The sequence below is a fragment of the Syntrophomonas wolfei subsp. methylbutyratica genome (assembly GCF_001570625.1).
GTDB classification, from domain to species: domain Bacteria; phylum Bacillota; class Syntrophomonadia; order Syntrophomonadales; family Syntrophomonadaceae; genus Syntrophomonas; species Syntrophomonas methylbutyratica.
In genome coordinates, this window is the sequence record NZ_BBQT01000024.1 from 1 (window position 1) to 47,777 (window position 47,777).

47 protein-coding genes and 1 pseudogene are annotated in these 47,777 nt (G+C 46.9%); 36 read left to right on the plus strand and 12 right to left on the minus strand.

The annotated features are described in order from the left end of the window. Positions 1-326 precede the first annotated feature (326 nt). The 5 genes from AWB54_RS15775 (at position 327) to AWB54_RS13520 (ending at position 5,938) form a co-directional block, all read left to right on the plus strand. On the plus strand, positions 327-533 hold the full coding sequence (locus tag AWB54_RS15775) for a hypothetical protein (protein ID WP_153014743.1): 207 nt from the start codon (positions 327-329) through the stop codon (positions 531-533). A gap of 356 nt (positions 534-889) precedes the next feature. Next, positions 890-1,567: a response regulator transcription factor gene (locus AWB54_RS13505; protein WP_061215129.1), complete on the plus strand. Its 678-nt coding sequence runs from the start codon at positions 890-892 to the stop codon at positions 1,565-1,567. After that, a complete protein-coding gene (locus tag AWB54_RS13510) occupies positions 1,560-2,477 on the plus strand; it encodes a sensor histidine kinase (RefSeq protein ID WP_061215130.1) in 918 nt (305 codons plus the stop codon). Before AWB54_RS13505 ends, AWB54_RS13510 begins: the two co-directional genes overlap by 8 nt. Before the next feature lie 121 nt (positions 2,478-2,598). Next, the gene (locus AWB54_RS13515) at positions 2,599-3,267 is read left to right on the plus strand and encodes an ABC transporter ATP-binding protein (protein ID WP_061215131.1); all 669 of its coding nucleotides are present in this window, start codon (positions 2,599-2,601) and stop codon (positions 3,265-3,267) included. Positions 3,268-3,280: 13 nt separating this feature from the next. Next, positions 3,281-5,938, plus strand: coding sequence for an ABC transporter permease (locus AWB54_RS13520; protein WP_061215132.1), 2,658 nt, complete (start codon positions 3,281-3,283; stop codon positions 5,936-5,938). A gap of 140 nt (positions 5,939-6,078) precedes the next feature. Here AWB54_RS13520 and AWB54_RS16745 read toward each other — a convergent pair whose 3' ends face one another. From AWB54_RS16745 to AWB54_RS13535, 3 genes are all read right to left on the minus strand, one after another. After that, entirely contained in the window at positions 6,079-6,300 is a 222-nt protein-coding gene (locus AWB54_RS16745; RefSeq protein WP_061215133.1) for a YvrJ family protein, read from the minus strand. 117 nt (positions 6,301-6,417) lie between these two features. Then, positions 6,418-6,642, minus strand: coding sequence for a DUF2922 domain-containing protein (locus AWB54_RS13530; RefSeq protein WP_061215134.1), 225 nt, complete (start codon positions 6,640-6,642; stop codon positions 6,418-6,420). A 96-nt stretch (positions 6,643-6,738) separates the two neighbouring features. Further along, the gene (locus tag AWB54_RS13535) at positions 6,739-6,963 is read right to left on the minus strand and encodes a DUF1659 domain-containing protein (RefSeq protein WP_061215135.1); all 225 of its coding nucleotides are present in this window, start codon (positions 6,961-6,963) and stop codon (positions 6,739-6,741) included. 317 nt (positions 6,964-7,280) lie between these two features. Here AWB54_RS13535 and AWB54_RS13540 point away from each other — a divergent pair, with 317 nt between their 5' ends. Beyond that, positions 7,281-10,808: an Ig-like domain-containing protein gene (locus AWB54_RS13540; RefSeq protein WP_061215136.1), complete on the plus strand. Its 3,528-nt coding sequence runs from the start codon at positions 7,281-7,283 to the stop codon at positions 10,806-10,808. Between the two features lie 166 nt (positions 10,809-10,974). Here the strand turns inward: AWB54_RS13540 and AWB54_RS16605 are convergent, their stop codons facing one another. Both AWB54_RS16605 and rpmB read right to left on the minus strand, forming a co-directional pair. Next, positions 10,975-11,589 carry a 3D domain-containing protein gene (locus tag AWB54_RS16605; protein WP_061215137.1) on the minus strand — a complete coding sequence of 205 codons (615 nt, stop codon included), beginning with the start codon at positions 11,587-11,589 and terminating at the stop codon, positions 10,975-10,977. A 525-nt stretch (positions 11,590-12,114) separates the two neighbouring features. After that, a complete protein-coding gene (gene rpmB / locus AWB54_RS13550; protein ID WP_011640184.1) occupies positions 12,115-12,303 on the minus strand; it encodes a 50S ribosomal protein L28 in 189 nt (62 codons plus the stop codon). Between the two features lie 145 nt (positions 12,304-12,448). On the opposite strand from rpmB, the gene AWB54_RS13555 reads away from it, so the two are divergent. The 4 genes from AWB54_RS13555 to AWB54_RS13565 all read left to right on the plus strand — a co-directional run bounded on the left by AWB54_RS13555 (position 12,449) and on the right by AWB54_RS13565 (position 15,028). Beyond that, positions 12,449-12,811, plus strand: coding sequence for an Asp23/Gls24 family envelope stress response protein (locus AWB54_RS13555; protein WP_061215138.1), 363 nt, complete (start codon positions 12,449-12,451; stop codon positions 12,809-12,811). A 15-nt stretch (positions 12,812-12,826) separates the two neighbouring features. Then, positions 12,827-14,467, plus strand: a complete 1,641-nt coding sequence (locus AWB54_RS13560) for a DAK2 domain-containing protein (protein ID WP_061215139.1) — start codon at positions 12,827-12,829, stop codon at positions 14,465-14,467. A 169-nt stretch (positions 14,468-14,636) separates the two neighbouring features. Next, positions 14,637-14,750, plus strand: a complete 114-nt coding sequence (locus AWB54_RS15780) for a small, acid-soluble spore protein, alpha/beta type (protein WP_153014744.1) — start codon at positions 14,637-14,639, stop codon at positions 14,748-14,750. 74 nt (positions 14,751-14,824) lie between these two features. Further along, entirely contained in the window at positions 14,825-15,028 is a 204-nt protein-coding gene (locus AWB54_RS13565) for an alpha/beta-type small acid-soluble spore protein (RefSeq protein ID WP_061215140.1), read from the plus strand. Positions 15,029-15,165: 137 nt separating this feature from the next. On the opposite strand, the gene gpr is transcribed toward AWB54_RS13565, so the two are convergent. After that, a complete protein-coding gene (gpr, locus tag AWB54_RS13570) occupies positions 15,166-16,119 on the minus strand; it encodes a GPR endopeptidase (protein ID WP_061215141.1) in 954 nt (317 codons plus the stop codon). A 373-nt stretch (positions 16,120-16,492) separates the two neighbouring features. Here gpr and rsmD point away from each other — a divergent pair, with 373 nt between their 5' ends. Next, positions 16,493-17,116, plus strand: coding sequence for a 16S rRNA (guanine(966)-N(2))-methyltransferase RsmD (gene rsmD / locus AWB54_RS13575; RefSeq protein ID WP_061215142.1), 624 nt, complete (start codon positions 16,493-16,495; stop codon positions 17,114-17,116). Continuing rightward, complete coding sequence (locus AWB54_RS13580; RefSeq protein WP_061215143.1) at positions 17,061-17,510, plus strand: hypothetical protein; 450 nt, start codon at positions 17,061-17,063, stop codon at positions 17,508-17,510. Before rsmD ends, AWB54_RS13580 begins: the two co-directional genes overlap by 56 nt. 35 nt (positions 17,511-17,545) lie before the next feature. Here the strand turns inward: AWB54_RS13580 and AWB54_RS13585 are convergent, their stop codons facing one another. Further along, positions 17,546-18,721, minus strand: a complete 1,176-nt coding sequence (locus AWB54_RS13585) for a nucleoside recognition domain-containing protein (RefSeq protein WP_061215144.1) — start codon at positions 18,719-18,721, stop codon at positions 17,546-17,548. A gap of 467 nt (positions 18,722-19,188) precedes the next feature. Between AWB54_RS13585 and AWB54_RS13590 the strand changes: the two genes are divergently transcribed. From AWB54_RS13590 to AWB54_RS13595, 3 genes are all read left to right on the plus strand, one after another. Then, on the plus strand, positions 19,189-20,001 hold the full coding sequence (locus AWB54_RS13590) for a patatin-like phospholipase family protein (RefSeq protein WP_061215145.1): 813 nt from the start codon (positions 19,189-19,191) through the stop codon (positions 19,999-20,001). A 283-nt stretch (positions 20,002-20,284) separates the two neighbouring features. After that, positions 20,285-20,530: a hypothetical protein gene (locus AWB54_RS15785; RefSeq protein ID WP_153014745.1), complete on the plus strand. Its 246-nt coding sequence runs from the start codon at positions 20,285-20,287 to the stop codon at positions 20,528-20,530. Between the two features lie 235 nt (positions 20,531-20,765). Continuing rightward, positions 20,766-21,020 carry a hypothetical protein gene (locus tag AWB54_RS13595; RefSeq protein ID WP_061215146.1) on the plus strand — a complete coding sequence of 85 codons (255 nt, stop codon included), beginning with the start codon at positions 20,766-20,768 and terminating at the stop codon, positions 21,018-21,020. A 181-nt stretch (positions 21,021-21,201) separates the two neighbouring features. On the opposite strand, the pseudogene AWB54_RS16830 reads toward AWB54_RS13595, so the two are convergent. From AWB54_RS16830 to AWB54_RS13605, 3 genes and pseudogenes are all read right to left on the minus strand, one after another. Next, a pseudogene (locus AWB54_RS16830) lies at positions 21,202-21,430 on the minus strand (transposase); the annotation flags it as partial. A 166-nt stretch (positions 21,431-21,596) separates the two neighbouring features. Continuing rightward, positions 21,597-21,803 (minus strand): type II toxin-antitoxin system HicB family antitoxin, encoded by a 207-nt coding sequence (locus AWB54_RS13600; RefSeq protein WP_061215147.1) that lies wholly within the window; start codon positions 21,801-21,803, stop codon positions 21,597-21,599. Between the two features lie 96 nt (positions 21,804-21,899). After that, a complete protein-coding gene (locus tag AWB54_RS13605) occupies positions 21,900-23,150 on the minus strand; it encodes a nucleotidyltransferase (protein ID WP_061215148.1) in 1,251 nt (416 codons plus the stop codon). A gap of 121 nt (positions 23,151-23,271) precedes the next feature. Between AWB54_RS13605 and pta the strand changes: the two genes are divergently transcribed. The 21 genes from pta (at position 23,272) to AWB54_RS13710 (ending at position 46,728) form a co-directional block, all read left to right on the plus strand. Further along, the gene (pta, locus tag AWB54_RS13610; protein WP_061215149.1) at positions 23,272-24,264 is read left to right on the plus strand and encodes a phosphate acetyltransferase; all 993 of its coding nucleotides are present in this window, start codon (positions 23,272-23,274) and stop codon (positions 24,262-24,264) included. 209 nt (positions 24,265-24,473) lie between these two features. Then, complete coding sequence (locus AWB54_RS13615; protein WP_061215150.1) at positions 24,474-25,667, plus strand: acetate/propionate family kinase; 1,194 nt, start codon at positions 24,474-24,476, stop codon at positions 25,665-25,667. A gap of 272 nt (positions 25,668-25,939) precedes the next feature. Then, positions 25,940-26,446, plus strand: a complete 507-nt coding sequence (locus AWB54_RS13620) for a YceD family protein (protein ID WP_061215151.1) — start codon at positions 25,940-25,942, stop codon at positions 26,444-26,446. Positions 26,447-26,465: 19 nt separating this feature from the next. Continuing rightward, positions 26,466-26,636, plus strand: a complete 171-nt coding sequence (rpmF, locus tag AWB54_RS13625; protein ID WP_011640196.1) for a 50S ribosomal protein L32 — start codon at positions 26,466-26,468, stop codon at positions 26,634-26,636. A gap of 180 nt (positions 26,637-26,816) precedes the next feature. Beyond that, positions 26,817-27,788 (plus strand): phosphate acyltransferase PlsX, encoded by a 972-nt coding sequence (plsX, locus tag AWB54_RS13630; protein WP_061215152.1) that lies wholly within the window; start codon positions 26,817-26,819, stop codon positions 27,786-27,788. 13 nt (positions 27,789-27,801) lie between these two features. Then, entirely contained in the window at positions 27,802-28,053 is a 252-nt protein-coding gene (locus AWB54_RS13635; RefSeq protein ID WP_061215153.1) for an acyl carrier protein, read from the plus strand. Then, positions 28,043-28,744 carry a ribonuclease III gene (rnc, locus tag AWB54_RS13640; RefSeq protein WP_061215154.1) on the plus strand — a complete coding sequence of 234 codons (702 nt, stop codon included), beginning with the start codon at positions 28,043-28,045 and terminating at the stop codon, positions 28,742-28,744. Before AWB54_RS13635 ends, rnc begins: the two co-directional genes overlap by 11 nt. 308 nt (positions 28,745-29,052) lie before the next feature. After that, a complete protein-coding gene (locus AWB54_RS13645) occupies positions 29,053-30,186 on the plus strand; it encodes an elongator complex protein 3 (protein ID WP_061215155.1) in 1,134 nt (377 codons plus the stop codon). Positions 30,187-30,460: 274 nt separating this feature from the next. Further along, positions 30,461-31,435: a biotin--[acetyl-CoA-carboxylase] ligase gene (locus AWB54_RS13650; RefSeq protein ID WP_061215156.1), complete on the plus strand. Its 975-nt coding sequence runs from the start codon at positions 30,461-30,463 to the stop codon at positions 31,433-31,435. 12 nt (positions 31,436-31,447) lie between these two features. Further along, a complete protein-coding gene (gene smc, locus AWB54_RS13655; protein WP_061215157.1) occupies positions 31,448-35,023 on the plus strand; it encodes a chromosome segregation protein SMC in 3,576 nt (1,191 codons plus the stop codon). A gap of 26 nt (positions 35,024-35,049) precedes the next feature. Next, positions 35,050-36,303, plus strand: coding sequence for a signal recognition particle-docking protein FtsY (ftsY, locus tag AWB54_RS13660; RefSeq protein ID WP_082736230.1), 1,254 nt, complete (start codon positions 35,050-35,052; stop codon positions 36,301-36,303). Positions 36,304-36,453: 150 nt separating this feature from the next. After that, positions 36,454-37,245, plus strand: coding sequence for an S-methyl-5'-thioadenosine phosphorylase (mtnP, locus tag AWB54_RS13665; RefSeq protein ID WP_061215158.1), 792 nt, complete (start codon positions 36,454-36,456; stop codon positions 37,243-37,245). After that, positions 37,242-38,282, plus strand: a complete 1,041-nt coding sequence (mtnA, locus tag AWB54_RS13670; protein ID WP_061215159.1) for an S-methyl-5-thioribose-1-phosphate isomerase — start codon at positions 37,242-37,244, stop codon at positions 38,280-38,282. The genes mtnP and mtnA overlap by 4 nt, the downstream gene beginning before the upstream one ends. Beyond that, positions 38,275-38,937 carry a class II aldolase/adducin family protein gene (locus tag AWB54_RS13675; RefSeq protein WP_061215160.1) on the plus strand — a complete coding sequence of 221 codons (663 nt, stop codon included), beginning with the start codon at positions 38,275-38,277 and terminating at the stop codon, positions 38,935-38,937. The genes mtnA and AWB54_RS13675 overlap by 8 nt, the downstream gene beginning before the upstream one ends. Before the next feature lie 240 nt (positions 38,938-39,177). Further along, on the plus strand, positions 39,178-40,473 hold the full coding sequence (locus AWB54_RS13680; protein ID WP_082736231.1) for an amidohydrolase: 1,296 nt from the start codon (positions 39,178-39,180) through the stop codon (positions 40,471-40,473). 56 nt (positions 40,474-40,529) lie between these two features. Further along, entirely contained in the window at positions 40,530-41,000 is a 471-nt protein-coding gene (gene mobB, locus AWB54_RS13685) for a molybdopterin-guanine dinucleotide biosynthesis protein B (RefSeq protein ID WP_160328964.1), read from the plus strand. Positions 41,001-41,414: 414 nt separating this feature from the next. After that, positions 41,415-41,591 (plus strand): hypothetical protein, encoded by a 177-nt coding sequence (locus tag AWB54_RS16000; RefSeq protein ID WP_160328965.1) that lies wholly within the window; start codon positions 41,415-41,417, stop codon positions 41,589-41,591. Between the two features lie 152 nt (positions 41,592-41,743). After that, entirely contained in the window at positions 41,744-42,193 is a 450-nt protein-coding gene (locus tag AWB54_RS13690) for an NADH-quinone oxidoreductase subunit NuoE family protein (protein ID WP_235811195.1), read from the plus strand. 129 nt (positions 42,194-42,322) lie between these two features. Then, on the plus strand, positions 42,323-43,549 hold the full coding sequence (gene nuoF, locus AWB54_RS13695; protein ID WP_061215163.1) for an NADH-quinone oxidoreductase subunit NuoF: 1,227 nt from the start codon (positions 42,323-42,325) through the stop codon (positions 43,547-43,549). 12 nt (positions 43,550-43,561) lie between these two features. Next, positions 43,562-46,261 carry a formate dehydrogenase subunit alpha gene (fdhF, locus tag AWB54_RS15475; protein ID WP_082736232.1) on the plus strand — a complete coding sequence of 900 codons (2,700 nt, stop codon included), beginning with the start codon at positions 43,562-43,564 and terminating at the stop codon, positions 46,259-46,261. A gap of 224 nt (positions 46,262-46,485) precedes the next feature. After that, positions 46,486-46,728: a hypothetical protein gene (locus tag AWB54_RS13710; protein ID WP_061215166.1), complete on the plus strand. Its 243-nt coding sequence runs from the start codon at positions 46,486-46,488 to the stop codon at positions 46,726-46,728. A 344-nt stretch (positions 46,729-47,072) separates the two neighbouring features. Here the strand turns inward: AWB54_RS13710 and AWB54_RS16575 are convergent, their stop codons facing one another. Together AWB54_RS16575 and AWB54_RS13715 are read right to left on the minus strand one after the other, a co-directional pair. Next, complete coding sequence (locus AWB54_RS16575) at positions 47,073-47,207, minus strand: hypothetical protein (RefSeq protein ID WP_268873655.1); 135 nt, start codon at positions 47,205-47,207, stop codon at positions 47,073-47,075. After that, the gene (locus AWB54_RS13715) at positions 47,207-47,470 is read right to left on the minus strand and encodes an AbrB/MazE/SpoVT family DNA-binding domain-containing protein (protein ID WP_061215167.1); all 264 of its coding nucleotides are present in this window, start codon (positions 47,468-47,470) and stop codon (positions 47,207-47,209) included. Before AWB54_RS13715 ends, AWB54_RS16575 begins: the two co-directional genes overlap by 1 nt. Positions 47,471-47,777: the final 307 nt, after the last annotated feature.

Below are 47,777 nucleotides of genomic sequence, written 5' to 3' on the forward strand. Positions count from 1 at the left end.
TTCAACTAACATGAAAAGCATTCCCCCTCTGGTGTTGTTTGGTTGTGCTAACTTAATTATACTATAGGCGGGTATGCTTTTTATGTTTTTATCGGACTTTTCCCGGACTTTTTCAGTGGTTTCGGACAGGTCCACTGTCCCCTTGTCCCTCAGATAAAGGGGGGAGAAGGAATTGATATCAGTTGTTTTGGCGGGTGGTCAGGGTTTGCGTCTATGGTAAAGATACACCCTATTATTACCAAGGGAAGGCTTATAAAAGATCTGATACTTCTATTGTAGAGGTAGATAGATCTGAACTGCGAAGGTTAGCTATAGAAGGAATAAATATGGATTACGAGGAGAGAAAAGCATCTTCTCAAGATTTAAGCTTTACCATATTAGAATCTGGGTTAAAAGAAAAGGCTGGTATAGAAAAAATAAACTTGGATATTTTAAAGACTTTAAATTTATTTAACAAAGATGGATATTACAACATCACGGGGAATTATTGGCGGATAGGAATGATATCGCTTTTTCAGGAATTGATGTGTTAAGAAACCCTATAATAGCCGGGGTCTTTTATAGATTAGATATTATAGAAAAGTTTGGAAGGGATAGCGAGAATAATTGAGCAATATATCCACAGCATATCAAAACCGGATTTTGATGTAAGTGAAAATAATATAAGGATAGTATTGCCGGTTACCGAAATCGGCAAATTCGTGTGAACCTATTGAAAGGTTCAATTTTTTTATGGCAATCAAAGTAAAATGCATATCATATTTGCTAAAATATGATATGCATTTGGGATTTATTTGGGATTTAATGTAGATGGGGGCTGTGATGGGCAATACTTCCGATGGCGAATGTGAGGAACTGGAACAGCAGAGAATGAAATAGGAGGGAACATATGAGACAAGTATTAATTGTCGAAGATGACCGCAATCTTAGCCGGGGCTTATGCCTTGCTTTAAGAAATCAGGAACTTCAAATTGTTCCATGTTTTGATTTAAAATCTGCCCGTGAACAACTGGCCTGCGGTATGACGGAGTTGGTCTTGCTTGACATCAATCTTCCCGACGGTAGCGGGCTGGAGCTGCTTGGTGAAATAAAAGGCGGGAGCAAATCTATTCCGGTGATTCTGTTAACTGCCAACGATACCGAGATGGATGTGGTTATGGGCTTGGAGCATGGTGCAGACGATTATATCACAAAGCCCTTTAGTTTGGAGATTCTTCGTGCCAGAGTAAAGACCCAACTGCGACGCCTCGCCGTGAATGAACAAAAGTCCGTAGTCATTGACAGCTATCGGTTTGATTTTGCGCATATGGAATTCTTTAAGGCGGATACTGCGGTGGAGTTAAGTAAAACAGAACAAAAACTTCTTCGTTTGCTGGTGGAAAACCGAGGTGTAACCATAAGTCGGGCGGTCTTAATGGACCGCATTTGGACAGATGGCGCTGATTTTGTGGACGAAAACGCGCTTTCAGTCACTGTTAAGCGTCTGCGGGACAAACTGGATGCGGCACAGTATATAAAAACAATTTACGGTTTGGGCTATATATGGGTGGTGAAACAGGATGAATGAATGTAATCTTGGCCTATTTGTCATTGCCTTGGCAGCTATTCTGCTGTGCTTGGCAGCTGTACTGCTTCAACAGCATAAAACCAGGAATATTTTAAAAACCCTTAACCGAATGTTGGATAGTGCACTGGACGGAAGCTTTACGGAACATAGTTTTAATGAAAGCCTACTATCTGCGGTGGAGAGCAGATTGAACCGATATCTGACCGCCTCCGCGGTATCGGCACGCAATTTAACAGCAGAGAAAGAAAAGATTAAGGAACTGTTAGCAGATATCTCTCATCAGACAAAAACACCGATTGCCAACATTCTGCTCTATGCACAACTCTTGGAGGAACAGGAACCACCGAAAGAAAGTATAGAATGTGTTACTGCCTTACGGGGACAAGCCGAAAAGCTAAGCTTTTTGATTGCTTCATTGGTAAAATTATCAAGACTGGAAACAGGGGTTTTTACACTTCATCCGATTTCAAACGCCATTGCCCCTATGCTGAGGGAAATGGCGGAACAGTTCGCGGCAAAAACAGCGCAAAAGGAGATTCAGTTGACCATAAATACTACTGATGCTTATGCGGTATTTGATTATAAATGGACGGTAGAAGCGCTGGGCAATCTGGTGGATAATTCCATAAAATACACGCCAGCAGACGGCAGGATACAGATTTCAGCCAAGGAATACGATCTATTTTGCCGTATTGATGTAGCCGATACCGGCATCGGGATTTCGGAACAAGAGCAGGCAAAAGTATTTTCACGCTTTTATCGCTCCCCGTCTGTCAGCGAACAGGACGGCGTAGGAATCGGTTTGTACCTGACCCGCCAAATTTTAGCGGAGCAGGGTGGATACATAAAAGTTGCGTCATCTTTGGGTGGCGGTTCTGTATTTTCGATGTTTCTGCCTCGAAAGGCTTAATTCTTACAAAACTGTTAGAATTGCTTGTCCGCCGGAAAGATTCTGGAAAGAAACGTATGATAAAGTCTGTATTGTAGCGATACATGCAAACTTTATCTGGGGAGGTATCTAATCTCTAATCATGACCATTTTACAGACCCGTAATTTAAAAAAGATATACGGTGCCGGGGAAAACGCTGTTCATGCTCTCGCTGGTGTTAACCTGCAGGTGGAAAAAGGAGAATTTGTGGCTGTCGTTGGCACATCAGGCAGCGGCAAAAGCACGCTTCTGCATATGCTGGGCGGGCTGGACCGCCCCACAAACGGTACGGTTACGGTTGACGGCAAGGACATCTTTTCGCTGAAGGATGAAGAGCTGACCATCTTTCGCCGCCGCAAGATCGGATTTGTGTTCCAGAATTATAATTTGGTTCCTGTGCTTAACGTTTATGAAAACATCGTATTGCCTATTCAGTTAGATGGTAACTCGCCGGATGCTGCTTATGTGGAAAGCATCATCGAAACGCTGGGGCTTAAGTCCAAACTGCAAAACCTGCCCAATAACCTCTCGGGCGGGCAGCAGCAGCGGGTCGCTATTGCACGTGCTTTGGCTGCAAAACCCGCGATTATTTTAGCGGATGAACCCACTGGCAATCTGGATTCCAAGACCAGCCAGGATGTGCTTGGTCTGCTTAAGATCACAAGTCAGAAATTTGTTCAAACCATTGTAATGATTACGCACAACGAAGAAATTGCCCAGCTGGCCGACCGCATTGTCCGCATCGAGGACGGTTTGATCGTTGCCCGATAAGGAGGTGTGGAGCATGAATGTAGCCAACAAAAAATATATTCGCCAACTGAGTATGAAAAGCATGAAAGCGGCGAGAACTAGAAACCTCATTGCTATTCTTGCCATTGCGTTAACTGCCCTACTGTTTACTTCCCTGTTTACGGTGCTGCTATCCATCAACCATTCCGTCCAGCAGGCCAACTTCCGACAGACAGGAGGCTGGGCGCATGGGACCTTTAAGTATTTGACTCACGAACAGTTTGATGAGATAAAAACCGATCCTCTCATCAATCAATATGGGCTGCGTCGCTTTGTGGGTACGCCGGACGGTGTGCCGTTCAACAAATCCCATGTGGAGATCGGCTACAGTGATGCAATGCAGGCGCACTGGATGTACTGCAATCCTGGGGAAGGTCGTTTGCCTGCCGAGGGCACCAATGAAGCCGCTACCGATACGCGGGTGTTGGAACTGCTGGGCATTGAACCGGTTTTGGGAAACAAGTTTACCATGACCTTTGATGTGGATGGCATAGAGATAACGGAAACCTTTGTCTTGAGCGGCTGGTGGAAATATGACGAGGCAATTGTCGCCAACCATGTTCTCATTCCCCACAGCCGTGCGCAGGCCATCTTTGATCAAGTTGGCATTGGCAGTGGCATCGGCAAGGACGGCATGACCGGTTCATGGAATATGGATGTCATGCTGGGCAGCTCACTGCACATCGAACAGGATCTCAATGAAATTCTGACAAATTACGGTTATCAAAATGAAAGCCGTTCTTTGGGAGACAACTACATTCAAATTGGCGTCAATTGGGGTTACACCGGCTCACAGCTTGCTGACAACATAGACCCCATAACCGTTATCGCAATCATAGGTCTTCTGCTGATCATTGTCTTTACAGGCTATCTGATTATCTATAATGTATTTCAGATCTCCGTTTCAAACGATATTCGCTTCTACGGCCTGCTTAAAACCATCGGCACTACGGGGCGGCAGCTGCGGCGCATCATCCGCCAGCAGGCGCTGGTGTTGTCCATAATAGGCATTCCTCTGGGACTCTTGACTGGCTATTGGATTGGCATCAAGCTGACCCCTGTGATCTTGTCTCGGCTCAACGGGGTGGTGGAGGATGCGGTGTCGGCAAGCCCGCTGATTTTTATCGGCTCGGCGCTCTTCGCTCTGTTTACAGTGATGATCTCTTGCCGGAGACCCGGCCGTATGGCGGCAAGGGTATCCCCTATAGAGGCTGTGCGTTACAGCGAGGGGACGGCGTATAACAAGACGATACGCAAAGCACAGTCAGGCGCGTCACTGCCTGGGATGGCATGGGCGAACCTGGGGCGTAACCGCAGCAAGACAGCAATAACAGTGGCTTCACTCTCGCTGGCGGTGCTGCTGCTCAATATGACAGTAACCTTTACAAACGGCTTTGATATGGATAAATATCTGGCTAATGTGGTTTCGGATTTTATTGTGGCGGATTCAAGCTACTTTCAGACAGGGAATTTCTGGGGTGGTGACCGCGCTTTGTCGGAAGAGGTTCTCTCCAGTCTGGAATCCCAATCCGGTGTTGAAGCCGGAGGTCGTGTATACGGCAAAAGCAGCCCGGTGGAGGAATTTGTCACCGAAGACTATTATCGGGCGTTATACGGTAAATGGAACGATAAAGAAGCACTGGATCGTGCGGTTACCTTTACGGAGAAAAATGAGGAAGGATTGCTGGCCGAGCGGGTACAGCTTTACGGGATGGAGCGCTATGTCCTTGACAAACTCCGGGTGCTGCAAGGCGATTTGTCCAAGCTCCACGAACCGGGAGGACGCTATGTTGCGGCTGTTTACTCCGACGACGACTACGGCAATGCCAAGATGGATTCCCACTGGGCAAAGCTTGGCGATACCGTTACCTTGCGTTATGTGGAAAAGTACGAATATTATGATCCCAAATCAGGCAAGATTCTTGACCCCGATAATATTCCCGATGACCAACCTTACCGGCACCGCGCAAAAAATTATCAGGACATTGATTATCAAGTGGCGGCACTGATCATTATACCGCATTCCCTAAGTTATCGCTATTATGGCACCGATGAGTTCATTATGAATGACCAGAGATTTATTCAAGACAGCGGTACCAGCAATATCATGTATTACGCTTGCGATGTCAGCGATGAGCGTACTGGCGACATGGAGGCTTTTCTATATGATTTGACGAATAAGCAGATGCCGCAACTGGACTATGAGAGCAAATCAACTTATGCGGCGGAATTTGACTCTTTCCGGAATATGTTCCTGATGTTGGGCGGCGTGCTGAGCTTTATCATCGGACTTGTAGGTGTGCTCAATTTTCTCAACGCGATTCTGACAGGCATTATAACCCGTCGCCGTGAGCTTGCCATGCTCCAGTCCATCGGCATGACCGGTAAGCAACTCAAAGCCATGTTGACGTGGGAGGGACTGTATTATGCGCTGGGCGCTGTGGCAGTGTCTCTTTTGCTCAGCATTGCTGCCGGTCCGTTACTATCCAATGTACTGGCCAGTATGTTTTGGTTCTTTACCTATCGCTTTACGGTTTTACCCATCCTATCCGTCGCGCCGATTTTTACAGTGCTCGGCATTGTCGTGCCGCTGACGGTGTACCGCGTTGTTTCCAAACGCTCCGTTGTTGAGCGTCTGAGGGAAACGGAATAGCCGGCTGGAGTGATATCGGCAGTTGGGATGCTCTGGCGGCGGTACTGGAATAGGATGATGATGGCAATGCTATGAACCAGAGGAGGGGGGTCTTCTGTGCTCCGAAGCACAAAAGACCCCCCTCCTCTGGTTCTGCGTTCTTACAGGTATTCCTGCTTGGCCGGCTGCCCGCTGCTCGGGAAGGAAGGCATGGTGGGAGTCGCTGGCCAGTATTTTTCATGAGGTAGAAGGATAATGGCCTCTCGCAGTTCACCAATGGCAGCGGTAAGTTCGCCCAGTTTGTTTTCCACGCGGATCAGCAGGTAGACGGATACGGCTATAGGGAAACCGACGTTACCGACAACTTCCAAAAACTCACTCATGGTGATTCCTCCTTTCATAGGGTTTGTTTGGGGAGAGGCTTCCTCCCCCTGCTTAGCTTGCTTGGGATAAATGAGGCGGGTGGGACTGGCCCACCCGCCCGGGAGAATCATTTTTATCTAGGCCAGGCTCAGGTCTGAGCTATCGGTAGTAAGCAGCCGGGCATCTATCTTGCCGGTCAGGTTGCCGCTGGTACTGGTAAAGATGTTCTTGGCGATGATATCCTCCATCGCTGCGGCGACTTCAGCTCCGGTTATGGGGTCTTTCGCATCATAGACTCTGATGCGCTGGGTTTTTCCCAGTTGGGTGTTGAAGGCCATTTCCAGGATTCTCTGCGCTGCCATCCTCATCTCCTCCTTTCCTTTTTACTTTTGCTTCACTGGATAAGCTGCTTCACTATCCAGTTTTAATCGGCTTGTTCACTTGAAGAATGGTCAGGCTTAAACCTCTTCCAGCTCTACAATGTCCCTGCGCTGAATAGCGTTGTTGGTCTTGCTCTGCAGTCCAACCAGGGTCTGGGCTACTGCGTAAACATCTTCATTAGTGGCGCTGGTTTTTACATTCTTGAATATCCGGTTCTTGCTGAGGGGTTGTCCGGAGGCACCGGTGCCGGCATCCATCACCAGCACCAGGTCACTGGATAATGAAGTAGTCGTTACTGCCATTTTTCTTCACCTCCTTCTTCTTGGGATTGAAAGCTGCTTTCAATAGCAGTTTAAGTGAAGGTGAGGTGTAAATAGAAAATAGCTAAAATCAAAAAGCGGCTTCTATTTACATCGAAAAATCTACTTCTAACCCGGTAAAGATAACGAATATAATTTTTCAGGCAGAAAAGTGGCTGAATTTGCAAAAATCCTTAGAAAAGAATTAGGGTTTGCGTTTATTTCCTTAATTGTGTTTATTCCTTGTTATTGCAATTTTTTTATGCTATAAAGTAAAATAAGGATTTTATTAATGTAGTTTCCAGTCAGGAGGAATAAGGATGAATGTAAGAAAAGTCTCTCTAATACCAGAATTGATGGTTTTTATGGTAATCAGCTTTTTTTCTGTTTTCCTGCTTACTGCTCCAGTATCTGCAGCCGATATTATGGGAAACGGCAGTGAAGATAAGGTTTACAGCGATCTGAGCAACAGCAATCCTAACTTCAATTACATAAAATACCTCAGCCAACGGGGGATAATCGCTGGTTTTCCCGATGGCAGTTTTCAGCCGGAAGAAAGCTTGAACCGGGCTCAGGCTGCTGTAATACTGGTAAAGGCTATGGGGCTTGAGATCAGTCCCGCCAGCGAAATGAGCTTCAAGGATGTGGGAAAGGATCACTGGGCGGCTACCTATATCGACAGTTGTGTTAAGGCTGGTTATATAAAGGGCTACCCCGATGGCAGTTTTCAGCCGGAAGAAAAGCTCAGCCGCGCTCAGGGTATAAGCCTGGTATTAAGGCTGAGCAAGCAGGATATGAACCGGGCTTCCTTGCCGCAAATTGAAGATGTCAACCATGAGCATTGGGCTGCACGGCATATAGCCACCGGACTGGCGGCTGAGATGGTGGGATTGGATAGCAGTGGCAAAAAGTTTCTGCCGGATAGTCCTTTCAGCCGGCAGGAAATGTGTCGTGCTTTGGGAATGCTCTTGACTCAGGACCCCGACCACTATGCTTGCGAGTTAAAGGGAAAGCTCGTAGTGGAAAGCGGAGAGATTATTCTGAAAAGAGCCGGGCAGAGCCGTAAAATAGAGAAGAACGAGATAATTGTAAAGGGAGATATTATTGAAAGTGGATCCGGCGGCAGTGCTGTTATTAATTATCCTGATGGCAGCAGTATATTAATGAAAGAGAATAGTGTTATCAGCATAATTGACAGCCGGGGGCGAAGCTACATTATGAAAGATGGCAGCCCCAGTGTGGCGGTGGATTGGCTTAATTATAAGATAGATAAAGGTTTAGTATTTACTGCTCTGGCCACAATAGCTGCCGAGCCCGGTCAGGAAAAGGCAGAGGAAAATAAAACTACCGGTTTAACTACCCTTTTGGCAGCTGGCGATAGCAGCCGCTATATAGCTGCAGCAGAGCAAAGTATTCCTCCGTGGTATAAAACGGCCCAACAGAAAAAAGTAAAGGTCAAAGTAGATATGCCCTATGGTGTAGCGGCAGTAAGAGGAACTATTATAATGATAAGCATTGGCAGTGATGGCCGGTGCAATGTGAGTTGCCTAAGCGGAAATGCCGAACTTAGCGGCGGAGGCGGTACCGTAAACCTTACTGGAGGGCAGAGCAGCGGATTTAATCAGTCGGGAGCTCCTCCTCAACCTCCGGGACCTATGACACTGCAGCAACAACAACTATTCCAGAATGTACAACAGTGGATACAGCAAAGCAATTCCGGCGGTAGTGGAAGTAGTGGCGGCGTTCCCGGCCCTGGTCCGAACGTTCCCGGCCCTGGTCCGGGCGGCTCCGGCGGTGGAGGTGGCGGCGGCGGCTCCGGCGGCGGTTCGGGGGGAAATCCACCCTCGATCCAGAGCATAGCCAATATTAGTGCTAATGTAATAAAAGGACAGAGCTATCAGCCACCGGCCACTGTGACCGCTGTCATGACTAACGGCACTAGCCAACAGGTGGCGATTAGCTGGGACAACAATAGCCCTGATACCAGCAATACTGGAGTGATAATCCTAAATGGAACTGTAGCCGGTTATGCTGCTACGGTAACATTGACTCTAACCGTAGAGTCTTCTTCTCCTATAGCCAGGATAGATAATCTGAATGCTACTGTGGAAGAAGAACAGCCCTTTGAACTGCCGGCAAGTGTTACGGCTATATTAGAAGATGGTAATAGCCGGCAGGTGGAGATAAACTGGGATATCGATAATATTGACACCGGCCAACCGGGAATAGTAATAATAAATGGTACAGTAGCAGGCTATAGCGGAACAGTAAAACTGACAATTAACGTAAAGCCGCGTGTAAGCATAAAGAAGATAGATGATATAAAAGTTGAGATAAAAGTTGGTGACAGCTTCACCCTGCCCGCGCAGGTTGAGGCTTTGATGAGTGACGACAGCACGCAGGAAGTGGCAATAAGTTGGACCCCATCCAGCGTAGACAGCAGCAAAGCGGGGAATTACGAATTCGAAGGTACGGTAGAAGGCTACAGCAAAACCGTAAAACTGAAGCTAAAGATAGAACCGGGTGTAAGCATAAAGAAAATAGATGATATAAAAGTTGATATAAAAGTTGGTGACAGCTTCACCCTGCCCACGCAGGTAGAGGCTTTGATGAGTGACGACAGCACGCAGGAAGTGGATATAAGTTGGACCCCATCCGGCGTAGACAGCAGCAAAGCGGGGAATTACGAATTCGAAGGCACGGTAGAAGGCTACAGCAAAACAGTAAAACTGAAGCTAAAGATAGAGCCGCGTGTAAGCATAAAGAAAATAGATGATATAAAAGTTCAAATAAAAGTTGGTGACAGCTTCACCCTGCCCGCGCAGGTAGAGGCTTTGATGAGTGACGACAGCACGAAGGAAGTGGATATAAGTTGGACTCCGTCCACAGTTAATACTGATGTGGCAGGGATCTTTAGCTTTAGCGGCCAGGTAGAGGGATATACTTCCGAAGTAAGCCTGCTTCTTATAGTAAAAGCAATACCTCCGCCGCCACCACCACCGCTAAGCATAAAGAAGATAAATAATATAGAAGTCGAAATAAATGTTGGTGAAAGCTTCACCCTGCCCACGCAGGTAGCGGCTTTGATGAGTGATGATAGCACGAAGCAAGTGGCAATAAGTTGGACCCCATCCACAGTCAATACTGATGTGGCAGGGAACTTTAGCTTTAGCGGCCAGGTACAGGGATATGCTTCTGCGGTATGCTTGCTTCTTACAGTAAAAGCTATATCGCTGCCCCAACTTGATCCACCAATTGCAAATCCGCCTGCTGGCACCTATTCCACAGCCCAGAGCGTTAGCCTGTCTAGTGAGACCAGCGGTGCCATCATCTTCTGTACCATTGATGGTAGTGATCCGAGAACCAGTGGGACCCGGATGATATTTAACGGAGCAATTACGATTTCTACTAACACTACAATAATGGCTTATGCGGAGAAAGAGGGTATGGCAGATAGTGATGTTGTAAGCTTTAGCTATACGATAGAAGCTCCATCGGTCGGTGCTTATGTGTATAGTGTAAGCCCCACTATTTTGTATGAAGGCCCGAATAGCCCGGGTATTCTTGACCCTGATACTGCATTTATTAATATAGAAATAGCCAACGGCACTTTTATAGATGACATAAGCGTAAGTGATATTGTATACGAAAACATGCCGTTTGGTCTTTTTGTTTCCGGTATAGAGCATAGTGATAATTGCTTGTATATCTATATTGACGGCCAGGCCACCAACCATGGCGCCAATGACAGCATTGACAATCTATACTTCACCATAGGCAAGGATGCGGTGACCGGTGCAACTGCAGATTTAACAACCGGGCCTATCAGCATTACTTTTTACGATTAACCAGCAACGCCATGATGAGACAGGGGGAACTTTTCGTTTATCTTGTGCATCAGCCACTAGCAACTGTACCTTGTGGCTGCGGTTCCTGAGCTTGGGATGGGGTAAATTAAATCGTGGAAAAATTAACATGACAGGGGATGCTCTCCCCTGTCATGTCTTTATAGGGTTAGAGGATGGTGACTTTGACGGTTCTTATTCCCCATTTCAGGGCTTCCTGGTGGGTATCGAAGAAGAGATCGAGCCGGTTGCCTTTGATGGCGTTGCCCTGGTCAGCCGCAATACCGCTGCCATAGCCTTCGACATAGAGCCGGGTGCCCATGGGTATGACATGGGGGTCCACTGCTATGATGCCGCGGGCCAGCGGGTAGCCTAAGTAAGAGGGTTGTCCGCCATATGGATAATTGCATTTGGCGCAGGGACAATAGCCGGTTGTTACCATGCTAAGGGTTCTTTCTCCTCCTCGGGAGACCTGGGTATAGCTCGGGGTTGCTGTGGATAGTCCCAGGGCTTGTCTGGATTGAGGACCTACGATTCCATCAACCTGGAGCTTTTTGCTTTTTTGAAAGTTAATAACTGCATTATAGGTTTTAGCACCGAAGATTCCGTCTGCTGCTCCACACCAGAAGCCCTGATTATTCAGAGTTTTCTGTAATTCAACTACTGCATTTCCTCTGGAACCCCACTGCAGATTGGGTTCAGCCGCCATTGCATCATTGCTGTACAATAGCAAGACTCCCGACAAAATGACTGACATAATCAATACTCGCTTTACTAAGTGCATAATTCCTCCTTTCACTATTGGCGGCCTTTCTTAACTATTTAAGAAAAAATCTCCCCGCCGTATAAGCAGATTTTAGTTTATAGCGTTAGAACACTTCAAACGGCAGGAGAAAGCTGTGATTAGGACATGACAGAATCTTTGGAAAGTGGGACAAGGTATTGTAAATTATCCGGCAGAATAGTGAGATAAACAGGGTGATGGTATATTGCGGCAAAGAATGCCGTCTATTAGCAGTGATGTAAAAACTCATCTTTATTGGGGAAAGGTCGCCGGAAAAGAGGAATTTGGCGAGACTGCGCCCGCTGGCAGCGAGCCTGGAGAAAATTATGGAAGGGCGGCTAAATGGTTATAATTAGTCTATAAATGGGTTCAGGTATTTTCTGGGCAGGCAAGGGGACGGTTCTCTTGCCTGTTTGTCTCAGCTGTCACAAGGAATAAACAAAGGGACGATTCTTCTGGCTGCTTGTCTCGCCAGCCACAAGAACCGTCCCCTTGGTTATAAAAGTGAAATTCTCTCAGGTAAACTTAGATGGCGCGTTCGACTTTGCCGGAACGCAGGCAACGGGTGCAGACATATATTTTTTTGGGTGTTCCGTCAACTATTGCTTTGACTGGCTGAATATTGGGTTTCCATTGACGGTTGGTTCTTATATGGGAGTGGCTGTACTTTTTTCCAAAGCCCACGCCTTTCCCGCAAATATCACATTTGGCCATTATTTTGCCCCCTCTCTTAAACCGTGCACCTAAACATTGTACCAAAAGAGCTAGTAAAGGGCAAGAAGAAGGAATAATAATTGGCTTGTAGAATTAAGATTATACTGGTAACTTGGCAAAAGAATCCGTGTTAGGAGGGACATAAATGATTAAAATCAAGACTAGTGAATTAGGTGATATTGATATGGAAAAGGAAGTTATTGAAACTATTGCCGGCCTGGCAACGGTGGATTGTTATGGATTGGTGGGCATGGTTCCCATTGACTGGCAGAGTGGAATTACCAGTATTCTAGGGCTGGAATCGATCCGCAAAGGGGTGCTGGTTCGCTCCAGTGAAGACGGTTTGATTATCGATGTTTATGTTATTGTGGGCTATGGTATCAAGATCAGTGAAGTAGCCAGTAATGTTATTCAGAAAGTAGCCTATGTTGTCCAGAATAATACTGGTTTGAAAGTAGCAGCGGTCAATGTTAATGTAAAAGGGATAAAAGTCGTGACGGGGAAATAGGGGAGGATATTAGATTTGAGTTTGCTAAAGATTGATGGCAACGACCTGATAAGGGCGGTTAAATCAGGTTGTATAAAGCTGGAGCATGAGCGAGACCGGGTAGATGCTTTGAATGTGTTTCCGGTACCGGATGGAGATACGGGTACCAATATGTATTTAACCCTTTTGTCAGCGGTAAAAGAAGGCGAAAAGGCCAGGGGGCAGTCTTTGGCCACCGTGGCCAAAGCTATTTCCACCGGTTCCTTGATGGGCGCACGGGGCAATTCCGGGGTAATTTTGTCCCAGGTTTTTCGTGGATTTGCCAGGTTGATGGAGGGCAAAGAACAAGCTGCGGCAACGGATCTGGCTCAGGCCTTAAAAGCGGGTGCCAATACGGCTTATGAGGCGGTAATGAAACCGGTGGAAGGAACTATTCTGACCGTAATCCGGGAGCTGGCCCGGGCTGCTGAAGCCGAAGCGAAAAAGGATTCAGATATAGTAAGGACTCTGCTGCTAGCTATCAAGGCAGGTCACCAGACCTTGCAGAAAACACCGATGATGCTGCCTATCCTGAAGGAAGCCGGGGTGGTAGATGCAGGCGGGCAGGGGTTGATGATTTTCTTCGAAGGGGTTCTGGAGGGATTGGTTCAGAACCAGGATATCATTCTGGAAAGTTACGACAAACAGGTGGAGTTGGGATGGCAGGATAAACGGGTTGAAGAAGTTTTAAGCCTGGATTTTCAATACTGTACCGAAACCCTGATAAAGGGAAAGGAGCTCGAACCCGCGGAGATAAAAGAGCATTTGGCTCCCCTGGGTGATTCTATGCTGGTGGTGGGCGGTGATGAGCTGGTTAAAGTTCACATTCATTCCAATCATCCCGGGAAAGTGCTGGAGTCCTGCTTGCAATGGGGAAGCTTGTCCGATATAAAGATTAACAATATGTTGGAAGAAGTACATGAGCATCGGGATAACTGGACCCGGTTCAATGAGGAACTGGCGGCAGCCAGCAAGAACTTGAAGAATATAGGCCTGGTAGCTGTGGGAGCGGGATCAGGGGTAGTGCAAATACTGCAGAACCTGGGCGTAGATGTGGTGGTCGAAGGTGGGCAAACCATGAATCCGAGTATTGAGGATCTATTAAATGCTTGTAAAGAGGTACCGGCACCCAATGTGATTGTTTTACCTAATAACAGCAACATTATAATGGCCGCAGAACAAGCCAAACAGCTCAGCGATAAGCCGGTGGCAGTGGTTCCCAGCAGATCGGTAATGCAGGCTATTACAGCTCTGATTGCTTTTAATCCTGAATTGGCTCTGGAGGATGTGGCCCAGGCTATGATAGAAGAGATGAAACAGGTTAAATATGGCGAGGTTACCTATGCGGTTAGGGATTCCCAACTGAATGGCCTGGAAATAAAAAGCGGGGATACTATTGGCCTCATAGAAGATGAAATAAGCGTTACGGCTGATAATGCCGGCGAGGCGGTATTGAAGCTCTTGGAGAGAATGGTTGATGAGGATAGTGAGTTGATTACCTTCTTCTATGGGGAAGATGTTAGCGAAGAAGAGGCTAATGGTTTAAAAGAGCAAATAATCAAGAATTATCCGGATTGTGAAGTGGATCTTCATTATGGCGGGCAGCCTCACTACCGCTACTTGTTGTCGGTGGAATAAAGTTTAAATGCTTGCTAGGCTATATAATGCATAAGTAAAAATATGGTAAAATATTATTATCTTTTTTTAAGCATCATAATACTACTAACTTTGCGGTTAGTAGTTTTTTTATCGCCAATTTTTGTTATAAAAACTGATTCTTTTCTTATTAATCAAGGAGGCAAAAAGAGTGGAGAGCAAAAAGGATACTAAAGAGGCTATGGAACGAATCAAATTTGAAGTTAGCCAGGAAATGGGCTTGTCCAAACCTGTAGAAAAAAAGCAGAAAAATATTAAGAAGTAAAGAAAATACTTCTAGCATATTAGTTTCGTCCGGGGAAAAAATAAAACTACACCAGGCAAAGGAGGTGAAACGAAATGGCTAGAAACAACCAGCTTTTAGTTCCCCAGGCCAGAGCCGCTATGGATACTTTCAAAATGGAAGCTGCTGGAGAAGTTGGTGTTAGCTTGAAGCAGGGTTACAATGGAGACCTGACATCCAAGCAGGCAGGAAGCATCGGCGGACAGATGGTTAAGAAAATGATTTATGATTATCAGCAGAGGGCATCTGGCAAGGTTTAAGGCCGAAATAACCCTAAACCTGCCAAATACCAATAGTAACGAACTAAGGTAAACTAAATAATTATACTATTGTTAACAAGCGGATTAATATATATCCGCTTGTTTTCATGGAATAAGCGTGAGGGACTTATTCCATTTTAAGTAGCATAGAGCAGCAGTTGTTCTTCCGATATACCCGGAAAGAGGGAGCGGGCTACCCCCATGGAAATAATGCGGGTGGTGTTTTCGATAATCTCATCTATTTCTTTTGGGGTTACTCCCAGGCTTCCTCCAAAGGGGCTGAGTATTTCTTTAATCGCATCGAGTGAGGTAGTTTCATTAAACGGGGCACCGATATTGTAACAGAAATTCTTTACCGCTTCATTGGCGATTATGGCGGCATTAACTATAGTGGGACAACCGATGGCTATAACCGGTACCCCCAGCTCTTGCTCGGTAATGGCATGACGCGCATTGCCCACCCCGGAACCAGGTTGAATACCGGTATTGCACATTTGAATACTGGTGCCGATACGTTTGACATCCTGCGCTGCCAGGGCATCGACCGCTACCAGCAGGGCCGGTTGAACTTTTTCCACTATCCCTTTTATAACATCGAAAGTTTCCAGGCCGGTAATGCCCAGGACTCCCGGGGATATGCCGCAAGTAGGCCGCATTCCTTCGACCAGAGCGTCCGGGGCATAATTATGATAATGGCGGGTAATGGGGCTGTATTCGATAAATCTTGGACCGAGGGCATCGGCGGTGGCTCTCCAATTGCCCAATCCCACCAGCAGGACCGTGTCCTGGGGTTTTAACTTTTCTCCTATTAGAGTGTGCATGCTTTCTTCCATGGCTTCTACTATCTCATCGCGAACATAAGGGTCATTTATCTTTAAAGGAGGAGATTCTATAGTTACATAACTGCCGATAGGCCGTCCCAATTTTTCGGCTCCATTTTGATCGAGAACAGTTATAGTGGTTATTTTGATGTTTTTTAATTGTTTAATATCTTCCTTTACCCCAGGTATTTCTTGATCGCCGGCACCTCTTACCAGATCACGGGCTTCTATTGCCATGTCTATATAGATATTAAATTCCCGGTTTATCATATTGGCTACCTCCTATGGGTTTATTATCCGTTTTTTAAGGAATAAATATTCATAAAAATTCCTGGTTTTCAAGTAAAAATGGCGACTGTTCAGTCGCCATTTTTGGGGAGAGGAGAATTTTGTAAAGTTGTTGGGGAGGGTTTGTTACCAGACTTTTATCTGGTAATTATATAATTACCCGTTATTTGATTATATATACAAAATTACAAAAAAAATTTCAACTAAAGAGTAGATTAGGAGCGGTTCTTTCAGGCTCCCCAAAATAGCACAGAGATGAATCGTCTCCTTATGCTTCTATTTTATGATAAAATAAACTGTGGTAAAAAAGGGCAAACAAGGTTTAAGAGCGAATAATAAAACAGAGGGAGTAACAATGAGGGTAATTGGAGGAATGGCCCGGGGAAGGCCTTTAAAGGCTCCTCCCGGAATGAATACCAGACCGGTTACAGACAGGATAAAGGAAAGCCTTTTTAACATAATTGCTTTGGGTATAGAAGGTGCTACGCTGCTGGACCTGTTTGCCGGAAGTGGCAGTGTGGGTATTGAAGCCTTGAGCCGGAAGGCGAAGTGGGTTTGTTTTGTCGATAATAACCGGGAGGCAGTCAAGACCATAAAGGCTAATCTGGACCGTTGTGGTTTTTCCGGAGATTACCAAGTATTGCGCAACGATGTCTTCAAGGCTGTGGAGGCGCTGCGCAGGAGGGGTTTGCGTTTTGATTATATTTATGTAGATCCTCCCTTTACCCAGGAGAAGATTTTTGATCTGATAATGGATGCCTTGGATAAGGCAGAGCTTTTGAATGAAAAAGGTATAGTGATAATTCGGGCACCGCGGAAAAAAAGCCTGCCCGAAAGCTTGGACGGATTGGAGCGATACCGCTTAAATCATTACGGAGAGTCGAGTTTACACTACTATCGCCTGGATAAGGAGGAACAGGGGCATGATGGAGATATTCAGGATACTGGACGAAATGGAACAAATGGTAAAGAACAGTAAAAAGGTTCCCTTAATGAACGATAAGGTCTTAATAGAAAGCCCTCGCTTTCTGGATCGGCTGGACAGAATACGGGCTATTTTGCCGGAGGATCTGGAGACAGCCAGGCTCCTATTGTCAGAAAAGGAGCGGATAGTTAAGGATGCCTGTGCCGAGGCGGAAACCGTTATGGAACAATCCCGGGATCGGGTGGCTCGTATGGTTGATGATAACGAGATTACCCGCAATGCCATGAAAGTGGCGGAAGATATAATAGCCAAAGCTGAGCAGGTAGCCCAGGATATTCGCCGGGATGCGGATGACTATGCAGACGGTCTGCTCTCTCATATGGAAATAGTTTTGCAAAAGGGTCTGGATGCTGTGCAGCAGGGTAAGGAAGCTCTGAGACAGGAATAAGGCCAAGGGGACATATAAGAGTATATATTCCTTTTTCAAGGTCTTCTGAGATAAAGGCTGCTTGCAAGCATAAATGCCAGTAGCAGAAAACATACCCAAAGACAGGCAATGGAGATGCCCCAGGCATCAAAGGAGTATAAGGCTTTGTTGTAGGGAAGGGAAAAGGATAGGACACTCTGCTGCCCGGTTGCCAGGAGCTTGTAGGCGATAGCTGTTATAAGAATTGATAAAGACATTTGCAGAAGGCGGGAGTATAGATAAAACGAGAGTTTTACCGGGGTGCCCACCACAATGCTCATCACCTGGGCGATAATGGAGAGGCCGCTCCAAGCCAGTGTGCTGCTGACCGCCAGCAGTTGGGGCAGGATATTGGCAGGGGAGGTGGCAGTTATGGCCCTGGCACCGATGGTAATTTCAAATAAGCCCATTAACCAGCCATAGATAAGCTCATAAGAAAGATTAAAAATAGATAATATCTTTAATAGAAAAAGGGCCAGGAGATCAATTATACCCCAGAAGGAGAACATCTGCGTTATTACGGAAAACAGAATAATAAAGCCAGCAATAGCCAGAATGTTGTTCAGGCTATTTTTTATGGCATCACTCAGGAGTTTTCCCGGGCCGCAGTAATTTTCTCTCGCTTCCGCCAGGGCCTGGGATAACTCCTGGCTAAGGGGGAGGCGAGATATATTCCGTAAGGGTTTCTTCGTTCTTTGCCCCCAGAACATACCGACTATGAGGTTGGATAAGTAATGAGACAGGGCCAGGATATATCCCAGGAAGGGAGAACCAAACATTCCTACTCCCACCGCTCCAATGATAAAAAGGGGACTGCAGTTGTTGGTGAAAGAAACCAGACGCGACATTTCTTCACCGCTAATCATCTTTTCATCATAGAGTTTTTTGCTTAGTATTGCACCTACCGGAAAACCGGAGGTAAATCCCATGACCACTACCAATGAACTGCAACCGGGCAGATTGAAAAGCGGGCGCATAACCGGTTCCAACAATATCCCCAAAATCCTTGGAACGCCCAGGTTAACCAGTAGTTCAGCCAAAATAAAGAAGGGGAGAAGGGCGGGTACAATTATGGAAAACCACAATTTGAACCCTGAGGAAGCAGCATTTACTGTTTCCTGAGGGTTGAGCAGCATGAAAACTGCCAGAAATAGTATTATAATAAGAAAAAAAAGCCGGGAATAACTGCCCATGCCATACCTCCAAGTATAAGATAGTGAGGGGTTAGGAGTTAGGAGTTATGTTATAGCAGGTAGATAATGCAAATGTAAAAACCCCTTTTGTTGCATAAGGGTTGCATAAATATACAAAGCGAGCGTTGGCGAAGCATGAATGCAGCACCCTCCGGGTACGCCTGGTGTTCCACCCTGCGGGTGTCACTATTAAGGTTGCCTCCATGGACGGGAGATTAGCGCGGTACCCCTTGAGCCGCGAGACAAGCCGCAGGTGTTACCCATGCGAAGCGCCCTGTCGGGCACAACTGATGCTCCCTTCGGTCGCTATTAAGGACGCTGGAGCGGTATATTTATACAAACCAATGAATATCAATAACTTTTCAGTAGAATCGTAAATAGATAATATATATAGATAATGTATTAGAGATCTGCTTTGCATATAACCTGACAAGGGGAAAGCTGCTTAAGGGTAAAGGAGGGACGAAATGCTGGATGATAAGTTCAGGCCCAGGATAGCCTTGGTGCTGGGTGCGGGGAGTGCCCGCGGGCTGGCACATATTGGGGTTATACAGGTACTAAGAGAACATCATATTCCTTTTGACTTTATCGTTGGAAGCAGCATGGGCGCTATGGTTGGCGGCATATATGCGGCCGGGGCTGATATTAAGATGCTGGATCGTATGCTGGAAAATATGGACACCAGTGTTTTCTATGATGTGCATGTTCCCCGCCTGGGTTTCATGTCCGGCAAAAAAATCAAGATTTTTCTTGAACTGATGACCAAGAAAAAAAGCTTTGCCGAGCTCGATCTGCCTCTCCTCACCGTGGCTACCGACCTCCTGTCCGGGGGAAGGGTGGTTCTGGAAGAGGGGCCGGTGGCTGAGGCAATTAGAGCCAGCATTTCTATTCCGGGTATTTTTACCCCGGTACAGCAGGAGGGAATGATATTGGTGGATGGGGCGGTGGTTGATCGCCTCCCTATTGAAGTAGCACGGAGCCGGGGTGCTGATCTTATAATCGCTGTTGATGTAACTTTCGGTCCGGGGAAAAATGTCAGCATTGCTAACACCATGGATGTGATTATGGCATCGCTGGATATAATGGGCAAACAGCATTTTGATCTGGTTCATCCCGGTGCGGATATTCTCATACAGCCGGCGGTGGGTTCTTTCCAACCGGGAGATTTTGGCAAATCGCGTCAAATCGTAGACCAGGGGAGAATCGCAACCGAGGAGAAAATCGATGAGATTCTGGAAAAGATTATGACAGAAGCGGCAAAGAAAATAGAAGGAATTTAATTCATGAACTCAAGTTTCGCACCCAGAAAAACCTAAGCAAAAGCAAAAAAGGATTACCATACTAATCCTGGGCTGGTCTGATGGATACAGCTTTGACCCGGTGGATTTTGCCATGTTAAGTTCAGCAAATGAAGAGAACCGATATAACGAAGCCAGTGATCAACATTGACAAAAGAACCCATGGAGCTAAGCATCGGGCTGAAGCAATCATTTCAAAAACCGAGAATGTCTTACACCTAATACAAAATGCACTTGATACTGGTCTTACTGCTGTTATGTCCTTATGGACAGCTGGTTTACAACCGAGCCAATGAACAAGGCAATCCTGGATAAACATATTCATACCATTGGCATGGTCAAGCAACTCAAGCAAAGATACAGCTATAACGGTCAAGTTATGACACTTTCAGAATTAAGAGCAACCTTGCCGACAACCAGTCGCAGTGAAATCATTGGATCGCGTTATGTTCAAACGAAACGAACTGATTGGAAACTATCCAATGATTTATCTGCAGCTATTTTGTGTTAAGTTCGGTACTGGATTGCTGGCCAGCCAGCATATATAGGGCTTTGATGCCTGTTTTAAAATGGGAGATTTGAGTTAATAATATGTTAATAATCATATAACGGTTTAGAGAATAAAAGTATATGCTAATTGAAATATGATTCCTCATAAAGTCAGGAATCATACTTCAGACTTTATGGTATTTAATTTCCATTAGGTATATAATAATTATAAAATTAAATAAAGGAGGTTGAAATATTTGCCTGTTGAATATGTATTAGGTTTGTTATTAATATTTTATATTGGAGTTCTTATAAAAGGAGATGACAGCACAAAAAAGAGAATGGGCGGTGTTTTGGGAGTAATTGGTTTTGCAGGAATAGTATATTCATCAACTCAATTTGGGAATTATACATTAGACGAAAGTAAGTTGTGGTTTTTGTTGTTGGTAAGTATAGCTTTAGCCATATTAGGAGTTGTAGCATTTTTCCCCAAAAATAAAGATAAATCATAATTGAGACTTTTGCATAACTCAAAAAAATCCGTATAGCAAAAGCAAATATTTGAGTAACACAGCGCGCTGCTTTACAGTAAATTACAGTTAGTCAATCTAGTTACATTCGTTAATAAATAATTTCAGTAATTGGGCATACTCCTCCCTTTAAAGGGATAGTTCTTAAAAAACTGATAAAATATTATGCTGCTGATGATCTAGTACTGCTGTCTTGGTTTATTGCTATTACAGCTGAAACATAGTTATAGCACAGAGATAAGCGTGGGTTTCAACCTTAGTTATTTTTCTAACGTTTAGCCCGTCTTTTAAACCCAGGTTTTCCTTAAAACGGCTGAAACAGCGTTCTGAGTAGGTTCTCAAATTATATTGCTTCTGCAGTTAGCAGAGCCCCGGTGGAGGGTTGATATCAGTTCTTTTAAGCATTGGAAGAAACTGCGGAGTAGTTTTTAACACACCGCTGCAACGAGGCGGGGGATTAGAACCCGCTACCTGTTTTGTTAATAGAAACCCGACCGCTTAAAGAAGCGGAGGACATATTTTACCTTGTTATAACTCAACTGAGGAAGATTGGCTATTTTAGACCACCTCCACCAGAACCCGCTTCTTGTTTGGAGCAAAGATTTGTGGTTCTTGATATTTTATCAACTCTTTTATAGCAGCTTTTAGATTAACTATCGCTTCTTCTTCTGTATCACCACTTGCTGTAGCTCGTAATTCGTCACAGTAAGCAAGGTACTCATCGTCAGCTTTTTCAATCACGCAAAATACCTCTACCTTTTTCACATTATCACCTCTCTGATATTATTATACGAGCATTGCTGCTTTTCTAGCAAAACAAGCTCGGATTATTCCCCCCTATAACATCAATAACTTAACAACTTAAGTGCCTGGCACCGGCGAGGTAGTGAAGTCGCGACCGGCTCGGCGGGTTGCGGGGTCAGGGAAGAGTAAACTATAAATATCGGTGGCCCGGCAGTCCAGCTTAATCATTTCTGCCAGTGCTGTTCCCTGGTTTTCGTCCCGGGCCTTTTTCATCTCACTGCCCCGGCTAAATATTTTTAATTCAGATTTAATTTTTATTTTTTGCAGGATTTCCTGACCTTTTGCAGAAAAACCTAAGATATGCAGGTACTGAGGACCATGCTGGTCGTACAGTTCAACCTGGTTCTTTGAAAGAGCAAAGAGTGTGTACAATAGAGTCCGGTTGATTCGAGTCAGGCTGTAACGTTTGGATTTGATGAACTGTCGTAGTTCCTCCAGGGTGCCGCAAGAATTCGCCGCTTCTTTAATCCGGAATTCCAGGCCTTCAGAAACTTCGTAAATCTCCTTGAGATAATCCGTTGAGACCAGGCGCAGGTTTACCATGATGGCTTGTTCCAGGTTATCGGGTCCAATAGGTGCCCGGCCCAGAGCTATTTCGCGTTGCAATATTTTTTTGGTAGCCGGAGGTATGCTGCTGGTGATTTTTTCCCAGTTCGAGTTCTGGTACAGGGCCTGGCGAATAGCCCTGGCACTGGAGTATGGGGATAAATCACTACTATGGAAGGAAGAGCCCTGGCGCGGAATGGTCAAGGGAAGCAGGGGAATTTCCTCTTCTTCAATAACTCGGAGATATTCCAGGGCCAGTATGTTATTGGGGCCGGGAAGGATTTCCTGGAGCTGTTTCTTCTCTCCTCCCATATATTCCTGCAAGGCTGAGGAGCGGGCCAGGGGAAAACTCAACCCCTGGGAAAGTCCTTTCTTGAGGGCAGTTTTGTAGCTTTCTGGTTCATGGGCCAGTATGCCCGCTATTTCTTGTAGCCGAGAAAGCTGACCGCTCTCACTGCCAAAAGCCAGGTGAGTGACCACTCCGCTGCGTTGTAGAAGCTGCACTGCTCCTTTAGCAAAATAATAAGCACTGCGGGTAGCGAAGCAAAAAGGAAGTTCGATAAGCAAATCCACGCCAGCGTTCAAAGCCATCTCCGCCCGGGCCCATTTGTCACAGAAGGCAGGTTCACCCCTTTGTAAAAAATTACCGCTCATTACGGCGACGGTGGCGGAGAAGTCGCCCTGTTGCCGGGATTTTTCCAGCAGGTAAAGGTGGCCGTTATGGAAGGGATTGTATTCTGCTATTATGCCTAAAATTGCCATAGCCCAATTCTCCTGTTCATTTCTAGTATCATAAATTTTACCACCGGCTATTCATTTATGCTAGAATGTATGAGGAGAGTCTGAGCGTACATAATGTAATCAAAAACAAGGAGGTAAAAGGATGGATCTCATAGCACAAATTAAAGAAAAAGCAGCAAAAAATGTCAAGACCATTGTTCTTCCTGAGGGAACTGAGGAAAGAACAATTCAAGCTATCAAGGGAATTGTTGATAGCAAGGTGGCTCGTCCCATTCTCCTGGGCGATGAGGGAGCCATCAAGGGCCTAGCCAGTAAACTTGGAGCAGATATCTCCGGTGCCGAAATCATCAACCCGGAAAAGGCTCCATTTTTTGATGATTTTGTACAGGCTTTTTATGAAATGCGCAAGTCAAAAGGTGTTGACCTGGACAAAGCCAAAGCCACCATGCTCGATCCCCTCTTTTTTGCATCGATGATGGTTAAAATGGATAAGGCTGATGGTGAAGTTGCCGGGGCTGAGAATACTACCGGTAATGTTTTACGGCCTGCTCTCCAGATCATTAAAACATCTCCCGGCATCTCCGCCGTATCAGGTGCTTTTATTATGATCGTTCCCAACTGCCCCTATGGTGACAACGGAGTATTTGTATTTGCTGACTGTGCGGTTACCATTGACCCGACCGCAGCACAGCTGGCCGAATTTGCCAAAGCTTCAGTTGGAACGGCGGTTGACCTTTGCGGGATGAAAGATCCGAAAATCGGCATGCTTTCCTTCTCCACCAAAGGCAGTGCCAGCCATGAAATGGTAGATAAAGTGGTTCAGGCAACGGCTATTGCCAAAGAAAAATTCCCTGAACTGAAGGTTGATGGAGAATTCCAATTGGATGCGGCTATAGTCCCCAGTGTAGGGTCTTCCAAAGCTCCGGGCAGCCCGGTAGCAGGAGACTGCAATGTGCTTATCTTCCCGGACATCCAGGCAGGGAATATTGGCTACAAACTGGTGCAGAGGACAGCCAAAGCAGAGGCCATTGGCCCGATTCTGCAGGGAATCGCCAAGCCGGTTAACGACCTTTCCCGCGGCTGCAGTGTTGAGGATATCGTCAATGTGGTAGCGATGACGGCAGTAAGATCATAAGAACACAGTAATTACACTAAAAGGCCGGTGATTAACCTTCTTCTTAGGAAGGGGCAAGTCCAGCGAAATCCCAGCAATTAATCAAAGCAGCCCGTAGTTCCCTTTTTTCTTCAGTTTACGAAGGATTATGCAGGACTCTGAAGAATATATCTAAAGAATATAGTGAAAAAGAAAACAAAAACAAACAAATTAAGGAGGTATGTTTAATAATGAAGGTTCTGGTAGTAAACGCAGGCAGTTCATCCATCAAATACCAGGTTGTAGACATGACGGATGAATCCGTTCTGGCTGTAGGTCTGGTTGACCGTGTAGGTATTCCTGGCACCACCCTGGATCACAGCCCCCTGGGCAAAGACAAAGTAACGATTAAAAAAGACCTGCCTGATCATACTGCAGGTATGGAGCTGGTTCTCCAGGTTCTGGTCAACGAAGAGTATGGCTGTATAAAGAGCATGGATGAGATCGGTGCAGTTGGCCATCGCGTGGTTCATGGCGGTGAGGCTTTTGCTGCTTCCGTGGTTATTGATGATGAGGTTAAGAGAGTTATTAAGGAATGCTTCGAAATCGCTCCTCTGCACAATCCTCCCAATATGATGGGAATTGAAGCCTGCCAGAGACTGATGCCCAATGTAAAACATGTGGCTGTTTTTGATACTGCATTCCATCAGACCATGGGACCGGCAAACTTCATGTATGCTCTGCCCTATGACGTCTATGAGAAATTCCGGGTAAGAAGATATGGTTTCCATGGAACTTCCCATTTCTATGTAGCTCACCGGGCGGCTGAAATGCTGGGCAAGCCTTATGAAGAATGCAAGATAATTACCCTGCACCTGGGCAATGGTGCCAGTATGGCGGCCATTAAGGGTGGCAAAGTAATAGACACTTCCATGGGCTTCACTCCGTTGGAGGGTTTGGTAATGGGCACCCGCTCGGGTGACATTGACCCGGCTATTGTTTTCTTCCTGATGGACAAACTGGGCATGAATTCTTCCGAAGCCAACAACTATTTCAATAAGAAATCCGGTATGCTGGGACTATCTGGTGTTTCCAACGACCTCAGAGACATTCTGGAAGCGGCTGGTTCCGGTAATGAAAGAGCCAAGATTGCCCTTGATGTTTACTACAACAAGGTCAAAGGCTATATCGGCAACTACATTGCTAAATTGAATGGGGTTGACTGCCTGGTATTTACTGCTGGTGTAGGTGAAAACGCCATCGACATTCGCGAAAATGTCTGCTCCAATTTGGATTATCTGGGAATCAAGATGGATGTTGAGAAGAATAAGGTCAGAGGAAAAGAAGTGGATGTGGCTACTGCCGATTCCAAAGTCAGAATTTTCCTCATCCCCACCAACGAAGAACTGGTTATTGCCAGAGATACTTTCAACCTGGCGAAATAATAGAATTTCAGCTAAAGAGGCGGGCTTATCCCCGCCTCTTGGTTTTTCTGCGGGATTTACCGGGTGTTGCAGGGTGTGCAGGGTGCGAAAATATTGACAAGGCCAATTGGGGCAGACTATAATTAATCTGGTGTTTTTTATGAGGTGTATGATAAGAAAAGTGAGGAGTGAGGGGTAAGGTGTGAGGAGTTATACTAAATGCATCTTACCGTTCAAGTACAATGGGATTTACTTTTTGCTGTTAGTTGTGCCCTCCGGGCATGGGGGATAGAATGAAGATTGACCTTAGGAGACTAAAACTTCGCCCGCAACAAAGCGAAGAGTTTTACCTGGAAGCAGTTGGGAGAAACGATTTCCTTAAGGAAGTTGGCGGGAAATTTGCAGCACCGCTGCAGGTAAAGTTGCTGGTTGATAATACGGGAAAGATTTTTGTAGCCCGGGGCCATGTCAGAACTGCTTTGCAACTTCCTTGTTCCCGCTGTCTGGGGGAAGCGATAGTTCCGGTAGACACGGAACTGGCTTGTAATCTCCTGGAAGCCAGGTATTCGGAACATGCGGATTGGGAAGAGGATATAATTATTCAAGATCCGGAGCAGGTGGATATAAGTCCCTGTGTAGAGGAAGCCCTCTTTATGAGTATTCCCATTAACCCCTTATGCAAGTTGGAATGCCGGGGGATCTGTCCCCAGTGCGGAGTAAACCGGAATCTCGAAGAATGCCAGTGTGAAAGCGAAGAAATTGACCCCCGCTGGGAAAAGCTAAAGAACATAATAAAATAATGAAGGAGGATTATAAACCATGGGAGTTCCCCAGAGAAGACAGTCGCACGCGCGCAAGAACAAGCGCCGGTCCGAGTGGAGGAAAATCGATAAACCCGGACTGGTGGAGTGTCCCCAGTGTCATGAACTGAAAATGCCACACCGGGCCTGTTTGAATTGCGGATACTACAAAAGCAATAAGGTGATGTAGTAATAAGGTGAGGAGTGAGGGGTAAGGGGTAAGGGGTAAGGGGTTATATACCAGTAAATCTCAAGAACTTACCAATTTACTTTTCAGTTGGAGTTAATGCTAGAAGGAGTTTTTCAAAAAGTAAGGTATTAGTCTTTTTACAGACCGGTAGCTTGCTTTTTGTTTATTAAGGAGGTTTTTATGCGGATAGCGGTTGATGCCATGGGGGGAGACCATGCCCCGGTAGAAATAGTTGCGGGAGCGGTAAAATGGGTGGCGGAGGAAGAAGGACGGCAGGCCTTTCTGGTAGGTCAGGAAGAACTGCTCAAGCAGGAATTAAAACCATACAGCTATGATCCTTCCCGGCTTAGCGTGATTAATGCCAGTGAAATAATAGCTATGGAAGAATCGCCGGCTACAGCGATTCGCAGGAAAAAAGATGCTTCTATTGTGGTAGCCAACCGGATGCTTAAAGAGAAAAAGGCTGATGCCATTCTTTCCTGTGGCAGCACCGGAGCCCAAATGGCCGCGGCCATCTTTATATTGGGGAGGATGGAAGGAATTGAGCGCCCCCCTATCGTAGCATCTATACCTAATATGGCCGGAGCTTATACCCTGCTGATCGATGTAGGGGCCAATGTTGACTGCAAACCCAGACAGCTTTTGCAGTTTGCCCTCCTGGGGAAAACCTATGCTTCCATCATTTATGGGGTGGAACAGCCGCGGGTGGCCTTGTTAAATAACGGGGAAGAAGAAAGCAAGGGTAATAGCGCTATTGTGGAAACCTATGCTCTGCTGCGCCAGCAGCCCGGGATAAACTTTACGGGAAATATTGAAGGAAGGGATATATTTACCGGTAAAAGTGACGTTATCGTTTGCGATGGTTTTACGGGGAATGTCCTTTTGAAAACCATGGAAGGTATGGCTCTCTTCATAGCCAAAGGTATCCTTGATGCGGGCGGGCCGTTGCCGGCTTTTTTCCAGCGCTTGGATTATACTCAGACTGGCGGTGCTCCGCTTTTAGGGGTAAATGGGCTGAGCATTGTATGTCACGGTAGTTCTAAAAGAGAAGCGGTATACAATGGTTTGAAGATAGCCGAAGACTGTTATAATAAGAATATAATAGAAATGCAGCAGCTGGAACTGAGCAAAGCCGTTGAAACTGAAGCCTGAAGGAGGTATTATTGTGCAGGAGTTTTTTGAAAGAGCCAGGAAAATACTGGCGGAACAACTGGATATCGAGGTGGAAAAGATCCGGATGGAAACCACCTTTGACGAAATCGAAGCTGATTCTATCGACATTGTGGAAATGATAATGGCCCTGGAAGATATCTATGATGTCGAATTCCCGGAAGAAGAACAAAAGGATTATCAAACCATAGGCAGCCTTATCAATGACCTGTACGAATTCCTGAAACAGAGTAAAAATGCAGAATGAGAGAAGAATCGCCCGGCGTTTTCTGGAAGACAAACAACTGCCTTATTCCAGTAATGAACTCATCACTATGGCTCTAACCCACCCATCCTATGCCCAGGAAAAGAACACGGCGGCCAATAATCAGAGGCTGGAATTTCTGGGGGATGCGGTATTAAACCTGGTAGTGGCGGAGTATCTATATAATCATTACGGCAGGAAAGCGGAAGGGGAATTAACCAAGATTAGGGCCAAGGTTGTTTGTGAAGACGCACTGGCTATTTTCGCCCGTAATATCAACCTGGGGCAATATCTGCTATTGGGTAGAGGGGAGGAAATGTCCGGGGGCAGGAAAAGGAAGTCCATTCTGGCTGATGCGGTGGAGGCGGTTATCGGGGCCATTTACCTGGATCAGGGTCTGGAAACCGTCCAGCTTTTCATTATAACGCAACTGGAGGAACTTATCAGCGAAACAGCCAGTGGGGACTATTATGATTACAAATCAAAACTGCAGGAACTGGTACAGGCCAGGGATAAGGAAAATGTAAGCTATGCCATTATTGAAGAAAGCGGTCCGGCTCATGCCAAGGTTTTTATGGCCGGGGTTTATTATCGTGAGCGGCTTTTGGCTACAGGGGAAGGTAAGAGTAAAAAAGAGGCGGAGCAAAAAGCGGCCCAAAAGGTTCTGCAAAACAATCTGGTGCCAGGCACTTAAGTTGTTAACTTATTGGGAGTATCCATTGACAAGGGGCCGGGCTTGTTGACAAACTCGATCCCTTTGGTTGGGGCCCTTACCCCTCACTTTTCGTCCTAAGTCCTTATTTAAGTATTGGAAAAAACCGCGGAGCAGTTTCAACACATCGCTGCAACGAGGCGGGGGATTGGAACCTGCCGCCTCGTTTTGTTAATAGGAACCCGACCGCTTAACGAGGTGGGGGATATATTTTACCTCTTTATATATATCAGAAGGATCGTCCCTGTCATATACCTGTGATATATTTATCAGGATAGGAAAATAAACTTATGAAACACATAAATATCCCCATTTTTATTCCTCACCTGGGATGCCCGTTTACCTGTGTTTTTTGCGACCAAAACCGGATTAGCGCTACCCGGGATATACCTGGGGAAATGGAAGTAATAAACATCGTGGAAAATCATTTAGCCACCATTCCTGCCGGCAGTGAAGTGGAGATTGCCTTTTTTGGCGGGAATTTTACGATGGTGGAAAAGACGAGACAAGAGATGTACCTGGCAACAGTTAAGCGCTATCTGCAGGATGGCCGGGTACGGGGCATTCGGATTTCCACCCGCCCGGATGGCATAGATGCGCAGATTCTGGACTTTCTCCAGCGGTGGGGAGTCAGAACTATCGAACTGGGGGTGCAATCCCTGTCAGATGAGGTTTTAAAAGCATCGTGGCGGGGTTACCAGGCGGCGGATGTTTTTAAAGCTTGCCAGCTAATCAAGGAATACGGTTTTCGCCTGGGAATACAGCTTATGATTGGCCTGCCGGGTGACAAGCTGGATTTGGATATGAAGACGGCTGCGAAGGTTATCGAACTGCGGCCGGATATGGTCAGGATTTACCCTACCCTGGTAATTGCCGGTACCCACCTGGAAAAGCTTTATCTTAAGGGGAAGTATATCCCCCTCACCCTGGCTGAAGCCCTACAAAACAGCCTGGCTGTCTATCTCCAATTTCAAAAAGAGAATATTCCGGTGATTCGCATGGGACTGCAGCCGGGAGAAGAACTGCGGCGGGAAGGCTGCGTGGCAGCAGGGCCTTTCCATCCTTCTTTTGGGGAACTGGTTGAACAGGAGGCTTTTAAAGCGCAGGCCGGCAAGGCTATAGAGCAGTTCTTTACGGCTCATGGTCGTCACCCGCAGCTGCTACTCTTTGTCCACCCGCGTGACATATCCAAAGTCACCGGACAGCGGCGCTCTAACCTGAATTACCTAAAAGAGCAGTTTGGACTTGAGCTAATCAAGGTCCGGGGGATTGAGAATCTCGCGCGTGACAGCGTGGGGGCAGGAACTATTGATGCCTCCGCCCCGGCTTTGCTATTATCCCGCCTTGAATTTATCGAGCAGGTAACTTGGGACACGGGGACAGGGTCACTGTCCCATGTTAATGTTAAAAAATACCAAAGATAAAGAGGATTTGCCCTTTGGATGTCTAAATAGCTTGTTAGGGCAGCGGAAGACGGAAGACGGAGGACGGAAGATGGAATGGTCGCCAGACAGCGATGATTAGAAGGGGTATTCGGAAACTACATTTTATTATACAAGCGCATACTAACCCACTTTTCCTCGGTGGTTGCGACCCCTGGGCCATGGGTGGTTAGTAAGAAAAGTAACGAGTAGGGGGTAAGGGGTTACGGTGTCAAAAGGACCGCCCCCTTGACACCAGTAAAGTGAGGCCATTATTGTGCGGCAAAGAATATTGGGTGAACTATGTCAAAATCCGGGAGAATATGTTTCGGGAAAGGAACTGGCCGAAAAGCTGGGCATCAGCCGGGTGGCGGTGTGGAAGCATATTGAAAACCTTAAAGGTGAGGGCTATGCTATACTCGGGGTTAGCGGAAAAGGCTACTGTATAGAAGAAAGCTACAATGTCTTGTTGCTGGACAGTATAAAGGCTGCGTTATCTACTGCGCGATTGGACTGGAAGCTGCATCTCTTTCCGGAACTTGATTCTACTAATGAGATGGCCAAGAAGCTGATTAGAGAGGGACAGGCGGCAGAAGGAACCGTAATTATCAGCCGGCAGCAGAGCCGGGGAAAAGGACGCCGGGGAAGAAGCTGGCAGGCCCCCCTGGGAGGTTTGTGGTTTTCTATAATTCTCCGGCCCGAACTGGCCCTGTCGGAAGTGGTGGTTTTATCCCTGGTTTTTGCGCTGGCCATCAGTCGGGCCCTGGAGAGTTTCCGGCTTTTTGACCCTCAGATCAAATGGCCCAATGATGTCTACATAAATGGGAAAAAAGTGGTGGGCATATTGCTGGAATTGAGTGGTGAACTGGAACAGGCGGATTATCTGGTGGCGGGAATAGGCATAAATGTTAATATAGACCGGGCTTCCCTGGGCCGGGGGGTGGCTAAGACGGCGACTTCTCTCTGGGAGGAGAGCGGGACTTATTATCAACTGGGTGAGGTTTTGCTGCGGGTGCTGCAATCGATAGAGGAATACTACTATGAATTCCTGGAAAATGGATTTGAAGCTATACGAAAAGAGTATAAAAGCCGTTGCTTCCATTTAGGGAAGATGATTAAACTGGATACTCCTAGAGGTTCGCTGGAAGGTTTAAATCTGGATATTGACGAACAGGGCAATCTTATTATTGACAGCGGAGATAGTATAGAATGCCTTACTACGGGAGATGTTGCCTTATTGGCTGAGGAGTGAGGAGGAGGCTAGTTGTATCTAAAACGACTGGATATAAAGGGTTTCAAGTCTTTTGCTGATAATACCGAGCTGCAACTGAACCCGGGCTTGAATATTGTGGTTGGCCCCAATGGCTGCGGGAAGAGTAATATTGTTGATGCTATACGCTGGGTTTTGGGAGAGACCAGCATCCGCCAGCTGCGAGGACAAAAGAATGAAGATGTTATATTCAACGGCAGCGATAAGAAAAAGGCCCTGGGCATGGCTTTAGTAGAATTGCTCATTGATAATAGTGACCATTGCCTGCCTTTGGATTTTAGCGAAATCACCCTGGGACGCAAGGTGCATCGTTCCGGTGAAAGCGAGTTTTACTTGAACAAGTCACGGGTACGCTTAAAGGATATTTCCGAGCTTCTCAGCGGAAGCGGAGTGGGTAAGAAGGGTTATGCGATAATTAGCCAGGGGGAACTGGAAGAGGTTTTAAACGGGCAAGCCCTGGACCGCAGGCTGATGCTGGAGGAAGCGGCCGGGGTGATAAAATATCGCCAGCAAAGGGATGAGGTCAAAAAACGCATACTTAATAGCAGCAATGACCTCTTGCGCCTGGGTGATATATTGGAGGAACTGGGTTTACGCCGGCAGGAACTGTTTAAAAAAGCGGAGAAGGCCCGGCTTTATATGGCTTTAAATAGCGAATGCCAGGAGCTGGAAAAATCGGTTCTGGGTTTTGAATTGGCCCGGACGGAAAAGGATTGGCAGCAAAAGACTGGCGACCTTATTAAAAAGCAGGATGAGATAAAGGCTCAGGCTGCTCAAGTGGCGCTGCTGGAAGCCAAACTGCGGGAAGAGGAGGAAGGCCTCGCCCGGCAGCAGCTTTCCCTGGGTGAGCTGGGGGAGCAGCGCCACCTGCTGGAATCCCGGCTGAATCTGCTTCAGGGAGAAATCAGGCTGGGGGAAGAGAGAATCAAGAATAATAATAAACGGATAGATGATGCTGTCACAGATGAAAAAAAGCAGCTGATTTTGCTGGATAATATTCAAAGGGATTTGCATCTTTGTTCCCGGGATTATGATAAAGAACAGCAGAATATGGCCCAAAGGGTGGCGGAATATAACGAACTGGAACACGAAGTCCAGGAATTGGAAAGTATTATAGCGGGATTTAAAGGTGATTTTGATAAAAAAAAGGCTCTGGTTTTTGATAAAATGAAGCAGGAGAGCCAGCATAAAAATGAGCTGGCTGAAAAAGCGGAGCTGCTGGGCCAGGCCAGGGAGAAAAAGGAAAGGCTGAAGATACATATTGAAGAGCTGGCGGCTAAACTGCTAAAAGGCCGAAAAGGCCATCTGCAATGCGAAGAGGAAATACGGGCGCTGCAAGCGGAAATCGGCCAAAAGCAGTCTTTTATTGAGGAGTTGAGCCGGGAAAAAGATGAGCTGGCTGAAGTTTTGCAAAACCTCAATAATAGTTGCCGGGAACTCAACCAGCGTTCTATAGAGATCAATAATCAGCTTTTGGCTATAAAAGACCTGCAGAGGAATCTAACCGGCTATTCCCCGGCGGTGAAGTCTATTATAAAGCAGGCCCGAAGCGGAAGACTAAAAGGAATTATGGGTGTGCTCGGGGAAATATTGGAGGTACCTGCGGGTATGGAACTGGCCATTGATGTGGCGGCGGGAAATGGCTTGCAGAATATAGTGGTGGCCAGTGAGAAAGAGGTGCGGGAAGCGATTGACTATCTCAAAGTTCAGGAACTGGGGAGGGCTACCTTTTTACCCCTGGATGTATTGAAGGTTAAGCCTTTGCCCGGGTCAGTCGTGGAGAAAATCCTGGTTCAGGATGGGGTTTTGGGTTTGGCTTCCCGCCTGGTTCACTATGATAATAAATTTGCCAAGGCGGTGGAATATCTTCTGGGGCGGGTTCTGCTGGTAGAAGATCTGACCCGGGGCATCCGTATTTTTAGAGAATCATCTTTGCCTTGCCGTATCGTTAGCTTGGACGGGGAACTAATAAATGTGAGCGGCGCCATAACCGGGGGCAAGAAAGCGTCTCCGACGCAAACCCCGTTGCAGCGCCGGGCCGAGGAGAAGAAGCTTTTGCGGTGGCAGCAGGAAAATGAGCAAGCGCGGGAAGATAAGCGCAGAGAGCAAAAGCAGGTAGAATCCCGCTGGCAAGAGTTGGAGCAGGTTATTTCCCGGGCCCGCAACGATTTGCTGGAAAGCCAGTTCCGTTGTGATATGATGATGAAGCAGAAAGAGGATTTAGCTCTTGAATTGCTGGAGGATGAAAGGGAGCGGGATGGCTATTTGGAACAGCTTACCCGGTTGGATGGGGAAGTAGCAGAAAACGAAAGAGAAACCAGCCTGCTTCATCGAAAGCTGGGGGATATAGAGCAGGAAAACCAGAAGCTTATGATAGATTTGGAGAATTTCAAAGATAAGATGGAAGTAAAGAGGCGTGATTACGAAGTTTTTCAGGAACGCTTGCTTTCGTATAGAAAGCAATTGGATATGAAGGGGCGAGAACTGGAAAACATAAAGAAAAACCTCTCTCAATTTAAAGAGCTAAGGGCTTCTTACCGGCAATCCCTGGATGATTCCCGCCAATTAATGCAGTCTTTGCAGCTGGAAATTGGGCGGGAAGAAAGCCGGATGGAGCAGTTTAAGAAAGAGCTCGAAAATAAGACGGAGGATCTGGCCCGCCTGTCAGCGGAGAGCAGGGAAATGCAGGAGAAGGAAAAAGGGAACTGGGCGTTGATAGAAAAATACCGCCAGGAGATAATTCCTGCCCGGGAAAGCCTGGCCCGTTTGGAAACTGGAGCCAGAAATCTGGAAGTAGCCACCGCCCGCCTGGAAGTGGAGCTGGAAGGACTTAAAAACCGCTGGAGGGAAAAATTTGCTGCCGAGGCAGGTTTACTGGCGGAGGAACCCTTGACCCCGGGTGAAATAAGAGAAGCCAGGAAAAGAATTGCTATACTGCAACAGCAATTAGAAGCAATCGCTTCAGTAGATATTGATTCCATCCGGGAATATGAGGAAACCAGCGGGCGCTACGATTTCATCAAACAACAGTATGATGATTTGTCTTCGGCCCGCGATTCTCTGGACGAGCTCTTGCAAAAAACGGAAAAGCTGATGTTGCAGGACTTTTCCCGCTTCCTGCTTCTGGCCAATGAGAGCTTTAAGAATACCTTCAGCGAGATATTTGGTGGAGGCGAGGCTAGCTTGCGGATTGAAGCTGAGGTGGAACGCCTGGAGGCGGGGGTTGATATCGAGGTAAAGATGCCGGGTAAAAGGAGCCAGTCCTTAAATCTCTTATCGGGCGGGGAAAGAGCTCTGACCTGTATAGCTTTCATTTTTTCTTTACTAAGACTCCGGCCGGTTCCATTTTGTGTGCTGGATGAAATTGATGCCTCGCTGGATGAGGTTAATCTCCAGCGTTTTTCTGGATTTATCACGGCTATGTCCCGGAATCTTCAGTTTATTGTGATTACGCACCGCCAGGCAACTATCGAATCAGGTGAGAACATTTACGGTATAACGATGCCGGAAGAAGGGGTTTCGGCGGTTTTAACCCTGAATGTTTTTGAAGCGGAAAGCCTGGCTGGATAAAATATTTACGGGGTGGGATAAGGAAATTGGCATTTTTCGATCGTTTTAAATTTAAGAAAAAGGACAAGGAAAATGAAGAGATTCCATGGGAAAAGGAAGCAGAGCCAGGAGAGGAGAGCCCGGAAGAAGAACCCCGAGAAACACTAGGCGCGGAGGAAAATGGAAGCGAGGAAGCCGCTTCTCCTTCTTTAGCTGGAGAGAATGGCCATAGCAGTATTTTTGACCGTTTTAAGACTAAAAAGGAGAATGGCCGGGCCGAGGAAAAGGAGCAGGCTCAGCCTGCCGATGATGTTGAAGCTGTTGAGCGGGAAGAGGATGCGTATGAAAAGGAGGTCAACGGAAAGAAGACTAAGTGGGGATTTTTGGACAAACTCAAAAAAGGTTTGAGTAAGACCAGGGAAAATACCATTGGTAAAATCGAAGCTCTGGTGAAAAGCTCCAAAAAGCTGGATGATGACTTCTGGGAGGAATTGGAGGAAATCCTTATACAGGCCGATGTCGGTGTAAATACCACGATTGAATTGGTAGATAATATTAAGAAGGCAGCCAAAAAGCAAAAGATGCACGATTCTTCTGAAGTTTTGGAACTTATAAAGGATGAAATAAGAAAGCTTTTGGAATATAACAATGTACCGTTAAACATCCCCCAGGGGGAATTAGCGGTTATTCTGGTGGTGGGAGTTAACGGAGCCGGTAAAACTACTTCCATAGCCAAGCTGGCTTACCGTTTCCATGAAGAAGGCAAAAAAGTATTGCTGGGGGCTGCGGATACTTTCCGAGCGGCCGCTATCGATCAGCTTAATATCTGGGCTGACCGGGTGGGTGTGGAAATAATCAAACACCAGGAGGGTTCTGATCCCGGGGCGGTGGTTTTTGATGCCATACATGCGTCCCGGGCCCGTCATGCGGATATATTGATCATTGATACGGCCGGCCGGCTCCAAAATAAAGCCAATCTTATGAAAGAAATAAGCAAGATAAAGAATATAATTCAAAGAGAAATACCGGAAGCTCCTCATGAGGTTTTGCTGGTACTTGATGCTACCACAGGACAGAATGCTATCAGCCAGGCAAAAATATTTGAGGAAGCTACCGGTGTCACCGGGCTTATCTTGAGCAAACTGGATGGAACGGCCAAAGGCGGAATTATTCTGGCGGTGGAAAAGGAGCTTAAGATACCGGTTAAATTGGTGGGTATCGGCGAGGGTTTGGAAGATTTGCGCGACTTTTCTCCCCAAATATTTACCGAGGCCCTTTTTGCCTGCAATGGAGGGGATTAGGAGACTTTGTTAATGCATAGAAAGGTTGCATAAATATACCGCTGACGCTCGCTTTGTATATTTATGCAACCCTGGTGCGTCAAATGTGGTTTTATAGTGGGGTCCAATATACCGCTCGCAGTTCTATACAATATAAAGGAGGAACTATATTTGTTAAAAACGGCAATAATCGGAGGTACGGGTGTCTATGACCCCTGCTTGTTGGAAGATGTGAGGGAGATGGTTGAAACAACTCCTTATGGAAGTGTAAGAGTTTCGCTAGGGAAATATGCCGGGATGGAAGTGGCCTTTATCCCCCGGCATGGCCTGGAGCATAGCATTCCACCCCATTTAATAAATTACCGCGCCAATATCAAGGCTTTACAACAACTGGGAATTAAGAATATTCTGGCGACAGCCGCCGTAGGCTCATTGCATTTTGAATTTAAACCAGGGCAGTTTGTCCTGGCCGACCAGTTCCTGGACTTTACTAAAAGCCGCCGAAACACTTTCTATGAAGGTGGGGAAGCGGGGGTGGTTCACTGTGATATGACCGTTCCTTACTGTCCCGAGTTGCGTGAGGCTCTGGTAAAGGCCGGCAAGGAACTGGGGATTCAGGTCCAAAATGGGGGCACCTATGTCTGCACCGAGGGACCGCGTTTTGAAACCGCGGCGGAGATTATGATGTTTAAACAACTGGGGGGACAGCTGGTGGGTATGACCAGTGTCCCTGAGGTTTGCCTGGCCCGAGAGCTGGGCATTTGCTATGCCACTTTGGCCATAGTGACTAATTTTGCAGCCGGGATAACGACGGGTATATTGACCCATAGCGAGGTTCTGGAGTTGATGAAAAGAAATATTGAGCTGGCCAGAAGCCTCATGATGAGCAGCCTCAAGTATATTGGTGAGGAGAAGAGCTGTAACTGCGGGAAGATACTTGATGAACCCGGGGCTATAAAATGATTAGAAATCTTTATTGTGAGGACCAGGCTTTGATGGTTCTTAATCAGAATTGCCTGCCGGAAGAGCTGGTATATGAAAAATGTGAGAGCCCGGAAGAAGTGGTTGCGGCCATAAAGGGATTGAAAGTACGGGGGGCGCCTCTTATTGGTGTTACGGCCGCTTTTGGCCTGGCTATGGCCTTTTCGAGCTATTCCGGAACCGGAAAATTAAGGGATGCATATTTTTCCCGGATGAAGGAACTTTTCGCTGCGGCCCGCCCTACCGCGGTCAATCTTTTCTGGGCTTTGGAGAGGATGGAAAGGGTTTATCGGGAGAATCGCCATCTGTCGCCAGGGGAACTGGCCAGCTGTTTGCGTCAGGAAGCCCAAAATCTTTATGAAGAGGATATACGGGTCAATGAGGCCATCGGGGAGCAGGGGCAGGAATTGCTCGGCGAAGGCTCCAGGGTTATGACCATCTGCAATGCCGGGGCTCTGGCTACCTGCGGCTATGGTACCGCTCTGGGGGTTATCCGCTCGGCCGCCCGGAGAAATAAGATTGAGATGGTTTGGGCCTGTGAAACCAGGCCGGTACTGCAAGGGAGCCGTTTAACCGTTTGGGAGCTCTGGCAGGATAAGATTCCGGTTACTCTGCTTACTGATAATATGGCAGGTTATACCATGAGCCTGGGAAAGGTGGATGCAGTAATAACCGGGGCCGACCGTATCGCCGCCAATGGCGATACCGCCAATAAAATCGGCACCTACTCCCTGGCGGTACTGGCGAAGTACCACGGCATTCCTTTTTATGTGGCGGCTCCTCTGTCCACCTTTGATTGGAACATTGAGCAAGGGGGCGAAATACCCATTGAAGAACGCAGTGCGGAAGAGGTAAGAACTATTAAAGGAAGCTGCCTGACGGTACCGGCAGTGAATGTATTCAATCCGGCTTTTGATATCACCCCTGAACATTTGATTACGGCTATCATTTGCGAAAAGGGAATTATACGGCCTCCCTTTGGCGCTGCCATTAAAATATGGGGAAGAGAGGATGAATAGATTGCAATACCAGCAGGAAAGGAAAGAGCTTTTGCAAATTGCTCAGGAGATATTCTCCTCCGGTCTGGTAAGCGGAACCTGGGGTAATGTAAGTTTAAGGGTGTCCGGCCCGGGTCTGATGCTTATCACCCCCAGTGGAATGGATTATAATCAGATAGAAGCGGAAGATATGGTTTTGCTTGATGGAGAAGAAAAGGTTCTGGCAGGTAAGTATAAACCATCGGTGGAAACCCCGCTGCATCTGGGAATATATAAAAAGCGCCCGGAAATAAACGCTATTGTACATGTTCACAGCCTTTATGCCACGGCCTTTGCGGTGGCCCGGCAGAATATCCCGGTAATACTGGAAGAGGCCGCTCAGGTAATTGGGCATGAGGTCAGGGTAGCCCCCTATGCTCTTTGCGGTTCACAGCAATTGGCGGAAAATGTCCTCAAGGTCCTGGGCAAGGACAAAAGGGCGGTTTTGCTGGCCAATCACGGGCTGTTGGGTTTGGGGGGGAATTTGCCGGAGGCCTTGCGGGTTTGTTTGGTAGCCGAGCGCACGGCCCGCATTGCCATTTATTCCCGGGTACTGGGACCGTTGCATTCCCTCAGAGCTGAAGATATCTTAAGCCTGCGTCAGGCTTTTCGGAATTACGGGCAGAAGAAGGATTGATTAATTGGTGAGGAGTGACACGGATACTAACCCACTTTTCATTGCTGGTTGTGGCTCTGGGCCATGGGTGGTTAATAAGAAAAATATGTTTTAGACGCAGAAGGACGAAGTTGTCAACAACCCCGTCCCCGTGACAAGGAAGGACGAAGTTGTCAACAACCCCGTCCCCGTGTCAAACGCGGGCAGAAGAAGGATTAAACGGAAGACAGAAGAAGGATTGATTAATAGGGGGGAATAGAAGTGAGGATTCTTTTAGACAATATCAGCATTATTCCTATGAGCGAGAGCAATTCTTTCATAGAGAAAGGCTACCTGTTGATTGAAGATGCTTTTATTAAAGAGCTGGGGACGGGGAAAGCTCCGGAAGGGGTATTTGACCGTATAATCGATGGTGAAAACCAGGTGCTGCTCCCTGGTTTTATCAATGCCCACACCCATGCGGCCATGACCCTTTTGCGGGGTTATGCGGATGACCTGCCTCTGATGGAATGGCTGGAGAATAAAATCTGGCCTCTGGAGGCGAAACTGACCCCGGAAGATATCTATTGGGGTACTATGCTGGCCATAGTAGAGATGATTAAGTCGGGTACTACCACCTTTAATGATATGTACTTCTGTATGGATGAGGTGGCGCGGGCGGTTGCATTGAGCGGAATGAGGGCAGTCTTGGCACGGGGAATGGTAGGAGTGGGACCGGAAAGCGAGCAGGCCATTGAGAACAGCCGCGAGCTCATTGGGAAATGGCAGGGCCAGGCCGATGGCAGGATTTCTTTCCGGCTGGGGCCTCATGCTCCCTATACCTGCCCTCCGGCTTACCTGGAAAGGGTTATGCAACTATCCGATGAGCTGCAAGCAGGCATACATATTCATGTGGCGGAGACCCGGGTGGAATATGAGGATATACTGAAGCAATATGGGAAAACCCCGGTTTCTCATTTGGAATCCCTGGGGCTTTTTCAGGGACGCCAGGTCCTGGCGGCTCATTGTGTTCACCTCAACGAGGAGGAAATCGGGATATTGCATCAGTACCAGGTAGGCGTAGCCCACAACCCGGAAAGCAACATGAAGCTGGCCAGTGGAATAGCGCCGGTACCGCGTATGCTGGAAAGCGGCATTGCAGTGGCTTTGGGCACCGATGGAGCTTCCAGCAACAATAATATGGACATGCTGCAGGAGATGCGCAGTTCTGCCTTTTTACATAAGGTAAATACTATGAATCCCACGGTTCTGCCGGCTTATCAGGCTTTGGAGATGGCCACGGCCAATGGAGCCATCAGCCTGGGGATGGGGAATGAGCTGGGACGATTGGAGCCGGGATACCGGGCGGATATGATTATCATGAACTTAAAGGAGGCCCACATGATCCCTCGTTATGACCTTTTGGCCAATATCGTTTATTCCGCCCAGGCCAGCGATGTGAATAGTGTGATAATTGATGGAAAAATTGTGATGGAAAACCGGGAAATCAAGACTTTTGACGAGCAGGAAGTGCTGGCTAAAGCCCGGGAAACAGCCCGGAGATTGGTGGGGAAGTAACGGAATAAGTCCGGGGAATGCCCCTGGATTATTCCGTGAAAGGAATGCTTATAAAAGTGAAAATAATATCATTTATTGGCCGGCATAATTCCGGCAAGACAACTTTATTAAGGCGGGTAATTGAAAAACTTAGACAAACTGGTTATAAAGTGGCGGTGATCAAGCATACTTCCCATGTCCTGGATACAGACGGGGAACACGACTCCGATCTCCTATTTAGCGCCGGGGCGGAAATGGTCTGCGCTGTTTCCCCGGCCTTGTCCATTCACTACCTGAGACATGAAAGGGAACCGGATTTGCAGGAGATTCTGGCCCAAATTCCGACCGTTGTAGATTTAATTATTACCGAAGGATATAAAAAAGAAACATATCCCAAAATCGAAGTCTTACGTCAGGCAACCGGTATAGAGTTTATCGATGCGGAAAACATTATCGCCCGAGTCTCCGATTTTAGCATTGATGATGATTTGCCCTGTTTTAACTTTGAGGAAATCGAAGAGCTTTGCCGGTTCATTATTTCTCTTTAATTCTGAACCGGCTATCCTACTTGCTGCTTGATGCCTGCTATCGTAACGGTTAATCAAGGCTAGCATGGTGCTGGTATCGACAAGTACCCGATTCATTATTCATTATCCTTTCCATAAATATTTCCATTCCTTTCTTAAGGCACAAAACGTCATGAAAGATTTTCTTTCAAACTTCTCCTCATGCTTCTCGCTCAGGTCTTCCAGACTTTCATCCATGCCAATAAAAGTGAAAACGGGATCATCTTCCGATAATTAGTTGGCATACAAATTAATGGTTGACATCCTATTAATTGAGGATAAGATGCAAGCATAAAAATCTATTAAGGATAATGCTTACTAAAAGCGTGTTTTGCAGGCAAATCATACTAATGAGTTTTCACTAAATTGATGTTAAGATGATGATAAAAGGAGCTATTGTCCAGTTCTATGGGGGAAGGTAGGATTGATTTTATTGCTATATCCGCTTTCCTGGAACAGCTTTATTTGCCCAAAACTAAGATAAGATTAGCTAAAATAATACAGGCAATAAAGTATGGTTATAATCTAAAAATGCTTGAAGGTGCTGGTTTAAAAGCATTGAATATATATTAAGTAGACCTGGATTTCTGGGCAACAATGTTTTACTCTAATTAAAACTTGCTGAGCGAGAGTTTTAAATTTTGCAATAAAGGAGGTGTTTCATCTTAGCGTTTTAGCGCATTTCGGAAAAATTGGGCTCAAATAATTAGAATTAAGGAGGTGTAATGATGGCAAATTACCAGGACATCATCGCAAGCTGCAAAGACAAAAAAGGTGGAATTATCGAAGCTTATCATGCTCTGCAAAGGGAGTTCAACTACATTCCCCGGGAGGCAGTGGCAGAGGCGGCCAGGGTTTTCGGCGTTTCCGAGGCTCAGGCTTATGGAGTGGCTACCTTTTATTCCTACCTTTCGGTAGAAAAGAGAGGAAAGTATATTGTCCGTATGTGCGAAAGTGCGCCTTGCCATGTGGCGGGAGCTGATAAAGTTCTTAAGGCGATGGAAGACTACCTGGGAATAAAAGTTGGGGAAACTACGGCTGATGGCAAGTTTACCCTGGAATTGACCGAGTGCGTAGGTCAGTGTCAGGCCACCCCGGTTATCACGGTTAACAGCCAGCCGGTATTCAATGTTAGCTCCGAAAAGATCCCCGAGATACTAAGTGCTTACAAATAGGGAAATACCAAAGAGACAGATAAAAGACAGATAGAGATAATTTAAAGAGATAGAGAAATATAGATTATAAATATTTTTTGAGAAAAAGATTGAAAAAGAGAATGGGATAAAAGAAAGGGATGGTATGTAATGGCCGAAGAGATACGCATCTTGCTGGCGCATGCCGACCAAATTGATCCTGCCCAAGCTGAGGATTATATCAAGGTTGGAGGCTATAAAGGCCTGGAAAAGGCCCGCGGGATGACAAGCAAAGATTTGATTGAAGAAGTCAAGAAGTCCGGCCTCAGAGGCCGGGGCGGAGCCGGTTTTAATGCCGGCATGAAATGGAGTTTTGTGCCCCCGGCGGAAGTCAAATATGTGGTGTGCAACCTGGACGAAGGAGAGCCGGGAACTTATAAAGACAGGATAATCTGCGAGAAGAATGCTCAGGCTCTGATCGAGGGTATGGCTATTTGTGGTGTTGCTATCAATGCTCAACAGGGTTATATATATTGCCGGGGAGAGTATCCCTTTGTTGTTGATTTATTGAGAAAAGCCATCCAGAGTGCTAAAGATGTCGGAGCCCTGGGGGACTTCGATATTGAAGTCAGAATGGGTGCCGGTGCTTATGTTTGTGGCGAAGAGACCGCGTTGATAGAGTCCATTGAAGGACATCGAGGCGAGCCCCGTTTCAAGCCGCCCTTCCCGGGTGTGGCCGGTCTATGGGGAGTACCCACGGTGGTAAACAATGTGGAAACTTTCGCCTGCCTGCCTTATATTCTTACCAATGGAGCCGACTGCTTTGCCAGCATTGGGGCTCCCAAGTATCCCGGAACCAAGGTTCTCACCTTGACCGGGGATGTCAACAATCCGACCTATTTTGAAGTACCCACCAACTATATTCTAAGCGATGTAGTCTATAAACTGGGCGGGGGAGTCAAAAACGGCCGCAAATTCAAAGCGGTTCAGGTAGGGGGAACCTCGGGAGCATTTATCCCCGAGCAGAACCTGAATACCCCGATTGATTTTGATTCCATGAGCGCCATTGGGGCTGCTCTGGGCTCCGGTGCGGTACTGGTAATGGACGAAACCCGTGACATCGTAGATATAGTAACCAGAATTTCCAAATTTTTTGAACATGAATCCTGTGGCAAATGCAATCCTTGCCGCGAGGGTACTTTCCGCTGCCGGGAGATAATGGAAAAAATCAACTCCGGTCGCGCTACGGAAGCGGATATCGATAATCTTCTCCTGCTGGCCCGGGTGATGAAGAGGGCCGCTCTGTGCGGATTGGGACAGGCGGCGCCGGTGCCGATTACTTCTACTATTGAACACTTCGGGCATGAGTACAGAAGAAAACTTCTGCAGTACGCGTAAGGGGGGAGAGCAATGATAAAATTAACTATAGATGGTAAAGAAATTGAAGTAGCCCGGGGTACTATGCTGCTGGACGCCTGTCGCCAGGCGGGAGCTGATATACCTACCCTGTGCTATGATCCGGACCTCAGACTGGCCGGTTCCTGTCGCATGTGCGTAGTAGATGTCAAGGGACGTCCTGCTCTGGTAGCCAGTTGTGTCGCTCCAGCTGAAAACGGCATGGTGGTTCAGACCGAAAGTGATGATGTGGTGGAATCCCGTAAAATCATCCTGGAACTGCTGGCGGCCCGGCATAAGTTTGAGTGCCCCACCTGTGAAAAGGATGGGGAATGCAAGCTGCAGGATTATATGTATCGCTACGGGGTGAAAGAATCCCGCTATGATGGGGAAGGCCCCCATTTTGGAATGGAAGACCCCAATCCCTTTATTGAGAGGGATTATGACAAGTGTATTATGTGTACCCGTTGTGTCCGGGCCTGTGATGGCATAACCGGGGCTCAAGCCATAAATGTTAAAGACCGGGGACATCATGCCAAGATAGCTGCTCCTTTTGACGGCAAACTGGCTGATTCCACTTGCGTCTTCTGTGGCCAGTGCATTATGGTCTGTCCGGTTGGCGCTTTGAGCAGCAAGGTGGCGGCGGGCCAAGGCAAGCCTGCCCAGAATAAGAAGGTTCTTACCACCTGTACCTATTGTGGTACCGGATGTACTCTGGAATTAAATGTTAACAATGACCGCGTGGTTGGTGTCACTTCCAACCGGGATGAGAACTGGAGTCCGGTAAACAAGGGAGCTCTTTGCGTTAAGGGCCGTTTTGGCTGGGACTTCATCCATTCCCCGGATAGACTGACTACCCCCATGATTCGCGAAAACGGCGGGCTGCGCCCGGCCTCCTGGGATGAGGCTCTGGATTTTGCTGCTGGCAAGATTAAAGAAATTAAAGAAAAGTATGGCCCGGACAGCCTGGCCATGTTTTCCTCCGCCCGGGTTACCAATGAAGAGAACTATCTGGCGCAGAAGTTGATGAGGGCCGTTATCGGAACCAATAATGTCGACCACTGCGCCCGTCTCTGACACTCCGTTACTGTCGCCGGTCTGGGGGCAGCATTTGGTAGTGGAGCAATGACCAATGCCATTGGTGAGCTGGAAAAAGATGCTACGGCTATTTTCTTAATCGGAACCAACACCACGGAAAACCACCCGGTAATCGGATATAAGATTCGTAAGAATGTGCGCGAGAATGGAGCCAAGCTGATTGTGGCCGACCCGCGCGAAATTGAACTGGCTAAAATGGCCGATGTCTATATGCAATTCCGGCCTGGGACTGATGTGGCCCTGCTCAATGGGATGATGAATGTCATTATCAATGAGGGCCTGCTGGACAAGGAATTCGTAGAAACCCGTACGGAAGCTTATGAAGCCTTTGCCCAGGTAGTGGAAAAATACACTCCGGAATATGTTTCACCTATAACCGGGGTAGCGGCGGAAGATATCCGCAAAGCGGCCCGGATTTACGCCGAAGCCGAGAGAGCTTCCATCTGCTATGCCATGGGTCTGACCCAGCACAGCACCGGAACCGATAATGTTAAATCCTGTTGCAACCTGGCACTGTTGACCGGTAATCTGGGCAAACCGGGCACCGGGGTAAATCCCTTGCGCGGGCAGAACAATGTGCAGGGAGCCTGTGACATGGGTGCTCTGCCGGTGGTATTTACCGCTTACCAGGGTGTGGGCATAGAAGCCAACCGGGAGAAATTTGAGAAAGCCTGGGGAGTAAAACTATCCGGGCAGAACGGATTAACCCTGACTGCGGCTATCAACAAGGCGCATCATGGCGAGTTGAAAGCACTGCTGGTACTGGGAGAGAATCCCATGGTCAGCGACCCCGATCTGGACCATGTGGAAGATGCCCTGGACAACCTGGAATTCCTGATGGTGCAGGATATATTCTTAACGGAAACCGCCCAGAGAGCCGATGTGGTATTCCCCGGCGTAACATTCGCTGAGAAAGAGGGTACCTTTACCAACACCGAGAGAAGGGTGCAGCGGGTGCGCAAGGCTATCAGCAACCGGGGCGATGCCCGGCAGGATTACGAGATTCTCTGCGAACTCTCCACCCGCCTGGGTTATCCCATGAGCTACTCTTCACCGGAAGAGATATTCGAGGAAATCAGAACCCTTACTCCCTCCTATGCCGGTATAACTTACCAGCGCCTGGAGGGTAAAGGCCTGCACTGGCCTTGCCCGACCGAGGATCATCCCGGAACCCCCATATTGCACAAAGAAAAATTCAACCGCGGTCTGGGATTGTTCCATGCCATAGAGTTCCGGGAAGCAGCAGAACTTCCCGATGCCGAGTATCCTTTGATCCTGAGTACCGGACGCAGCCTCTTCCATTATCATACCGGTACCATGACCAGAAGGGCAGTGGCCCTGGACCTTCACCAGCCGGAAAACGAGATCCAGGTCAATCCGGCCACCGCAGCCAAGTTGGGCATTATAGATGGGGAAATGGCCCGGGTAGTTACCCGGAGAGGGAATATTGAACTCAAAGCCAGGTTAACTGATATAGTAAAGGAAAATGTAATCTTTACTTTCTTCCATTTTAGCGAAGCAGCTGCTAACGTGCTGACCAATGCCAGCGTTCTCGACCCGGTGGCCGGCATCCCTGAATACAAGGTATCCGCCGCCCGCCTGGAAAAAATAAGTTAGCAAAATGCCCCTTAAGGGGGGCAAGGGCACGGTCCTTTTGATACCTAAAACAATATCAGTTTTCTCGTCAATGCAGTAAATGTTTTTAAGAAACAGCAATAACTATAGTTCCATTCAAATTAAGGTAAGGAGCAAGTCAAAGAACCACCCCTTGATTCAATTGAAAAGAAACAGCCAGGAGGCCGGGTTTAATCCCGGCCTCTTTTATTTAGCAGAGTCATTATTTGAAAAATCAGAGATCTTTCAGTATTTCATTTGGCGAAAAAGTGACTATCAAGGTCTATTCTCTTACCGAGACTGGATATCGCGGCTATATGGCCAAAGTGCGCCTGCATAGTATAGATGCATTGGAGATGGTTTTGGCAGGCAATAAAGGTGAGACGACCAGAGAAGCTGCCAAGCGTACCAATGCCGTCCTGGCAATAAATGCGGGCGGAGCGCTTATCCATATAACAGGCCAGTGTTGACTCTGGAGCCATAAACGGGCAATGTCCCCATTAATTCGAGATAGTATTGTGGTATAGGCTTCTGCTACCAAATAGTGATGTCACTGCAAAAAGTTATAAATATGCATTAGCTTGCATAAATATACCGCTCGCAGTCTTCGCATGGGCAACACCTGCGGCTTGTCTCGTGGCTCAAGGGGTGCCGCGCTAATCTCCCATCCTGGTCAGTAGCGCTCTCGCGACGTCCTGTCGCTCGCCCCCTTTCGCCTGCTCGCCTTCGCCGGGTGTTGCATCCATGCTTCGCCAACGCTCGCTTTGTATATTTATGCAACCCTCATGCAACAAAAGGGGTTTTTGCAGTAGAGTCAATAGTTGGTTAAGAATGGCTGCATTCTTTCTTGAAGCATGAACCGGGCTATCTCACTTGCTGCATGATGCCTGCTATCGTTACGGTTAATCAAGGCCAGGATGGCGCTGGTATCGACAAGTACCCGGTTCATTATTCATCATTCTTTCCATAAATGTATTTATCATGCATCTCGCTCAGGTCTTCCGGACCCTCACCCATGCCAATAAAAGTGAAAATGGGATCATCTTCCGCTAACGGAGGAATATTAAATTCATTTGTTTTCCTTAAACGAATGCTATCATCAATTACGGATATTTCTATTTGGTCTCCTTGACGCAGACCTAGCTTTTTTCGGATTTCCAGCGGAATGGTTAATTGGCCCTTGGAGGATAGTGTTGATTTGGCTTGGAGCATGGTTTTAAACCCCCTGATGGTAAGAAAATTCTTACCACCAATATAAGTAACCTGGAGTTACTTGTCAAGAACTCGCGGACGATACAAGGGGGACAAAACATTTTTTTGATAAACTCGTTAAAAAAACATAACAGGCCGGGTGAGCCGAGATGCTTGCCCGGCCTATTGAAAAAATATATAAAAAAAAATATAAGGGGGTCAGATTAATAAAGGGTTGATAGGATAGTTATCCCATCCCAGAATCATTTAGACTAATTTATTGCTTCTCACCCAAATACGCATTTTTTCAGCTTCCTTAATGAGTTCA

Excerpts from the sequence above, each read along its gene's own strand:
- plsX (WP_061215152.1), top strand. The coding sequence starts at position 26,817 with ATGCGGATAGCGGTTGATGCCATGGGGGGAGACCATGCCCCGGTAGAA.
- rpmB (WP_011640184.1), bottom strand. The coding sequence starts at position 12,303 with ATGGCCAAATGTGATATTTGCGGGAAAGGCGTGGGCTTTGGAAAAAAG.
- AWB54_RS13645 (WP_061215155.1), top strand. The coding sequence starts at position 29,053 with ATGAAACACATAAATATCCCCATTTTTATTCCTCACCTGGGATGCCCG.
- rpmF (WP_011640196.1), top strand. The coding sequence starts at position 26,466 with ATGGGAGTTCCCCAGAGAAGACAGTCGCACGCGCGCAAGAACAAGCGC.
- AWB54_RS13530 (WP_061215134.1), bottom strand. The coding sequence starts at position 6,642 with ATGGCAGCGCAGAGAATCCTGGAAATGGCCTTCAACACCCAACTGGGA.
- AWB54_RS15775 (WP_153014743.1), top strand. The coding sequence starts at position 327 with ATGGATTACGAGGAGAGAAAAGCATCTTCTCAAGATTTAAGCTTTACC.
- AWB54_RS13580 (WP_061215143.1), top strand. The coding sequence starts at position 17,061 with ATGATGGAGATATTCAGGATACTGGACGAAATGGAACAAATGGTAAAG.
- nuoF (WP_061215163.1), top strand. The coding sequence starts at position 42,323 with ATGGCCGAAGAGATACGCATCTTGCTGGCGCATGCCGACCAAATTGAT.
- AWB54_RS13515 (WP_061215131.1), top strand. The coding sequence starts at position 2,599 with ATGACCATTTTACAGACCCGTAATTTAAAAAAGATATACGGTGCCGGG.
- AWB54_RS13505 (WP_061215129.1), top strand. The coding sequence starts at position 890 with ATGAGACAAGTATTAATTGTCGAAGATGACCGCAATCTTAGCCGGGGC.
- AWB54_RS13590 (WP_061215145.1), top strand. The coding sequence starts at position 19,189 with ATGCTGGATGATAAGTTCAGGCCCAGGATAGCCTTGGTGCTGGGTGCG.
- rsmD (WP_061215142.1), top strand. The coding sequence starts at position 16,493 with ATGAGGGTAATTGGAGGAATGGCCCGGGGAAGGCCTTTAAAGGCTCCT.
- AWB54_RS13715 (WP_061215167.1), bottom strand. The coding sequence starts at position 47,470 with ATGCTCCAAGCCAAATCAACACTATCCTCCAAGGGCCAATTAACCATT.
- AWB54_RS13675 (WP_061215160.1), top strand. The coding sequence starts at position 38,275 with ATGAATAGATTGCAATACCAGCAGGAAAGGAAAGAGCTTTTGCAAATT.
- AWB54_RS13540 (WP_061215136.1), top strand. The coding sequence starts at position 7,281 with ATGAATGTAAGAAAAGTCTCTCTAATACCAGAATTGATGGTTTTTATG.
- AWB54_RS13615 (WP_061215150.1), top strand. The coding sequence starts at position 24,474 with ATGAAGGTTCTGGTAGTAAACGCAGGCAGTTCATCCATCAAATACCAG.
- AWB54_RS13585 (WP_061215144.1), bottom strand. The coding sequence starts at position 18,721 with ATGGGCAGTTATTCCCGGCTTTTTTTTCTTATTATAATACTATTTCTG.
- AWB54_RS13690 (WP_235811195.1), top strand. The coding sequence starts at position 41,744 with ATGATGGCAAATTACCAGGACATCATCGCAAGCTGCAAAGACAAAAAA.
- rnc (WP_061215154.1), top strand. The coding sequence starts at position 28,043 with ATGCAGAATGAGAGAAGAATCGCCCGGCGTTTTCTGGAAGACAAACAA.
- AWB54_RS13620 (WP_061215151.1), top strand. The coding sequence starts at position 25,940 with ATGAAGATTGACCTTAGGAGACTAAAACTTCGCCCGCAACAAAGCGAA.
- mtnA (WP_061215159.1), top strand. The coding sequence starts at position 37,242 with ATGATTAGAAATCTTTATTGTGAGGACCAGGCTTTGATGGTTCTTAAT.
- AWB54_RS16745 (WP_061215133.1), bottom strand. The coding sequence starts at position 6,300 with ATGAGTGAGTTTTTGGAAGTTGTCGGTAACGTCGGTTTCCCTATAGCC.
- pta (WP_061215149.1), top strand. The coding sequence starts at position 23,272 with ATGGATCTCATAGCACAAATTAAAGAAAAAGCAGCAAAAAATGTCAAG.
- AWB54_RS13535 (WP_061215135.1), bottom strand. The coding sequence starts at position 6,963 with ATGGCAGTAACGACTACTTCATTATCCAGTGACCTGGTGCTGGTGATG.
- AWB54_RS13520 (WP_061215132.1), top strand. The coding sequence starts at position 3,281 with ATGAATGTAGCCAACAAAAAATATATTCGCCAACTGAGTATGAAAAGC.
- AWB54_RS16605 (WP_061215137.1), bottom strand. The coding sequence starts at position 11,589 with ATGCACTTAGTAAAGCGAGTATTGATTATGTCAGTCATTTTGTCGGGA.
- AWB54_RS13510 (WP_061215130.1), top strand. The coding sequence starts at position 1,560 with ATGAATGAATGTAATCTTGGCCTATTTGTCATTGCCTTGGCAGCTATT.
- AWB54_RS13605 (WP_061215148.1), bottom strand. The coding sequence starts at position 23,150 with ATGGCAATTTTAGGCATAATAGCAGAATACAATCCCTTCCATAACGGC.
- AWB54_RS13555 (WP_061215138.1), top strand. The coding sequence starts at position 12,449 with ATGATTAAAATCAAGACTAGTGAATTAGGTGATATTGATATGGAAAAG.
- gpr (WP_061215141.1), bottom strand. The coding sequence starts at position 16,119 with ATGATAAACCGGGAATTTAATATCTATATAGACATGGCAATAGAAGCC.
- AWB54_RS16575 (WP_268873655.1), bottom strand. The coding sequence starts at position 47,207 with ATGAACCGGGTACTTGTCGATACCAGCGCCATCCTGGCCTTGATTAAC.
- AWB54_RS15785 (WP_153014745.1), top strand. The coding sequence starts at position 20,285 with ATGGACAGCTGGTTTACAACCGAGCCAATGAACAAGGCAATCCTGGAT.
- AWB54_RS13565 (WP_061215140.1), top strand. The coding sequence starts at position 14,825 with ATGGCTAGAAACAACCAGCTTTTAGTTCCCCAGGCCAGAGCCGCTATG.